This window comes from Vibrio atypicus, assembly GCF_009811315.1.
GTDB classification, from domain to species: domain Bacteria; phylum Pseudomonadota; class Gammaproteobacteria; order Enterobacterales; family Vibrionaceae; genus Vibrio; species Vibrio atypicus.
The window spans coordinates 1-57671 of the sequence record NZ_BLID01000004.1; the positions used below are offsets into that span (position 1 = coordinate 1).

At 43.8% G+C, this 57671-nt stretch carries 51 protein-coding genes, 1 pseudogene and 1 riboswitch (1 of these 53 running past the window's edge); of the genes and pseudogenes, 26 read left to right on the plus strand and 26 right to left on the minus strand.

Annotation, left to right across the window (positions count from 1 at the left end; translation table 11 throughout):
- Positions 1-124: 124 nt before the first annotated feature.
- Positions 125-1009: pseudogene (locus GVO60_RS09535) on the minus strand (alpha-galactosidase); the annotation flags it as partial.
- 255 nt (positions 1010-1264) lie between these two features.
- Between GVO60_RS09535 and GVO60_RS09540 the strand changes: the two are divergent.
- Positions 1265-2143, plus strand: coding sequence for a sulfotransferase (locus tag GVO60_RS09540; protein ID WP_159653326.1), 879 nt, complete (start codon positions 1265-1267; stop codon positions 2141-2143).
- Between the two features lie 166 nt (positions 2144-2309).
- Here GVO60_RS09540 and GVO60_RS09545 read toward each other — a convergent pair whose 3' ends face one another.
- A complete protein-coding gene (locus GVO60_RS09545; RefSeq protein ID WP_159653328.1) occupies positions 2310-3305 on the minus strand; it encodes a porin in 996 nt (331 codons plus the stop codon).
- Positions 3306-3678: 373 nt separating this feature from the next.
- Between GVO60_RS09545 and GVO60_RS09550 the strand changes: the two genes are divergently transcribed.
- Entirely contained in the window at positions 3679-4431 is a 753-nt protein-coding gene (locus GVO60_RS09550) for a substrate-binding periplasmic protein (RefSeq protein ID WP_225874919.1), read from the plus strand.
- A 90-nt stretch (positions 4432-4521) separates the two neighbouring features.
- On the opposite strand, the gene torA is transcribed toward GVO60_RS09550, so the two are convergent.
- The 3 genes from torA to torE are packed head-to-tail and all read right to left on the minus strand — an operon-like array spanning position 4522 to position 8423.
- Entirely contained in the window at positions 4522-6984 is a 2463-nt protein-coding gene (gene torA, locus GVO60_RS09555; RefSeq protein ID WP_159653332.1) for a trimethylamine-N-oxide reductase TorA, read from the minus strand.
- A gap of 25 nt (positions 6985-7009) precedes the next feature.
- Positions 7010-8194, minus strand: coding sequence for a pentaheme c-type cytochrome TorC (gene torC, locus GVO60_RS09560; protein ID WP_159653334.1), 1185 nt, complete (start codon positions 8192-8194; stop codon positions 7010-7012).
- Positions 8195-8243: 49 nt separating this feature from the next.
- Positions 8244-8423: a trimethylamine N-oxide reductase system protein TorE gene (torE, locus tag GVO60_RS09565; protein WP_159653336.1), complete on the minus strand. Its 180-nt coding sequence runs from the start codon at positions 8421-8423 to the stop codon at positions 8244-8246.
- Positions 8424-8895: 472 nt separating this feature from the next.
- On the opposite strand from torE, the gene GVO60_RS09570 reads away from it, so the two are divergent.
- Positions 8896-9690 carry an ABC transporter permease gene (locus GVO60_RS09570; RefSeq protein WP_159653338.1) on the plus strand — a complete coding sequence of 265 codons (795 nt, stop codon included), beginning with the start codon at positions 8896-8898 and terminating at the stop codon, positions 9688-9690.
- 218 nt (positions 9691-9908) lie between these two features.
- A complete protein-coding gene (locus GVO60_RS22645; RefSeq protein ID WP_263971949.1) occupies positions 9909-10034 on the plus strand; it encodes a hypothetical protein in 126 nt (41 codons plus the stop codon).
- Between the two features lie 55 nt (positions 10035-10089).
- Here GVO60_RS22645 and focA read toward each other — a convergent pair whose 3' ends face one another.
- Positions 10090-10932 carry a formate transporter FocA gene (gene focA / locus GVO60_RS09575; protein WP_159653340.1) on the minus strand — a complete coding sequence of 281 codons (843 nt, stop codon included), beginning with the start codon at positions 10930-10932 and terminating at the stop codon, positions 10090-10092.
- 494 nt (positions 10933-11426) lie between these two features.
- On the opposite strand from focA, the gene GVO60_RS09580 reads away from it, so the two are divergent.
- Positions 11427-11660 (plus strand): TIGR02647 family protein, encoded by a 234-nt coding sequence (locus tag GVO60_RS09580; protein WP_159653341.1) that lies wholly within the window; start codon positions 11427-11429, stop codon positions 11658-11660.
- Between the two features lie 2 nt (positions 11661-11662).
- Here GVO60_RS09580 and GVO60_RS09585 read toward each other — a convergent pair whose 3' ends face one another.
- A complete protein-coding gene (locus GVO60_RS09585; RefSeq protein WP_159653343.1) occupies positions 11663-12427 on the minus strand; it encodes a substrate-binding periplasmic protein in 765 nt (254 codons plus the stop codon).
- 50 nt (positions 12428-12477) lie between these two features.
- Entirely contained in the window at positions 12478-12903 is a 426-nt protein-coding gene (locus GVO60_RS09590) for a PACE efflux transporter (RefSeq protein WP_159653345.1), read from the minus strand.
- Between the two features lie 90 nt (positions 12904-12993).
- On the opposite strand from GVO60_RS09590, the gene GVO60_RS09595 reads away from it, so the two are divergent.
- The 3 genes from GVO60_RS09595 to GVO60_RS09605 are packed head-to-tail and all read left to right on the plus strand — an operon-like array spanning position 12994 to position 15352.
- Positions 12994-13878 (plus strand): LysR family transcriptional regulator, encoded by an 885-nt coding sequence (locus tag GVO60_RS09595; protein ID WP_159653347.1) that lies wholly within the window; start codon positions 12994-12996, stop codon positions 13876-13878.
- A 2-nt stretch (positions 13879-13880) separates the two neighbouring features.
- Complete coding sequence (locus GVO60_RS09600; RefSeq protein ID WP_159653349.1) at positions 13881-14708, plus strand: NAD-dependent epimerase/dehydratase family protein; 828 nt, start codon at positions 13881-13883, stop codon at positions 14706-14708.
- Between the two features lie 17 nt (positions 14709-14725).
- Positions 14726-15352: a YdcF family protein gene (locus GVO60_RS09605; RefSeq protein ID WP_159653351.1), complete on the plus strand. Its 627-nt coding sequence runs from the start codon at positions 14726-14728 to the stop codon at positions 15350-15352.
- 70 nt (positions 15353-15422) lie between these two features.
- On the opposite strand, the gene clpA is transcribed toward GVO60_RS09605, so the two are convergent.
- Both clpA and clpS read right to left on the minus strand, forming a co-directional pair.
- Positions 15423-17690, minus strand: a complete 2268-nt coding sequence (gene clpA, locus GVO60_RS09610) for an ATP-dependent Clp protease ATP-binding subunit ClpA (RefSeq protein ID WP_159653353.1) — start codon at positions 17688-17690, stop codon at positions 15423-15425.
- 41 nt (positions 17691-17731) lie between these two features.
- The gene (clpS, locus tag GVO60_RS09615) at positions 17732-18052 is read right to left on the minus strand and encodes an ATP-dependent Clp protease adapter ClpS (RefSeq protein WP_159653355.1); all 321 of its coding nucleotides are present in this window, start codon (positions 18050-18052) and stop codon (positions 17732-17734) included.
- A gap of 462 nt (positions 18053-18514) precedes the next feature.
- On the opposite strand from clpS, the gene cspD reads away from it, so the two are divergent.
- Entirely contained in the window at positions 18515-18736 is a 222-nt protein-coding gene (cspD, locus tag GVO60_RS09620; protein ID WP_159653357.1) for a cold shock-like protein CspD, read from the plus strand.
- Positions 18737-18824: 88 nt separating this feature from the next.
- Here cspD and GVO60_RS09625 read toward each other — a convergent pair whose 3' ends face one another.
- Positions 18825-21050 carry an NADP-dependent isocitrate dehydrogenase gene (locus GVO60_RS09625; protein ID WP_159653359.1) on the minus strand — a complete coding sequence of 742 codons (2226 nt, stop codon included), beginning with the start codon at positions 21048-21050 and terminating at the stop codon, positions 18825-18827.
- 288 nt (positions 21051-21338) lie between these two features.
- Here GVO60_RS09625 and GVO60_RS09630 point away from each other — a divergent pair, with 288 nt between their 5' ends.
- Complete coding sequence (locus GVO60_RS09630) at positions 21339-22031, plus strand: pseudouridine synthase (RefSeq protein ID WP_159653361.1); 693 nt, start codon at positions 21339-21341, stop codon at positions 22029-22031.
- Positions 22032-22188: 157 nt separating this feature from the next.
- On the opposite strand, the gene aspS is transcribed toward GVO60_RS09630, so the two are convergent.
- Complete coding sequence (gene aspS, locus GVO60_RS09635; protein ID WP_159653363.1) at positions 22189-23967, minus strand: aspartate--tRNA ligase; 1779 nt, start codon at positions 23965-23967, stop codon at positions 22189-22191.
- A gap of 276 nt (positions 23968-24243) precedes the next feature.
- On the opposite strand from aspS, the gene GVO60_RS09640 reads away from it, so the two are divergent.
- The 6 genes from GVO60_RS09640 (at position 24244) to GVO60_RS09665 (ending at position 30517) form a co-directional block, all read left to right on the plus strand.
- The gene (locus GVO60_RS09640; protein ID WP_162596542.1) at positions 24244-25110 is read left to right on the plus strand and encodes a DUF72 domain-containing protein; all 867 of its coding nucleotides are present in this window, start codon (positions 24244-24246) and stop codon (positions 25108-25110) included.
- Between the two features lie 124 nt (positions 25111-25234).
- The gene (gene cmoA, locus GVO60_RS09645; RefSeq protein WP_159653365.1) at positions 25235-25972 is read left to right on the plus strand and encodes a carboxy-S-adenosyl-L-methionine synthase CmoA; all 738 of its coding nucleotides are present in this window, start codon (positions 25235-25237) and stop codon (positions 25970-25972) included.
- 89 nt (positions 25973-26061) lie between these two features.
- Positions 26062-27033 (plus strand): tRNA 5-methoxyuridine(34)/uridine 5-oxyacetic acid(34) synthase CmoB, encoded by a 972-nt coding sequence (gene cmoB / locus GVO60_RS09650; protein ID WP_159653367.1) that lies wholly within the window; start codon positions 26062-26064, stop codon positions 27031-27033.
- Positions 27034-27274: 241 nt separating this feature from the next.
- Positions 27275-28018 carry an ATP-dependent zinc protease family protein gene (locus GVO60_RS09655; RefSeq protein WP_159653369.1) on the plus strand — a complete coding sequence of 248 codons (744 nt, stop codon included), beginning with the start codon at positions 27275-27277 and terminating at the stop codon, positions 28016-28018.
- A 10-nt stretch (positions 28019-28028) separates the two neighbouring features.
- Positions 28029-29534: an inactive transglutaminase family protein gene (locus GVO60_RS09660; RefSeq protein WP_159653371.1), complete on the plus strand. Its 1506-nt coding sequence runs from the start codon at positions 28029-28031 to the stop codon at positions 29532-29534.
- 2 nt (positions 29535-29536) lie between these two features.
- Positions 29537-30517 carry an alpha-L-glutamate ligase-like protein gene (locus GVO60_RS09665; RefSeq protein WP_159653373.1) on the plus strand — a complete coding sequence of 327 codons (981 nt, stop codon included), beginning with the start codon at positions 29537-29539 and terminating at the stop codon, positions 30515-30517.
- A gap of 167 nt (positions 30518-30684) precedes the next feature.
- Here the strand turns inward: GVO60_RS09665 and mukB are convergent, their stop codons facing one another.
- Genes mukB through cmoM form a run of 4 tightly spaced genes read right to left on the minus strand, consistent with a single transcriptional unit; the run spans position 30685 to position 37979 of the window.
- Positions 30685-35142 (minus strand): chromosome partition protein MukB, encoded by a 4458-nt coding sequence (gene mukB / locus GVO60_RS09670; RefSeq protein WP_159653375.1) that lies wholly within the window; start codon positions 35140-35142, stop codon positions 30685-30687.
- Positions 35139-35867 carry a chromosome partition protein MukE gene (gene mukE / locus GVO60_RS09675; protein ID WP_162596538.1) on the minus strand — a complete coding sequence of 243 codons (729 nt, stop codon included), beginning with the start codon at positions 35865-35867 and terminating at the stop codon, positions 35139-35141. Before mukE ends, mukB begins: the two co-directional genes overlap by 4 nt.
- The gene (gene mukF, locus GVO60_RS09680) at positions 35848-37185 is read right to left on the minus strand and encodes a chromosome partition protein MukF (RefSeq protein ID WP_159653379.1); all 1338 of its coding nucleotides are present in this window, start codon (positions 37183-37185) and stop codon (positions 35848-35850) included. Before mukF ends, mukE begins: the two co-directional genes overlap by 20 nt.
- Positions 37186-37187: 2 nt before the next feature.
- Positions 37188-37979 carry a tRNA uridine 5-oxyacetic acid(34) methyltransferase CmoM gene (gene cmoM / locus GVO60_RS09685; RefSeq protein WP_159653381.1) on the minus strand — a complete coding sequence of 264 codons (792 nt, stop codon included), beginning with the start codon at positions 37977-37979 and terminating at the stop codon, positions 37188-37190.
- A gap of 113 nt (positions 37980-38092) precedes the next feature.
- Between cmoM and elyC the strand changes: the two genes are divergently transcribed.
- Entirely contained in the window at positions 38093-38896 is an 804-nt protein-coding gene (gene elyC / locus GVO60_RS09690; protein ID WP_159653383.1) for an envelope biogenesis factor ElyC, read from the plus strand.
- A 74-nt stretch (positions 38897-38970) separates the two neighbouring features.
- On the opposite strand, the gene torR is transcribed toward elyC, so the two are convergent.
- Positions 38971-39684 carry a two-component system response regulator TorR gene (torR, locus tag GVO60_RS09695; protein WP_159653385.1) on the minus strand — a complete coding sequence of 238 codons (714 nt, stop codon included), beginning with the start codon at positions 39682-39684 and terminating at the stop codon, positions 38971-38973.
- Between the two features lie 235 nt (positions 39685-39919).
- On the opposite strand from torR, the gene torD reads away from it, so the two are divergent.
- From torD to GVO60_RS09720, 5 genes are all read left to right on the plus strand, one after another.
- Positions 39920-40567 carry a molecular chaperone TorD gene (torD, locus tag GVO60_RS09700; protein WP_159653387.1) on the plus strand — a complete coding sequence of 216 codons (648 nt, stop codon included), beginning with the start codon at positions 39920-39922 and terminating at the stop codon, positions 40565-40567.
- 214 nt (positions 40568-40781) lie between these two features.
- The gene (gene purR / locus GVO60_RS09705) at positions 40782-41789 is read left to right on the plus strand and encodes an HTH-type transcriptional repressor PurR (protein WP_159653389.1); all 1008 of its coding nucleotides are present in this window, start codon (positions 40782-40784) and stop codon (positions 41787-41789) included.
- 142 nt (positions 41790-41931) lie between these two features.
- A riboswitch (cyclic di-GMP riboswitch) is annotated at positions 41932-42023 on the plus strand.
- A gap of 202 nt (positions 42024-42225) precedes the next feature.
- Positions 42226-42819 carry a TfoX/Sxy family DNA transformation protein gene (locus GVO60_RS09710; protein WP_159653391.1) on the plus strand — a complete coding sequence of 198 codons (594 nt, stop codon included), beginning with the start codon at positions 42226-42228 and terminating at the stop codon, positions 42817-42819.
- A 169-nt stretch (positions 42820-42988) separates the two neighbouring features.
- Positions 42989-43684, plus strand: coding sequence for a TVP38/TMEM64 family protein (locus GVO60_RS09715; protein ID WP_159653393.1), 696 nt, complete (start codon positions 42989-42991; stop codon positions 43682-43684).
- Positions 43681-43986 (plus strand): putative signal transducing protein, encoded by a 306-nt coding sequence (locus tag GVO60_RS09720; protein ID WP_159653395.1) that lies wholly within the window; start codon positions 43681-43683, stop codon positions 43984-43986. Before GVO60_RS09715 ends, GVO60_RS09720 begins: the two co-directional genes overlap by 4 nt.
- On the opposite strand, the gene GVO60_RS09725 is transcribed toward GVO60_RS09720, so the two are convergent.
- From GVO60_RS09725 to topA, 5 genes are all read right to left on the minus strand, one after another.
- Complete coding sequence (locus GVO60_RS09725) at positions 43983-44786, minus strand: alpha/beta fold hydrolase (protein ID WP_159653398.1); 804 nt, start codon at positions 44784-44786, stop codon at positions 43983-43985. The two genes, GVO60_RS09720 and GVO60_RS09725, sit on opposite strands and share 4 nt — an antisense overlap.
- Before the next feature lie 168 nt (positions 44787-44954).
- A complete protein-coding gene (gene glgA / locus GVO60_RS09730; protein WP_159653400.1) occupies positions 44955-46415 on the minus strand; it encodes a glycogen synthase GlgA in 1461 nt (486 codons plus the stop codon).
- Positions 46405-47622: a glucose-1-phosphate adenylyltransferase gene (gene glgC / locus GVO60_RS09735; protein ID WP_159653402.1), complete on the minus strand. Its 1218-nt coding sequence runs from the start codon at positions 47620-47622 to the stop codon at positions 46405-46407. Before glgC ends, glgA begins: the two co-directional genes overlap by 11 nt.
- A gap of 392 nt (positions 47623-48014) precedes the next feature.
- The gene (locus tag GVO60_RS09740; RefSeq protein WP_159653404.1) at positions 48015-49715 is read right to left on the minus strand and encodes a diguanylate cyclase domain-containing protein; all 1701 of its coding nucleotides are present in this window, start codon (positions 49713-49715) and stop codon (positions 48015-48017) included.
- 196 nt (positions 49716-49911) lie between these two features.
- On the minus strand, positions 49912-52548 hold the full coding sequence (topA, locus tag GVO60_RS09745; RefSeq protein ID WP_159653406.1) for a type I DNA topoisomerase: 2637 nt from the start codon (positions 52546-52548) through the stop codon (positions 49912-49914).
- A gap of 372 nt (positions 52549-52920) precedes the next feature.
- Here topA and GVO60_RS09750 point away from each other — a divergent pair, with 372 nt between their 5' ends.
- Positions 52921-53169, plus strand: coding sequence for a YciN family protein (locus GVO60_RS09750; protein ID WP_159653408.1), 249 nt, complete (start codon positions 52921-52923; stop codon positions 53167-53169).
- An 88-nt stretch (positions 53170-53257) separates the two neighbouring features.
- Here the strand turns inward: GVO60_RS09750 and aroA are convergent, their stop codons facing one another.
- Complete coding sequence (gene aroA, locus GVO60_RS09755; protein ID WP_159653410.1) at positions 53258-54538, minus strand: 3-phosphoshikimate 1-carboxyvinyltransferase; 1281 nt, start codon at positions 54536-54538, stop codon at positions 53258-53260.
- A gap of 158 nt (positions 54539-54696) precedes the next feature.
- Entirely contained in the window at positions 54697-55152 is a 456-nt protein-coding gene (locus GVO60_RS09760) for a glycine zipper 2TM domain-containing protein (RefSeq protein ID WP_159653412.1), read from the minus strand.
- A 17-nt stretch (positions 55153-55169) separates the two neighbouring features.
- On the opposite strand from GVO60_RS09760, the gene aat reads away from it, so the two are divergent.
- The 3 genes from aat (at position 55170) to infA (ending at position 56886) form a co-directional block, all read left to right on the plus strand.
- On the plus strand, positions 55170-55898 hold the full coding sequence (aat, locus tag GVO60_RS09765) for a leucyl/phenylalanyl-tRNA--protein transferase (RefSeq protein WP_159653414.1): 729 nt from the start codon (positions 55170-55172) through the stop codon (positions 55896-55898).
- Positions 55888-56586 (plus strand): arginyltransferase, encoded by a 699-nt coding sequence (locus GVO60_RS09770; protein WP_159653416.1) that lies wholly within the window; start codon positions 55888-55890, stop codon positions 56584-56586. The genes aat and GVO60_RS09770 overlap by 11 nt, the downstream gene beginning before the upstream one ends.
- Before the next feature lie 81 nt (positions 56587-56667).
- Positions 56668-56886, plus strand: coding sequence for a translation initiation factor IF-1 (gene infA, locus GVO60_RS09775; RefSeq protein ID WP_001040192.1), 219 nt, complete (start codon positions 56668-56670; stop codon positions 56884-56886).
- Positions 56887-56990: 104 nt separating this feature from the next.
- Here infA and GVO60_RS09780 read toward each other — a convergent pair whose 3' ends face one another.
- The gene (locus tag GVO60_RS09780) at positions 56991-57569 is read right to left on the minus strand and encodes a thymidine kinase (RefSeq protein ID WP_159653418.1); all 579 of its coding nucleotides are present in this window, start codon (positions 57567-57569) and stop codon (positions 56991-56993) included.
- A gap of 71 nt (positions 57570-57640) precedes the next feature.
- On the minus strand, positions 57641-57671 hold the 3' portion of the coding sequence (gene cysS / locus GVO60_RS09785) for a cysteine--tRNA ligase (RefSeq protein WP_159653420.1). It continues 1355 nt past the right edge of the window; only the last 31 of its 1386 coding nucleotides appear in the window; the start codon falls outside the window, past its right edge; its stop codon occupies positions 57641-57643.

Genomic DNA, 57671 nt, shown 5'->3' on the forward strand with positions numbered 1-57671 from the left:
ATCTTTCTTTCTCAGTGAGGTGTGTATATTTCATAGCTTTACTTCTTGGCGGGAGCAAAATCATGATTATCGCATCTCACTGTTTTATTTTTCAGTGGTGTCGCACTTCGTACTTGAATCCAAGATGTTTAACAAACCAATCTTGATGATTCTTAAATATCTCAGATTCAGGCTGAGCAATAAAAGGCGCGAGCCAAATTGCTGGCTTCTTCCCTTTTGCTTTGATGTTTTCAATAACACTCTTAATACCTGACGGGAACTTCTCTGACGGTGTTAACCAGTCGCCCATGAAGGCCTGATAACCATCATCCAACAGCACGTAATCCAGTGCTTTCAGCTCTGAATGCATAGTCTCTACGTTGTCAGAAATATTCTGTTCGTTGACTTCGGCATAGTAGGCATACCAAGAACACCAACCAACAGGGGCCGCTTGCGCTACGCCTTTTCGTGGCGGGTGCTGCTCGCCAAGCAAATCGGCAAACTCTCGATATAACTCAGAGAGGGACGTACCTTGAAGGAAGACGACACCTTCCAGTTGGTTTGTTGCCCAGTCCTGAGGGTAAGTATCCTCGCCATCTATATAGGCACTCACTGTCAAGCGGCCTTCTAGTTCCTGAACTTCAAAATATCCAGCGAATCGATGACAAGAGGTAAAACCAAACAAGGTATAGCCCACCGAATCCTCAACTACCAAATAGTTGTAGTAACGCTTTGCATGGTTACTTGGGTAAATTCGGTAGCTGGTATTGTTATCAGGACAACGACCAATATCGATAGGCTGATCGACGGTACCTGAAGTTTGAGCAAGCATTTGAAAGCCATCGCCCAACACAGTCGCACTGCGTTCAAAGCTATATTCTGTATGACAAAGACAGAAGCGATCACTGAATCTGTAATTACTGAGCCCTTGATAAGAAAAGCGCAAGTGATTGTCTTGTTGAATCACCTGAATATCATAATTTGGAACCATAACGACGCGGCCGTTACTGAGCTCTATTTGTTGCGTCATATCCATGCTCTATAAGTAGAATAACTGCGAATATTAGAGCACCGGACTTTTTTATTGTCTATTTAATCAACAGAGCAATTACCTACTTTCATCACGTTTTTGATTTTATCTTATGACGAAAAAAGGCATTTCTAAAACGCGAATCATTTTGAACACCTCCCAACGAGCAAAACTTAACCAATTGAATTTTATGAACTAATAATTTGGCCCGTGGATTGCCTTGTCTACCCTAGCGACAACGATATTGGAGGCAATATGACGCAGATTAAAAAGCCCGTAGTTTTCATTGGACCAGGCCGCTCCGGTTCGACCATCATTTCGGAAATGGTATTGGCCCACAAAGCCCTTGGCGGCCCAACCAATTACACCGAGTGGTTTCCTAATTACCCGTCTCTTGCTTTATTGTCCCGATTAACCAACAACGCGCATTGGTACCTTTCCGGAGTCAAAGGTCAGCTCAATCAAACATTGCCACTGAACAACGTGATACCGAGGCCCGCTGAAGCTTGGAGCTTTTGGCAAAAGATAACTCGACCTGACATCGACTTTAGCCGCGATTTCCTCCTAAACAAGAGAGCGTCAGAAGAAGAAAAGCAGCGAACTCACTCAGCACTTTCAAAACTATTGGCCATGCAAGGTAAGCCTCAGCTTGGGTTGAAGCTCACCGGACCCGGTCGCATAGAGTATCTTCAAAGCCTGTTTCCCGATGCACGGTTTATCAACGTTGTTCGAGATCCTTGCGCAACAGTTAACTCCCTATTGAAAATTCCTTTTTGGCAACAGCAAGGGGCGAAACAATTGTGGTGGAAAGGCGCGTATTCGAAAGAGGAACTAAATATCTATCGCTCGATACAACACGATTGCATTGCTGGTACCGCTTTTCAATTAAATAAGGTGTTAGAAACGACCAGAGAGGAAATTGAACGCACTGGCGTTAACGCACTTACAGTCAAATACGAAGAGTTTATAGCCAACCCCGTTTACTGCACGCGTAAGATTCTTAACTTTTGCCATCTTAATAACGATTCGAGAGTCGATAAAAAGCTAAGTGAGTGCAAGGTCGTTAATCGCAATTCACGAACTAAGGTTAACACTGAGTTGCTCGATAAGGTGCAACAATGGTGTCCAAGCTAGGCGTGAAATTTAAGGGGAAGGTTAGACAACGGATAAAAAGTGGTAGAAAAGAAAACGCCCTTCAACTCCGAAGGGCAAAAAAGGCAGTGGATTATTGCGCTAAAGCATCCCGCTTTATAAGAAACGGCCCGCATGGCAGGCCGTAATTATACAATTTAGGACTTGATTAGAAGTCGTAAGCAACCTTGAAGAATGCTGCTAGGTCTTCACTGCTATCTTTGTCTTCAGATAGGTCAACACGGAAGTCAACTAGAGCAGATAGCTTGTTAGTGAATTGGTAAGTTGCACCGATGTTAGTCCACTTAGTGTCTTCGTCAGCAGAAGTAAAAGCTTCAGCCTGAGCGTAACCAGCAGCTAGGTATAGTTTGTCAATGGTGTAACCTGCAGATACGCTGTAAAGCATTGAATCATCACCAGAGAATTGCTCGTGTTTAGCAACGTTTGCACCAAGAGCGATGTCGCCTAGTGTAACAACACCGTTAACTAGCATGATTTGCTCTAGGCTATCAGCAGAGTTGTCTTCGTCGTTCTTTTCGTAACCAGCGTTCACTTGGAACTGCTCGTTTTCAAAACCAACATAGCCGTTGAAGCCTTTTTGGCCTGAAGCGTCTGCTTCACGGTCGCCGTAGTAAGATACGCCGTACTTGAAGCCTTCTTTCATGCCTTCAAACTTAACTACTTGATTAACGTCTGAAGCGTCAGATGCAGAAGCACCGTACTCCACAGTTAGGTCAGCTGCGCCGTCAACTGCATCTAGAGCAGAGTCGTTTGCGTAACCGATAGAAGCAACACCGAAGCCAGTTTTGTAACCAACCCAAGTATCGATAACTGTGAATGAAGCATCCATTGAAGAGTAGTTGCTATCTAGATCGAATTCACCAGCAAACTGACCTAGTACATTACCTTTTTGGTAGTTTACAAATAGATCGAAACCAGTTACGCCGTAGTTGTGGAATTCGCGGTCTTCACCGTTTTCGTTTACGCGACCTTCTAGGTACTCGCCACCAACAGCCACTTGACCACCTACTGAGAACTCTTCACCAGAAAGGATAAGGTCGATCATAGATTCACGAGCACGCTCAGAAGCATTTTGGTTTACGTCAGCTGCGATTGCTGAACCAGCAACAAGAGAAAGTGCTACTGCTAATACTGTCTTTTTCATTTTTATTTGTTCCTATAAATTTTTATTTATGAGCGCCAATTACCACCTGCTCGCTCTGGGGACAGAAACTATTCGCCTAACCGATAATTCACAAATAAAACAATCAAAAGATTTCTAATCCAAAGGAACGTTTTTCGAGCCAATTCATAAAAAAAGATAAAAGATGAGCATCAAACAGGCGAAAACAAGACAAAAAAGAGAGCTAAATCACAAGGCTCATCAAAAAAAACTAAAACACTGCTTGCCGTAAAGCTTTTGGAAAAATCAATTTAATTTCATTGATTGTCTCAGATTATGAGAAAAAACAGTCAAAACTAACTGACCGAGCTGACATCAACTAAGCTTTTTATAGGTTATGGATGGGAGCATAGGGTTGAAGAGCGTTTCTTTAATAGCAGTGACCATCACTGTGCTATCTCTATTTAGTGGCATTGCAAATGCTCTACCGCTTCGTATTGCGCAAAGTGAATGGGCGCCTTATGTCATGGACTCCCCGATTGGTAGAGGTATAGCTCATGATATTGTTATGCAAGGCCTTTCTAACTCAGGCTATCAATTTATCTATGAGCAAAAACCTTGGCCACGAGTCCTAAAAGAGACCTTCTATGGAAAAAATGATGTCATCATTGCAATCTGGAAAAGCGATGATCGAGAGAGGCACTACTACTTCACCGAACCATACCTGAACAACACATTAACCGTCATTTCACGTATGTCAGACACGCCCTTTGAATATGAAGATTTAACCAGCCTAAACGACAAACGTGTCGCTTTAATAGAAGACTATGCTTATCCTTCTGAGCTTCTCGCTCATAGTAAAATGCTGCCTATTCCTTCAGATAGCCTATCGACTAGCCTACGTATGGTACTTTCTAACAGAGCTGATGTTTTGATTACCGACGAGTTTGTTGCTCGTTGGATGATTAAGGAGATGAACCTACCGATCAATAAGTTTCAATTCAGTGCTGAACCTTTCTCTTTCACTCCGCTTCACGTTGCGGTACGAAAAGACCATCCATATGCACAACAAATCGTCTATAACCTCAACTACTATTTTCGAAACCTTAGTCGACTCCATATCGAGCTACTCAAAATCAAATATGGCTTATCCCTCTCCGGGCAATAGAGAGCTTTGTTTTATATATGCAAATAACTACAGGCACAAAAAAACCAGTCCGAAGACTGGTTTTTAGTTATCGCATTTTCACTTACATCATTAAGCGACTTCGATTGGACCGCCGAATGAAGTAACAGGTGGTACTTTGCCCGTGAACTTCTCGAAATCAACGATACAAGTATTCGCCGATGTCGCCTGAGCAAGTTCAGAAGAACCGATGTCCATTGTTAGCGTGTTTGGATCGCCGTAAGTACAGATTGCGCCTTCTTTTTCATTAAGAGGACCGTACCATGCACCTTCTTCGATACGAATAACACCGCGTGGGTAGCTGTCAGTCAGTACTGCACCCGCAAGAAGTTGACCACGATCGTTGTATACACGAACCAGATCACCGTCTTTAATGCCTTTTGCTTTCGCATCAGCAGGGTTGATGTACACAGGCTCACGACCTTGAACAGCGTATGTTGCACGGAACTCTTCTGATTCACACATTTGTGAGTGCAAACGCTTGTCTGGGTGACAAGATTGCAGCCAGTATGGGTGTTTATCAGAACCAGGTCCACCATGTGAACGTTCTGTCTTTTCAAACCACATTGGGTGCTCTTGACAGTGTTCGTAACCGTAACGACCAATCTTACGAGAAGTAATCTCTAAGAAACCAGAAGGTGTACCCAGTGGGTTGATTTCTGGATCTTTACGGAAGTCAGCGTGGCGAACCCAAGGCTTACCTTCACCGAAGTCTAGTACGCTCTTCTCCCAGAACTCATTGAATTCTGGCATTTCAAACTTACCTTTGTTCGAAGCACGACAATCGTTGTATAGGCTTTCGATCCATTCCATTTCGCTCATGCCACGAGTGTACTCGTCACGACGACCAAAGCGCTGAGTCAGTTCACTCATGATCTGGAAGTCTGGCTTAGATTGGAATAGTGGATCCACTAAGCGGTGCATTGCGATCAGACCTTTGCTTGAGTAAGAACCGTATACGTCGATATCGTTACGTTCCCACTGAGTACATGCTGGAAGCACGATGTCAGAGAAACGACACGTTGCCGTCCACGCAAACTCAACCGTAACAACCGTTTGAAGCTTCTTAAATGCTTTCTTCATGCGGTTGCGGTCTTGGTGGTGGTGCCATGGGTTGTTACCCGAAATCACCATCATCTTGAAGTCAGGTAGTTTAACTTTGCCGCCGTTGTAACGGATCTCTTTACCTGGTTCTAGTAGACAGTCGATCCAACGCGCAACAGGGATCGTGCGGCTGTAACCGTTGAAGTCGTTGTTGTCCCATTTAGGCTTCATACCTTGGTCAAGGTTACGAGGGAAACCACCAGGGCCTGCAAAACCAGTTGAAGGAACACCGATACTTGAGTAGTGGTGACCGTAAGAGATACCGCCGCCAGGTAGACCTATTTGACCGACCATCGCTGCAACCACTGCTGCTGCCCAGTATGGCTGTTCGCCGTGCTCTTGACGTTGAATACACCAACCCATCAGGATTTGTGTACGGCCGTTTACAAGCATGCGTGCAAATTCGCGGATCTTGTCAGCTTTAACGCCACAGATCTCTTCTGCCCACTCTGGAGTCTTAACAATCTTGTCTTTTGTTTCACCCTGTACGTATTGGATGAACTCGTTGAAGCCAAGACAGTAAGTATCAATGAACTTCTTGTCGTATAGATCTTCGTTGTACAGCACGTGCGCTACTGCCAGCATAAATGCCACATCTGTCATCGGGTTGATGTACATGTGATCATTCTCTAGGTAACGCTGAGTCTTGTTCTTAACAGGGTCAACAGACAGTACGTTGATTTCACCCTTCGCCACTTTCTCTTTTAGTTGAGCCAGGTACTTGAATGATTCGTGTGTCTCACAGTTCCAACCTACTTGTAGGTTTTTCACTGGATCGTTAGCCCATAAAACGATGTTGTCTGAGTTTTCTAAGATCTCAGACCAAGAAGTACCTTGTGCATATACTTCTGTAGAACCCAACACGTAAGGAAGAATGGTTTGACCTGCACCAGTAGAGTAGTCACCTACTTTAGTGATGAAGTTACCATGCATACCTACTGCACGTTGCATGTGCGCTGTACAGTTGTTGAACGCGCCTGTTTGGTTCCAACCTGTTTGACCAGCGTGTAGCGCCCATGGACCGTAGTCTTTCTGTACGCGCTCTAGCTCGCGGTAGAACAAGTCTAGTGCTTCATCCCAAGTCACACGGATGAAACGGTTGTTACCACGTGTTTCTGCGCTGTATTTGTGCTTCTTCAACCAATCTAGGCGCACCATTGGGTAACGTACGCGTGATGGGCTGTAAATAATACCTTTGATACCGTTAAGCATCTCAGTTGGGTTTTTATCAAGTTCTAGAGCTTTGATCTCTTGAACTTTACCCGCGTAGATATGGGCGCGGAATGCGCCCCAGTGTGAACCAGAAACCTTCCAAGTACCTGTAGACTCTGCTGCGCTTGCAGATGCAGAAGCCAATAAGCTCGGACCGATTACCGACGCTGCACTTGTCGTTGCTACGCCTTTAAGAAAACTTCTTCGTGTAATAGCCATTTAAAATACTCCAATCCGACGCTTATTAGTGGTGGCCTTCAGCATAATCTGAAGAGTGCTTCTGTAGGTACTTCAAGATCAGTGCTTCACTGTCTGTATCTAGGTTAACGAATGCAAGCATACCGTCAAACATACCTGGCCAAGTGTTCGCATCGAAGTGCGCTTCAGCTGGTTGAGTGTGACAAACAGAACAGTTTGTTTTGTACGCTTCAGACGATTTTTCCCATACAGGTGTGATGTCATTTAGCATAGATTCTTTCTTGATCCATACTTTCGCAGCCACTTTCTCCCATGGAAGACCAGTTAGCTCATCCACTTTTTTCTCGCCCGTTGTAACAACGTTGCTGTCAGTTGATGCTTCTTTCAGAAGAGAGGCAACAGCGATATTTTTACCGAAGTCTTCTTGAATTACACGACCAAAGCCTTTCGCTTTGCGCCAGCCGTCAATTTCAATTTCAGCGAAGTCGCCTTTGTCAGCAATAACAGTCACTGTAGACGCTGGGTTTAGTAGACCAGCTTCTTTCGTGCCTTCTGCATCAAAGTAGATAGGTAGGTGACGAACACTTACAAGAGATTGGCCCACATCATATTTAGTATTTGATGCTAGAGCTTCTAGGTCACCAACAATACCACCGATGCTGTCCATACCAGCTGGTAGTTTGTGTGCGATACCTTTGTGACAGTCAACACAGCTTTGATCTTTCTCTGCTGCTTGCTTCATTTGAATACGAGCAGTTGGAGACATTTGCTCGAAATCCATAGATTCGTAGTTGTGACAGTTTTTACACTCTAGGGATTTGTTCGCAGAGAAACGATCCCATTCGTGTTTAGCAAGCTCGATACGACGCTCTTCAAACGCACCTGGTTCATCGTAGTTACCAAATACTTGAGCGAATACTTCTTTAGATGCCTGCATCTTACGTGCGATTTTGTCAGTCCAATTGTGAGGAACGTGACAGTCAGGACATGTAGCACGTACACCAGAGTGGTTTTTCCAGTGAACGGTCTCTTGTAGTTCAACGTATACGTTGTCGCGCATCGTGTGGCAGCTGATACAGAATTCTTCTGTGTTTGTTGCTTCAAGCGCAGTGTTAAAGCCACCCCAGAAGATAACACCTGCAATGAAACCGCCCATAGTCAGCACACCCAGGCTGATATGAACTGCAGGGCGCGTCATGGTGCGCCACAGTTTAATAATAAATGATTTCATGGTTTGCTCTCTTAAAATCTTTGCAAAAATGTGGAAATGAGCTCACGGCTTACATGCCGTGCGCACCTGGAGGCCCGAAGAAGAACACTTGCATTGCCCATACAAGGAACCCGTAACCACCAACAAATGCCACACTCAACACAGGGAAGAGAACGACTGCGATGAAGAGGAAAGACTTCCACTCCAGAGAGCGTTTTTCAACACTTTCAATTTTATTAACATCACTCATACATTTGCCTATTTTGTATCTAGTGTTATTGAATAGCTTCTTAAAACAAGCTTAATTTTTTTAGTATCTCTAGTATGAAATGTTAGACCATACTTCTAGTGTGGTTCAATGCATTCCTTGTCATCTTTCCTTGATATTCAATACTTTTTTGAGCTCATCCAGAGATGTGTTTGATTAAACATCTATGTTTCAAGTTGCATTTAAATATTACAGAATGTTAACAGTAAACAGAGAGTTAAATCCACTACAATTCCTTAACAAATAATAGAATTATTTAATAAAACACCCCACTAGAAGCACGTATTTTTCGTACTTTCTGTTTATTTTTAATTCTGTTTCTCAGTTTTGATTGTAAAAGATCATACAGAATGAAAAGCCTATAACATGACACTCTCTATTTATTCAATAAAGCCTAAGTAGCTGAGCTGATGAAACAAAGATAGAATGGTTTTGCTGCTTGGGAGTGACGAAAATGAATAGCGTAATTGATATCTCTTGGCCATTACTTGGCCTCTTTTCCATAACATTAGTTATCCCTTTAATGATCAACCATCATTATCAACTTGGTATGGCAAAAGAAAGCATCATTAGCGTGCTAAGAATGGTCGTGCAATTGGCTCTTGTTGGCCTCTACTTAGAGTATCTTTTTCAGCTCGACAGCATGGGGATCAACCTTATTTGGCTACTTGTTATGATTGCTATCGGGACGAGCTCGATCATAGGCAAAGCGAAACTTCCACTAAAAGCACTTTTTGTCCCTGTTTCTTTAGGGTTACTGGTTGGACTTACTCCCCTACTCACTATTATTTGTCTTTTTATTGTTCAGCCTACGCCTTTTTACAACGCTCAATATCTAATCCCGATGGCAGGTATGTTGCTAGGAAATTCACTAGGGGGGAATATCGTCGCCTTACAGATCTTTTTTGGTGCTCTAGAACAAAGAAGATCTGAGTACGAGGCAGCAATCTCTCTTGGCGCTTCTGTAAAATACGCAACTCTTCCCTTTTTACGACATGCCATCCAAAAATCATTAGCGCCGACTCTAGCTTCTATGGCGACAATGGGCCTAGTGACTCTGCCTGGAATGATGACGGGGCAAATATTAGGCGGAGCAAATCCACTTATCGCCATTAAGTATCAGTTAATGATCATGATTGCGATCTTTGTGATGATGTCGATTTCAATTTCGATCAACCTTAATCTCACTATTCGTAATGCGATTCATCCACACGGTCGCATATTGATCAAATCAACACTAGACAAATAGGATCGTCGATATTCTTGGTCTAAATGATCTTATCCACAGATTCTGTGGATAACAATGGTGATACATTTTTAGTGAAATGCGGCTATAAACAGAAATTCTCAAAAAATAAGAAATTCCTTTGCAAACACACACATATAATTAATTTCGATCAATGTAATAACTCCGTCATCTCTTAACTCTAAATTGATGGTACTCAGCAAAGACCAGGGAGTATAAGCATGTACCAAACATTGAAAGATCAAAGACAATGTGCCGCGGTTGAAGATGAAGAGATGCGAAATTGGCTACTAGATGAACCAGAAGTGATCGTTAGTGCAGAAGAGTTGGAGCGAATGGAGTTCTAATGAAATGGTTTAGTCAATGGGAGCCTAACCATAAGCTAGGCTCCATTTATTATGATTAATCGCGTAGGTAGATAAGCCAATACCACATACCGACAAATAATCCACCGCCAATAATATTACCTAGAGTTACAGGTATTAAGTTATTGAGCACGAAGTCAATCATATTCAAATCCGCGTAATCAGCGATATTTGCGCCAGTCATCTGCCAAAATTCCGCAGGAGCAAAAGTTTTAATCCCAATGGCCATTGGCACTTGGAACATGTTTGCAATACAGTGCTCAAAACCAGCAGAGACAAACATAGCAACAGGCAGGATCATCACCGCAATCTTGTCGGTTAGTGTCACACCACTGAACGTCATCCATACCGCAATACACACCAACACGTTACACATAATACCCAGAGCAACGGCTGACAAAAATGTGTGGTGCATTTTATGCTGAGAAATCGCCATTGCATTCAAGCCTACTTGGCCATGGTCGAACATGTATTGTTTAGTCAACAGCATACAAACAACAAGAAGTAGAGCGCCTACTAAGTTACCACCGTAAACCACCGCCCAGTTTTTAAATAAACACTTCCAAGTGATTTTACCACTAGCACGAGCAACCAAGGTCAACACAGAACTGGTAAACAGCTCACCACCAGTCACAACCACTAAGATCAAGCCTAAACTAAAAGCCAATCCACCCAATAAACGCGAGACTCCCCAAGGCATGTCTACAGCGCCGGTCGTTACGATCGTATAAAAAACAAAGGCAATACCAATATGAATGCCAGCAGAAATAGCTAGGAGAAAAGATTTAACAGGGTCTTTAGTCGCCTTGCCTACACCTATTTCAGCGGCGCGTTCAGCCACTTGAGGCGGAAGTAGAGAATCAAATTGGTTAAGGTTCATCAGAGTAACACTTTGAAACATGTGGATTAGAGGGCGCGGATAATTACTCGAAATGTGATCAATTTCAAGCCTTTAATCTAACGGCTTCTCAAATAGTTTCTACTGTCACGAAAACTTGTCGTATTAAATGGCGTTTACAACATATAAACAGATAAAATCCGCCTCAAAAATAAAACTAAAATCCTTAATAAATCAAACAGTTAAACAAGATCAAATTCAATCAATCTTGTTCTCACCTCGCTTTAGTATAATTTCTCATATTAAAGATTTGTTTTATGCAGTTTTGCTATTATAAAACTGGGCAATCAAGTTAGAGTAAATGGATAAATACTAGGAATGAACTCATATTAAGTGTTCGATCGCTCAATAGATATTCAATTCAGAGCAATTAACTTCTGTTTTTATGCCGTAGGTAACACTTCTCTGCAAATTGCATTGCCGCTGATTATCGCTAGATCTATGGTGATTGTATTAGTTTCATTAAGGGCTTAACTATGAAATACACTCAAGAACACCTATCAGAACTTAACCTTCTACTTCAATTTGACCTAAGCAGTTCTGCAACCGGTATTAAAGTTCACAATGATGCTTCAGAAGAGATGCAAGCAGCCGTTCAGCGCTTGTACAGCAAAGGGCTTTGTACACTTCCTGATGGTGGCTATCTGACAGATGAAGGTATTGAGGTTGCAGAACACGCAGATCGAATCTTACGAGTACTTTCAAGCTAATTTCACTCTAAATTCAAAGCTTCAGTGGTATGAGGTTTTCCCTCGCTTTCTTGAGTCGAGTTAATCATAGCCTCATCACGCTGGATCAGCTTTAATCCTTGATTAAATATATCACGCCAGTTTTTTCCTTCTGGCGTGTTTTTAAACGCCAAATAGAGTTGTTTCTCTTCTAACAATCGACTATTCATTTCCAGCCGTTCTTTCAACACTTGGCTACGAGAGTCCGCATCAATCAAATACTTCAGAACATTCACGTCAATGACAGCGGCATCTAATCGACTTTTCGCCACTTTATTAACATTTCGACTGTCACTTACTGACGCTTCCACGGTTAACGTTCCGTTCAAAACCAGAGCATCAAACTGTTCAGTATTCACATATCCCTGTACGACGCCGATTCGGTACTTTTTCAAGTCATCAAGATTTGTCCATTCAATTGGTTTTTTTTGATTTTGCACTAAACCGAGTGGACCGCTACCAATTGAATCTGAGAAGACAAACTGTTCTGAATCGAACCAATACTCCGGGAAATAGCCAATATATTTATCTTGTTTTGATGCACTAGCCACCGTTCTCACCCAAGGTTTGAAATCGACAACCAATTCATACCCCATTGCGGCAAATGCTGCTTTCGCGATAGAAACGGACGTACCATACTCCGGCAAATCCTTCCCCGAGTATGGCGGCCAATCAAGAGAAGTCATATAAATGCGCTGACTCGCATTTGCAGAGCCCAACATCATAAAAAGCAGTAACAACCACTTCATAACACCTCTCTTGTGCATTTTGTCGGTTTAAAACATTCCGCCTAAAACAACTATGCCCCTGCTTTTTTGCTCCATTGCTTAAAAGGCTGGAATCTATCATAGAGCCAATTGAAGCCTGTGGCATAAAAGAAGAAAAACACCAAAAAACCGGCTTCCAACAAAACAGCTTCCATCAAGCTAATACTCAAAAACCAAGCGATGGTAGGCACGGTAATAATAATCAGCCCACCCTCAAAGCCCGCTGTATGACAAATTCGTTGCTTTAATGTTCTCTTTTTACGATCTGCGCCGAACACACGATCAAATCCTATATTGTAATAATAGTTCCAAACCACAGTGAATAAACTTAAACCGACACCCACGATGGCAAGATCGCTGGTTCCTTTGCCTGTAATCAATGCTGACGCCGGAATCAAAATCGCTAATGCCAAAGCTTCAAACAGTACAGCATGAAATACTCGTTCTTTAGATTGCATGATAATTCTCTTACTCATTTTGTTTTGCTTGTGAACATTTTCATCTAAAATTAAGATGGATAATAATTAGGTACCATCATAAAAAGTGATATGTTTAGTCTTGAGCAACTTGAAGCCTTTGTCGCAACCGTTGAAACCGGATCTTTTTCGTCAGCAGCACGTTCACTGAGCAAAGTGCAATCCGCGATCAGTCAGCACATCATGAATTTGGAGATTGATGCCGGATTCACACTATTTGATCGTTCAGGTCGCTACCCAACACTCACCCCTCAGGGCAAGCAGTTACTCCCTTATGCCGAAGCTACACTGCAGCAGCATCGAAGACTCAAGCAGGGCATAACGCAGATCTTTGAAGATGAACACACCGACCTTTCCATCGCGATTGATGAGGGCGTACCACTTCATCATCTCTCCAAAGCGATTGACGCCGTTATCGAGCAATACCCAGGCGTTAATTTTGAATTCCTCGCAGCATCTAGCGTCGACATCATCGAGTTAGTTGAGTCCAAGCGCGCTTCAACAGGGATTATTTTCTCAGAGGTCGACCTACCGAAAGGGATTGATTTTGAATCAATTGGTCAAGTGGAATTTGATGTCTATGTGGCCTCTCAACATGCCTTAGCGCAATCTACTGCGGAAAACCTTGAAACCTTAACCCTGCATCGCCAACTGATCGTGAGATCAAAAAACAGTAAGACCAGTAGCTTTCAGAAAGCCTACAGCCCCAATGTTTGGTATGCTGACAATTACTATATCCTTATGGATCTGATCGCGAATGGATTTGGCTGGGGTGTATTACCCAAGCACCTCGTTCAACCTTTACTCGATTCCGGCGCAATCATTCGCCTCCCTGTAAAGTTTGAACAACTGACTTGGCATGCAAACGTGGACGTGATTCAACATCCTGCTTTCAGTGCCCTACCGATCCATACCCGACTCAGAGCAGAGATTCGAACACTATTAAGAGGGAGTTAGCCGTGAAAACAGTTTCAATTATCGGTGGTGGATGGCTAGGGAAGCCCCTTGCGCATTATCTCGAAACTACAGGCCACAAGGTATTTGTGAGTAAAACGTCAGACGAAGGCGTCGCACTGCTGCAACAAGAGCAGCTCAATGGCTTCAAGTGTAATCTTGAGCTCAAAAGCGGAACAGCTGATTTGATCACAGCTCTGAAAGAACAAGCCCCAAATATTGTCATTGGCTGTTTCCCGCCAGGATTTCGTTCCGGCAATGGCGAGAGATACGCAGCGCAGTGGAAACAAGTGATTGAAGCTTGTGTTGAAGCAAAAGTTACAAAAGTCGTTATGGTCAGCTCTACAACTGTCTACCCAGATGTTAGCCAAGAAATGTCTGAAGAGCATGCTTCGCTCGCATTGAGTGAGACACATGAACAGTTCAGCGACAAAGCACAAATCATGCTATTAGCAGAGCAGTATGTGAAGAACTCGGGCCTTCATTTCGGCATTGTCCGTTGCAGTGGTTTAATCGGACCAGAGCGACATCCTTCTCGCTTTGCTACGCGTCTAAAACAAGTCAGTGACCTCGCTCCAGCCAACATGCTTCATCTTACCGATGCAATTGGCGCGGTCAGTTTTATTGCCCAGCTAGATAAAAGTGTTGTGGTCAACGCAACCACACCAAATACCGTCAGCAAAGCCGAATTTTATCAAGCTGCTCTCGATAGTGTTGGCTCTAGTGATCCATTACCACCAGTTGTTCATGTCGCCGATAAGAAAATCTTACCTGATACCTTGTTGGAGCTTGGTTATCGCTTCCACCACCAGCATACTCTCGAGTTGCTGTAACACTAGATAGGCATACTATGAAGCTGTACCAACACATCGAACACCTTTGGTCATACATGCAGTTAAACCACGACTTACAAAAGTCAGACTGCATTTTTGTCTTAGGTAGCAATGATGTCCGTGTTGCTGAGTACGCAGCAAGCCTCTACCTTCAAGGCTGGGCTGAAAAACTCGTCTTCTCTGGCGGAATGGGACGCCTTACCGAGGGTGTATTTGAACGAAGTGAAGCGGAAACATTTGCTCAAATCGCTAGAGATCTCGGGGTACCTACAGCTAATATCATCACCGAAAATCAAGCTACCAATACTGGAGAGAATGTCCAATTTACAGCGAAATTAGTCCAGCAACTCAAATTCGATTTTGATTCGTTTATTTTGGTACAAAAGCCTTACATGGAACGCCGAACCATCGCGACATTTACTAAACAGTGGCCCTATACTTTTAGCCATGTCTGCGTCACCTCACCGAAAATGGCGTTCTGTGACTACTTCAATGATGAAATCGATCTCGACACCACAATTAGAGCGATGTTGGGTGATTTTGAACGCATCAAATCCTATCCAGCCAAAGGCTTTCAAACCGTGCAAGAGGTGCCGAATTCGGTTGAGAGCGCTTATCAAGCTGTGTCGGCCGTGTTTCGCTAAGCAAATTGGAAATACATTGAAAGCAAAAAAGCCAGAGCAGTGCTCTGGCTTTTATTACAGTGCTTTTCGATTAATGAATAGCGGCTTCTTTCTCACTAAGATACTCGAACTTTAGCTCATCATCTTTCAGCTCAACTTTCACCGTACCACCGTCAACCAATGAACCGAACAGTAGCTCATTAGCCAATGGTTTCTTCAGTTGCTCTTGGATAACGCGGCTCATAGGACGAGCACCCATTGCCTTGTCGTAGCCTTTAACCGCTAACCAGTGGCGAGCATCATCAGATACTTCAAGCGATACGCCTCGAGCATCCAACTGAGCTTGCAATTCAACAATGAATTTATCCACGACTTGATGAATCACATGCTCATCTAGGCTGTTGAACCAAATAATATTATCTAAACGGTTACGGAACTCTGGCGTAAAGACTTTCTTGATAACCGACATCGCATCGTGACTGTGATCTTGTTGGATCAAACCGATCGATTTCTTCACTGTCTCTTGAACGCCAGCATTGGTTGTCATCACCAAGATAACATTACGGAAATCTGCTTTGCGGCCATTATTATCCGTAAGAGTACCGTTATCCATCACTTGCAGTAACAAGTTAAAGATATCTGGATGCGCTTTCTCGATTTCGTCCAGAAGAACCACGGCATGCGGGTTTTTAATCACTGCATCCGTTAGTAGACCACCTTGATCGTAACCAACGTAACCAGGAGGAGCGCCAATCAAACGGCTGACAGAGTGACGTTCGCCGTACTCAGACATATCAAAGCGCAGCAGTTCAATTCCTAACAATTTAGAAAGCTGAACCGTGACTTCCGTTTTACCAACACCTGTTGGGCCCGCGAATAGGAATGAACCTACCGGCTTGTTATCTGCTCCTAATCCAGCGCGAGTCAGCTTAATTGCTTCACTCAGTACATCAATTGCATCATCTTGACCAAATACCAGCATTTTCATCTTCTGATCAAGATTTTGTAGAATTTCTTTGTCTGATGAAGAAACTGATTTCTCTGGAATGCGAGCCATCTTAGCTACCATTGCTTCAATATCTGCGACACCAACGGTTTTCTTACGACGACTTGCAGGAGCCAAACGACTACGAGCACCCGCTTCGTCAATCACGTCAATGGCCTTATCAGGTAAATGACGTTCATTAATGTACTTCGCCGACAACTCAACCGCAGCACGTAGCGCTTTATTGGTATAGCGAACCTCATGGTGCGCTTCGTACTTCGGTTTAAGCCCCATCAGGATCTTAGTTGTGTCATCAACCGAAGGCTCAACGACATCGATTTTTTGGAAGCGACGTGACAGTGCACGCTCTTTCTCAAAAATGTTGCTGTACTCTTGGTAAGTTGTCGAACCAATACAGCGTAACTTACCACTACTTAGCAATGGCTTAATTAGGTTCGCAGCATCAACTTGACCACCCGACGCTGCACCAGCACCAATGATGGTATGGATTTCATCGATGAACAGAATTGCGTCTTCTTCTTTCTCAAGTTGTTTCAAAATCGCTTTGAAGCGTTTTTCGAAATCGCCACGATATTTAGTACCCGCAAGCAGTGAACCGATATCCAAAGAGTAGATCACGCTGTCTTTAATGATTTCAGGGACTTGCCCTTCAACAATGCGCCACGCAAGGCCTTCAGCAATTGCCGTTTTACCCACGCCAGCTTCACCGACTAACAATGGGTTGTTCTTGCGACGACGACACAGAACTTGAATGGTACGCTCAAGCTCTTTGTCACGACCAATCAATGGATCGATTTGACCTTTTTTGGCCACCTGATTTAGGTTGGTTGCAAAGCTTTCTAAACGCTCTTCTGGGTTAGTTTCTTCAACGCTATCGCTACTGAATGAATCTGACGAAGAAGCATCATCAGAGCTTGAAGCTTTAGTAATGCCATGTGAGATGAAGTTAACGATGTCCAGACGGCTGATATCGTTTTTCTTCAAAAGATAAGCGGCGTGAGATTCTTGTTCGCTAAATATCGCTACCAGCACATTGGCACCAGTCACTTCGCTGCGACCTGAAGATTGAACGTGAAAAACAGCACGTTGAAGTACGCGTTGGAAGCTCAATGTAGGTTGAGTCTCACGCGTTTCGTCGTTTTCTGGGATAAGTGGGGTTGTTTGGTCAATAAAAATATCAAGCTCATTGCGTAGAGCTTCAATATCAGCCTGACAGGCCTGCAAAGCCTCTCTAGCCGCATCATTTTCCAGCAATGCTAGCAGGAGGTGCTCGACAGTCATGAATTCATGTCGTTTATCGCGAGCTCGAGAAAACGCACTGTTTAGACTCGACTCTAGTTCTTTATTAAGCATAAGTACCTCCTTCAACAACAACTAAGTTGTACGAACAAACGTTAGGCTTGTTCCATCGTACAAAGCAAAGGATGCTCATTTTCCTTGGAATACATGGTGACCTGGGCCACTTTGGTTTCAGCAACTTCAGCAGTAAATGTGCCACAAATTGCCTTCCCCTCATAATGCACTTTAAGCATTACCTGTGCTGCTTTGTCCGCATCCATTGAAAAAAAACGTTCCAAAATTTCAATTACAAAGTCCATCGGGGTGTAATCATCGTTATTTAACACAACGTTATACATAGATGGCGGTTTAATTTTTGTTTTTTCTAACTCCAGAAGATCTGAATCCGGAGTCACCCATTCAAAATGCTTGCTCATGATTTATCGCGTTGACGTATGACTTAACCTTAATTTTACCACTTCATCGAGCAGAAGTTTTGAATTTAGCTCTTACATTTGAGGACAAATTGGTTAAGAAATCATTTGCCCATACTTAGAGACTAATGCAGCAATTGGGTCGCTGCAAATAAAAGATTCTACTGTTTCAGTTTTATCTATCTAATTGATTAAAAAGAAACCAAAAAGCATTGATAGCCTTAATATGTCAAATTAAGAGATAGTCCCACTAGTTATAAAAATGTAAATCTCAAAAGTGATTTGTTTGCAAATATGTAGACTCTAAGACCTTTTTCTTATTGACTGTGCTCCCTCATTGGCTAAATTGGTCAAATAGTGACTAAAAGTTTGGCAGCGGCTGAATGGAAATTCACTTTTTGTTCACATTGGAAACTGTGAGCGTTTAAACAACATCAGTAACAAAATGCATGAGGGATGTATAGCATGGCTACAGGTACAGTAAAATGGTTTAACAACGCCAAGGGATTTGGTTTTATCTGTCCAGAGGGTGACGATGGCGATGTGTTCGCGCACTACTCCACTATTCAAATGGATGGTTATCGTACTCTGAAAGCAGGCCAACAAGTTAACTTTGAAGTGGAACAAGGTCCAAAAGGTAATCACGCAAGCGTCGTGACACCAGTGGAAGCTCAATTAGCTAAATAAACCGCTGCCATAGTTTAATGAAATAGATAACAAAGATTACAAGATCAAAAAACCCGCCTTTCGGCGGGTTTATTTTTATATCGACTCATTAACCGTTGATGATAGCGTTAAGCGTTGCACTTGGACGCATCAGCGGAGCTGCCTTCTCAAATACTGGCGCATAGTAGCCGCCTAGCTCGCCCACAACACCTTGTGCGTCGTTCAGCTCTGCAACAATCTTATCTTCGTTAGAAGCAAGCGCCTCTGCGATTGGTGCAAACTCAGCAGCCAGATCCGCATCTGCAGTTTGAGCTGCCAATGCCTGTGCCCAGTAAGTTGCTAGGTAGTAATGGCTACCACGGTTGTCTAGCTCACCAACACGACGCGATGGCGACTTGTTGTTGTCTAGGAAATCACCCGTTGCTTTATCTAGTGCATCAGCAAGTACTTGCGCTTTAGCATTACCTGCCACTGTGCTTAGGTGTTCTAATGATGCAGCAAGAGCTAAGAATTCACCAAGAGAATCCCAACGTAGGTGGTTTTCTTTCTCTACTTGCTGAACGTGCTTAGGAGCAGAACCACCAGCACCTGTTTCAAATAGACCACCACCGTTCATTAGAGGAACAATTGATAGCATTTTCGCTGATGTACCAAGCTCTAGAATTGGGAACAAGTCTGTTAGGTAGTCACGCAGTACGTTACCCGTTACTGAAATCGTATCTAGACCGTCTTTGATACGAACAAGTGAGAACTGACACGCTTCAAGCGGTGCAAGGATCTTAATCTCTAGGCCGTCTGTATCGAAGTTTGGTAGGTAAGCGTTTACTTTCTTAATTAACTGAGCATCGTGAGCACGGTTTTCATCTAACCAGAAGACCGCTGGAACACCTGTTGCGCGAGCGCGAGTAACCGCTAACTTCACCCAATCTTGAATCGGCGCGTCTTTCACCTGACACATACGGAAGATGTCACCCTCTTCAACGGCTTGCTCTAGCAGCGTTGCACCAGATGCATCAACAACACGTACTGTACCCGCGGCATCAAGGATAAATGTCTTATCGTGTGAACCGTACTCTTCCGCTTTTTGAGCCATTAGACCTACGTTTGGCACGCTGCCCATTGTGGTTGGATCAAAGGCACCGTTTTCTTTACAGAAGTCGATAACAGCTTGGTAGATACCGGCGTAACTACGATCTGGGATCATTGCTTTGGTATCTTTTTGTTTACCATCTGGACCCCACATTTGGCCAGAAGAACGAAGCATTGCAGGCATAGATGCATCAACAATGATGTCGCTTGGTACGTGTAGGTTTGTGATACCACGGTCAGAATCAACCATAGCTAAAGGTGGTTGAGTTTCGTAAACCGCTTGAAGTGCTGCTTCGATCTCTGCTTTTTGAGCAGCAGGAAGCGCTTCAATCTTAGCGTAAACATCGCCGATGCCGTTGTTTACATCAACGCCAAGCTTGTCAAATAGCTCGCCGTATTTTGCGAATACGTCTTTGTAGTAAACCTTAACCGCGTGACCAAAGATCACAGGATCAGACACTTTCATCATGGTTGCTTTCATGTGAAGTGACAATAGAACGTCTTGCTCTTTCGCTTCAGCAATCTGTGCATCAAAGAATTCAACCAGAGCTTTCTTGTTCATCACTGAACAGTCGATGATCTCTTTATCTTGAATCGCGAAAGGCGCTTTAAGTTGCTTCACCGCACCGTCTGCAGCAACAAATTCGATTTGAACTTTTGTTGCGCCATCAACAGTGTGCGATTTTTCGCTACCGAAGAAGTCACTACCAGACATGCTTGATACGTGAGACTTAGAATCTTTAGACCACGCACCCATTGAATGAGGGTTTTTCTTTGCGTAGTTCTTAACAGACAATGGAGCACGACGGTCAGAGTTACCTTCACGTAGTACCGGGTTTACCGCACTGCCTTTGATTTTATCGTAAGTCGCTTTGATTGCTTCTTCTTCGTAAGTGCTTGGCTCAGCTGGGTAGTTAGGTAGGTTGTAGCCTTTATCTTGCAGCTCTTTGATTGCTGCTTTTAGCTGAGGGATAGACGCAGAAATGTTTGGTAGCTTGATAATGTTCGCTTCTGGCGTTTTTGCCATCTCGCCTAGCTCTGCTAGTGCGTCACCGATGCGTTGCTCTTCTGTTAGATGCTCTGGGAAGTTAGCAATAATACGCCCAGCAAGAGAGATATCACGAGTATCAACGTCGATGCCTGAAGAAGCAGTAAATGATTGAATAATTGGCAGTAATGAATATGTCGCTAGCGCAGGTGCTTCATCAGTAATAGTGTAAATAATTGTAGGTTTTTCTGTAGGCATGAAATTTCCCTATTGTTCTAACCGGACCAGTGAAAAGGTCCTATGTGTGTGTCCGCTAACAAGTTATGAATTATCCCCTCACCTGTTGCGATTTGTCCGTCTCTTTTTAATTTTAGTCACCGTTAAGCGACATCCTTGAGAACGATTAGTTATAATTAAACAAAATTCGGATAATAGTCTATTATCTTGTGCATTAATCCTGTTTTTGGGCGCGCAAATGATAGCTCATTCACGAGTTAGTTAAAACTTTTACCCACACTTCATTTACATTTTTGCAAGGTAGTTAACATGTCACCACGCTCACGCAGTGAGTCTACTCACTCGTCTCCGCGTAATAGCCGGTCGGGTTTTAAACGTCCCTCTTCATCTCAAGGGTTTAAAAAACATTCATCGAAAAACCGTAAAAAAGTCGCTAGCGATAAACCTAAAATTGCGCCTGAAGACCGCAAAGTGATTGTATTTAACAAGCCTTTCGATGCATTGAGCCAGTTCACAGATGGTGAGGGCAGAAAAACGCTGGCTGACTTCATCCCTGTTAAAGATGTTTATGCAGCAGGAAGACTGGATCGTGACAGCGAAGGCTTAATGATTTTGACCAATGATGGCATCTTACAAGCTAAGCTAACTCAACCTAAATCGAAATCACCAAAGACTTATTGGGTTCAGGTTGATGGCACGCCAACGGATTCAGATTTAGACAAGCTACGCAAAGGCGTCGAGCTTAAAGATGGCATGACGCTCCCTGCTAAAGTCGAAGTAATGGAAACGCCAGAAGTTTGGGAACGTAACCCGCCTGTTCGTTTTAGGGCCAACATCCCAACCACATGGCTTGCGATTACGATTATTGAAGGGCGTAACCGTCAAGTACGTCGTATGACAGCCAATATCGGCTTCCCTACGCTGCGCTTAATTCGATACTCGATGGGTGATGTGACGTTAGGTGATTTGCAGCCAGGTGAATGGAAAGAGATTAAGCTGTAGCGGGTCGAAAAGCTATAGAGATTCCCTACTCATTCCTTATTATTCTATCGAATGACGAATCTGAACTCACTCCCATCCCTCCTTTTATCAAAGACTCCAAATACAAAAAAGCCGCTTCACTTGAAGCGGCTTTTGCTATTCAGTCGGAAAGATAAGATTACTCTTCTTCTTTCTTCTCTGCTGCCTTAACTGCAATCGCTAACTCTTCAAGTGATGCTGGGTTAGCAAGGCTTGGAGCGTCTGTTAGTAGACAAGAAGCGTTTGTCGTTTTAGGGAATGCGATTACGTCACGGATGTTCTCTGTACCACAAAGTAACATTACTAGACGGTCAAGACCGAATGCAAGACCTGCGTGCGGCGGTGTACCGAACTTAAGCGCGTCTAGTAGGAAACCAAACTTCGCTTGCTGCTCGTCAGCTTCAATACCTAGGATATCGAATACTGCAGACTGCATTTCCGCATTGTGGATACGCACAGAACCGCCGCCCACTTCGTAACCATTTAGAACCATGTCGTATGCATTTGAATTAGCCGCTGCTGGGTTCGCTTTTAGCTCTTCCGCGTTCACACCTAGTGGTGATGTGAATGGGTGGTGCATTGCGTGTAGGTTACCTTCGTCGTCTTCTTCAAACATTGGGAAGTCAACAACCCATAGTGGCGCCCATGCACTTTCGTTAGTTAGCTCAAGGTCAGTACCTAGCTTCAGACGTAGTGCGCCTAGGGCTTCAGAAACTGTGTTCGCTTTGTCTGCGCCAAATAGGATGATGTCACCAGACTCAGCTTGAGTACGATCTAGAATGCCATTGATTACGTCTTCGTTTAGGAACTTAGCGACTGGAGACTGGATACCTTCCATGCCTGCAGCACGATCGTTAACCTTCATCCAAGCTAGGCCTTTCGCACCGTAGATACCAACGAACTCACCGTAGCTGTCGATTTGCTTACGAGTTAGCTTAGCGCCACCTGGTACACGGATAACTGCAACGCGACCTTTCTCGTCGTTAGCTGGGCCAGAGAATACTTTGAACTCAACGTCTTTTACTAAATCAGCAACGTCTACTAGCTCTAGTGGGTTACGTAGATCAGGCTTGTCACTACCGAAACGACGCATCGCTTCAGAGAATGGCATCACTGGGAATTCACCTAGGTCAACGCTTAGTAGCTCCTGCCACATATCGCGAACCATTTTTTCAGTCGTTGCACGAACTTGATCAGCCGTCATGAATGACGTTTCGATATCGATCTGAGTGAATTCAGGTTGACGGTCAGCACGCAAGTCTTCATCACGGAAACACTTAACGATTTGGTAGTAACGGTCAAAACCAGACATCATTAACAGCTGTTTAAATAGCTGTGGAGATTGAGGAAGTGCGTAGAAGCTACCTTTGTGAACACGGCTTGGTACTAGGTAATCACGAGCGCCTTCTGGCGTTGCTTTTGTTAGTACTGGCGTTTCGATATCTAGGAAGCCATTGTCATCAAGGAAACGACGAACGAAGCTAGACGCTTTAGCACGTAGCTTAATACGATCACTCATTTCAGGGCGACGTAGATCTAGGTAACGGTATTTTAAACGCTGCTCTTCTGAGTTCTTTTGGTTGAAGTCAAGCGGAAGAACGTCTGAGCGGTTGATGATCTCAAGGCCTTTCGCGATGATTTCAACTTCACCCGTTGCCATGTCTTTGTTTACTTGGCTATCTGGACGAACGCGTACTTCACCTGTCAGTTTGATACAAAACTCATTACGAAGCGTGTTAGCGATTTCATACGCGTCTGCCATATCTGGATCGACAACTACCTGAACAACGCCTTCACGATCTCGCATATCGATGAAAATAAGACCGCCTAAATCACGGCGACGGTTAACCCAGCCGCAAAGTTCTACAGTTTGTCCTGCAAGGGACTTGTTCAGGTGACCACAGTAATGGGTACGCATAATGAATTTCCCAATCTCTTAAAATTTGTTGATTACTATCTATCGGTGATAACGTTACCGATAGAGCAAAGTTCCATTTATACGCTGAAAGTCGCTTTAGATCGACTACCCAACGTACAATTTATTGCGATTTACAATCTATTGATGCTTTTTACACCAACTAAGGCGTAAAACAGCAGCAATATGAAAAAATTGGCGCTGATTATAGCCCTATTTGGGGGGATTCGGCAAAACTCTCATCAACGAAAAATTACAGACAAATTGTTATTTGAGATTATGGACGATTTACCACTAAGACTCGGCCTGACCATGTGGTCACATAACAACTGGCAACAGACATTTTATGGAAGCGGAACCAAGCCTGCTGAAAGGTTAGAGAAGTACGCTCAGGTATTTCACACCGTTGAAGGCAATACCACGTTTTACGCCACACCTAACCAGAGCACAGTGAATAACTGGAAAGCAGCGACTGACGACAATTTTCGCTTTACATTTAAACTGCCGAAAGCCATCACCCACCAGCAGATGTTGCGAGCTAGTCAAGCCCAATTAAAAGAGTTCATGCAGATCATGGAGCCTTTACATGAACGAATAGGTCAGTGGACCATTCAACTGCCTGCTGCATTTGGCCCGGAGCATTTAGAGCAACTGAAACAGTTTTGTACCCTTTTCCCACCAAGCTTCCCTATTGGTGTCGAGGTTCGCCATCCGGCCTTTTTTGCTAAAGGTGAAGCAGAAAAACAGCTCAATCAGTGGTTAGTGGAAAAAGGTTATGACCGCATCATTATGGATAGCCGGCCCGTGTTTGCTGCAGCCCCAGATAATGAAGCCATTATTGATGCGCAGCAGAAGAAACCTCGCGTTCCAGTGCACGCAATTGCGACAGCGAAAACGCCTATGATCAGATTCATTGGCCACCCCACCGAATCAGAAAACTACGACTGGTTCACGCCTTGGCTGACAAAATTGCCGCAGTGGATAAACGAAGGCAAGCAACCTTATGTCATGATTCATACGGCCGATAATATCGTTGCCCCTGAGCTTGCAGCGAATCTATATAAGCAGTTGCAAGAAAAGATAAAATTACCAAATCTAAATTCATTCCCAGCAAACAACGGTAATGCGCAAATACAGATGTTTTAAGTGAAGAAAACGAACAGTTAGGTTTAACACATGACACAGACTCGAATTTCTCATAAAATACGCGCCTTTTTAATGTCTGTAGACTTCGCAAAGCCTAACCGCTTGTGCACTGTGAGAACGAGTTATGAACCCTAAGAGCAATCCAGATACTATTTTTTCGGCTCCAATCGATAAAATTGGGGATTTCACCTTTGATGAGCGTGTTGCGGAAGTCTTTCCAGACATGATTCAGCGCTCAGTTCCTGGCTACAGCAACATTATTTCAGCGATTGGCATGCTAGCCGAGCGCTTTGTAAAACCACACTCTAATATCTACGATCTTGGTTGTTCTTTAGGTGCTGCGACTCTCTCGATGCGTCGTCATATAAAGCAAGAAGGCTGTCAGATCATTGCCGTTGATAACTCATCCGCTATGGTTGAGCGCTGCAAATTACATGTAAATGCATACCGCAGTGACACACCAGTAGAAGTGGTCGAAGCCGACATTCGTGAGATCAAAATTGAAAATGCATCCGTCGTTGTTCTTAACTTCACATTGCAATTCCTTTCTCCTGAAGATCGCTATTTACTGCTAGAAAAAATCTACGCTGGCCTTCGCCCAGGCGGCATTCTTATCTTATCGGAAAAATACGTATTCGAAGATCAAATATCCAATGAACTACTTATCGATCTTCACCACGATTTTAAACGTGCAAACGGCTACAGCGAACTTGAAATCAGCCAAAAGCGCAGCGCTATCGAAAATGTGATGCGCCCTGACTCTAAGAAAGAGCATAAAGAGCGCTTCGAGAAAATCGGCTTTACAAGCTATGACGTCTGGTTCCAGTGCTTTAACTTTGGCTCGATGTTTGCGATTAAATAGGGTTCGCGATACTGCTCGCTCTCATTGAGAAGTCATTCTCCTAGGGAAAGACTATTTTAACTTTTACACCATCAAATCAGTGAAAAACTATGTTTAACTTTGCTAATTTTTATCAGTTGATTGCCCAAGACACCAGACTTCAGCCTTGGCTAAATGTATTACCTCAACAGCTAACCGATTGGCAAAACGCTGAACATGGCGATTTCGGCCGTTGGTTAAAAGCACTTAACAAAATCCCTCAAGGTTCACCAGACCAGGTTGATCTAAAAAACTCAGTTACTTTGAGTAATGACACCCCTTTCCACCAAGGCGAGCTGAAAAAGCTAGAGAGTCTACTTCGAACTTTCCACCCTTGGCGTAAAGGTCCATACACAGTACATGGCATTCATATCGACACAGAATGGCGCAGTGACTGGAAATGGGATCGCGTATTACCCCACATTTCACCATTAAAAAACCGCAGTGTATTAGATGTGGGTTGTGGCAACGGTTACCACATGTGGCGCATGCTTGGAGAAGGTGCTCGTTTGTGTGTGGGTATTGATCCTTCCCACTTGTTCCTTATTCAATTTGAAGCAATTCGTAAACTGATGGGCGATGACCAACGCGCCCACTTGCTGCCACTGGGTATTGAGCAACTACCAAAATTAGAAGCTTATGACACCGTATTCAGCATGGGTGTGCTTTACCATCGCCGCTCTCCACTGGATCATTTGATTCAATTAAAAGACCAACTTGTGTCTGGCGGTGAACTGGTACTCGAAACCCTTGTGATTGAAGGCGACGAAACATCGGTATTAGTGCCTGTTGACCGCTATGCGCAAATGCGCAATGTCTACTTCTTCCCTTCAGCTAAAGCGCTCAAGGTATGGCTAGAGCAAGTCGGCTTCACAGACGTGCGAATTGTCGATGAGAACGTGACAAGCATCGGCGAACAGCGCACAACTGAGTGGATGACACATAACTCGTTACCAGATTACCTAGATCCGAACGATCCAACAAAAACCGTTGAAGGACACCCTGCTCCACGCCGTGCTGTGCTGGTTGCAACAAAACCTTAAACGTGACTTGTTATATCGGCAGATGATTTGACAAAGAGCTAACCTTTCGCCAAACGATAGCAGGTAACCTCTTCACGAATCTTTATTGTTAAGTAAGGGTGCTCAGCGCCCTTATTTTTTATGCGCTCTGTCACCAATCCTTACTCTATGAGAACAATGTCTCGCGTGTAAGCTGTGAGTGATCTAAATTATGCGCTAAACTCCTTATTTATAACTATTTTAAACACTCTCAGGTTTATTCATGCTAACCAGATTGACTCCCGTTGTTGCTATAGTCTTGCTTTCAGGCTGCACGCTGACAAAAGGCGAGCAGTACCACAATGAAACTCTCGCAGCGATTCAAGCTTCAGAATCAAACTTCTCAACTCAGATTGAGAATTTAAATCTTCAACTCAGTAACCAAACCGATTATATCGAGAGCCTAGAATCTCAGTTAGAAACGCTCGATAAGGAACTGAACACATTCAAAAAAGAGATAATGGCTGAGGTTAAGATTAAAAACGAACCTGTTGTTATCCCTGCGCCAGCCCCTATCCAACCTACACCAAGCCACCAAATTGTGCTTGGTGAAGTAGAAAAAGTAACGATTGATGCCATCAAACAGACCTTTGATGCTCGTGTCGATACCGGTGCTGCTACTTCTTCACTCAACGCGGTTGATATCGAAGAATTCGAGCGCAACGGTAAAAACTGGGTGAGATTCCACCTATCTGATGGTGATAGACCACTTACCGATCAAAACTGGATTGAATCGCCAATTATTCGTTACGTAAAAATTCGCCAATCGACTAATGAAGAAGTCGAGCGACGTGCAGTCGTCGAGCTTTGGGTGAAATTAGGTAGTATCCACGAGAAAGCGCAATTCACCTTGGCTGACCGTTCTCAGATGAGCCACCCTGTTCTTCTTGGTCGTGAGTTCATTCGTGATATTGCAATGGTCGATGTAAGCAAGAAATACATCCATACGGAAGCCAACAAAAAATAATAGGTAGCTTATGACATCTAAAGTCCCATTTTACATATCAGTCGCGCTACTCATCCTAGCTGGTATCGTATTAAGTATTTTCCGTCACCAAACTTATGGCGTTCCTTGGACTCCAGGAGAAACACGCCAAGTTTGGGATATTGAGGCCCGCGTTGAGTTTAACGCTCAAAACAAACCGGTAAAAGCATCACTCGCTGCACCTCACACTCAAAATGGTTTCACTCTTATTGATGAATCTTCTTCATCTCCAGGTTACGGCGTTTCTTATGTTAATACCGAATCTGGTCGCCGCGCAGAATGGTCTATTCGTAGTGCAACCGGCGCACAAACCATTTACTACAAGGCTCAATTCCTTGTTGATCCTCAAGCCAAAGTGGAAGCTATCCCTCCTACCGGTGAAATCACTAAACCAACTTTTGATGGTCCAACCGAAGCGGCTGCTATCGCCCTAATTGAGCGAGCGAATCAGCGTTCTGCAGATGATGTCACTTTCACTCGCGAGCTTATTAAAACCATCAACGATAGTGAAAGCCAAAATGCCTCTCTGATTCTCAACAAGATGACTAAGGTTGAAGCCGTCAACAAAATGCTGGCTTACGCTCAAGTTCCTGGCAAAGTCGTTGGCGTGATTGAACTTGAAGATGGCCGCCGTCGCCAAACTATTCAACACATGAACCAAGTTTGGGATGGTAAACAGTGGGTACTCTTCAATCCAACTAACCCAGAACAAGTTATTGCAGAAAACATTCTGGTTTGGGATGAATCAAACGTTTCTTTGCTGGATCTGATGGGTGGCCAAAACAGCCAAGTACACTTCTCGATGATTGCGCAAGAGGTTTCGCCTCAGCAAGCGACCAACGATAAAGTGACTGCCGATAATCTTATCAACTTCTCGATTCATAGCTTGCCTCTAGAAGAGCAAGCGATGTTTAAAACCATCATGCTTATCCCAATCGGTGCTCTAATCGTGGTATTCCTGCGTGTGATCATTGGTTTAAAAACATCAGGTACTTTCATGCCAGTACTGATTGCTGTTGCCTTTGTACAAACGCAGCTAGTGACAGGTATTGTCGGTTTCCTACTGATTGTGGGTACGGGCTTGGTGATTCGAAGCTATCTATCGAGGCTTAACTTACTGCTCGTCGCACGAATTTCAGCAGTGATCATTACCGTTATTATGATCATCTCTGTCTTTACTGTAGTGGCATTTAAGATTGGATTAACGGAAGGTTTATCGATCACTTTCTTCCCGATGATCATCTTGTCATGGACTATCGAACGTATGTCGATTCTATGGGAAGAGGAAGGAGCGAAAGAGGTAGTACTGCAAGGTGGTGGCTCACTACTGACGGCGGTTCTGGTTTACCTAGCCATGACAAACCCATTTATTCAGCACCTAACGTTTAACTTTATTGGTCTGCAACTTATCGTATTAGGCGGCATTCTACTACTTGGTACCTACACAGGTTACCGTTTAACAGAGCTGCGCCGCTTTAAGCCACTTGCGGAGGACTAAACATGTTTTCACGTTTTACCTCTCAATTTACATCGCCGGGTAAGCTGCGCCATAAGGGTATTATGGGCATGAACCAACGTAACCACAGTTACATTGGCCGCTATAATGATCGCTCTAAATATCCGTTGGTGGATGATAAGTTAAAAACCAAAATCATTGCCGAAGCTGCAGGGGCAACTGTCCCTGCCCTTATTGGGGTGATCCATAACCAAGCCGAAGTTAAAACCATTCACAACATGGTAAAAGATTGGCCTGGTTTCGTGATCAAGCCAGCACAAGGTAGTGGCGGTAAAGGTATTTTGGTCATTACCTCTCACAAAGATGGGGTCTATACCAAACCTTCAGGCTCGACCATCAACCAAGAAGATGTGGAACGCCATATCAGTAATGCACTGGCAGGTTTGTTTTCACTTGGTGGTAAGAATGACGTGGCCGTGGTTGAAAACTTAATTAAGTTCGACGACTGTTTTGATGGCTTCAGTTATGAAGGCGTGCCAGATGTGCGGATTATCGTATTTAAGGGCTACCCTGTGATGGCGATGATGCGTTGCTCAACCTCAGCCTCTGATGGTAAAGCTAACTTGCACCAAGGTGCGGTCGGTGTTGGCCTTGATATCGCGACGGGCAAAGCAATACGTGCGGTTCAATATGACCAACCGATTACTCATCACCCAGATACCGACAAAGATCTGTCAACTCTTCAAGTTCCACATTGGGAGCGCTTACTGGTGTTGGCCTCTAGCGCTTGGGAAATGACAGGTTTGGGCTATATGGGTACCGATATGGTATTGGATAAAGAAGAAGGCCCAATGGTACTAGAACTAAATGCTCGTCCTGGTTTAGCAATTCAGATCGCTAACGGCGCAGGTTTACTACCAAGACTTCACCATATTGAAGGCTTAGGTATGCCAGCCAACTACCCGACGCCTGAAGAGCGTGTCGCTTACGCAGCTAAGCAGTTTGGTAGCCAAGCTCAGTTTTAAACTTGCATTCAACAGACAAAGCCCCGCATGCTGATGTGGGGCTTTTTTATATTCTCTGTCTTGTTCCGGGTAACGATGCCCGTCACTTCTGACATGTCAGGTTTGAGTCAGTGAGCAGATACAAAAAAGCCTGGTAATTAACCAGGCTTTTCCAATATGAAGCTATGTTAGAACTCTTCTATCAGCTCTTGTGCTTCTGTTTTCGGCTTCTCGGTTTGACCAAAGCCGCGTAGACCAACTACGTGTACGTGCTCATGGTCTTTAAACACCTTACGTACCAGCTTGTAGGTTGTGCCTTTCTCTGGGCTGATGTTCTCTGGCGCAGCGATAAGAAGCTGCATATCCAGACGGTCACACAGTTCGAACAGCGTCGAGATAGACTTCGCATCCAGACGCGCTGCCTCATCAAGGAACAATAGACGACATGGAACAATGTCTTTACTACGTAGACGACGAGATTCTTCTTCCCAGCTCTGAACAACCATCAACAGGATTGACTGACCGGTACCGATCGCTTCACCCGTAGATAGAGCACCAGATTCCGCTTGTAACCAACCATCAGAACCACGGTTAACTTCAACACTTAGCTCTAAGTAGTTACGGTAATCTAGCAACTCTTCACCCAGAACTTGCGGCGAACGCTGGCCCATGTCGATATGTGGATTCACACGTTGGAACAGTTTCGCCATTGCTTCAGAGAAGGTAAAGCGATTCGATTCAAACAGATCTCTATGCTGATCTTGCTGAGTAGCAAGACCATTTAGCAGAACTTCATGACTCTCACGGATCTTCACGTTTAGACGCACACCTTTCACCTGACCAAACGAGATGTTTGATAGGCCTTGGTTAAGCATTCGAATACGGTTTTGCTCACGCTGAATCGTCTTCTTAATGATGCTCGCCACAGACTCAGAGCTGATTGCTAGACGGTTTTCACGTTGAGTCAGCTCTTCAGTTAGACGAGCAAGCTCCACTTCCATCTCTTCGATGGCTTCTACTGGGTCATCAGTACGAATGATATCCTGACGAATACGCTCACGCAGATGTTGGTATACAGCGATGTAGAATAGAACTTTACGCTCTGGGCGTGAGTTATCTTCAGACAGGCGCAGTGAATCGCGCAGATCATCATTGTCTGCTACCGCTAAACGCAGCGCACCTAATGATTTATCTGACATCGAACGCAGCTCATCTGCCGACATGTACGCTAACTCGCGCTTGTGTAGGCGGCGCTCTACGTCATTTTCACGCGCTAAACGCAATACGCTACACCAGCCTGCTTTCGCTGCAACCACAAAGGTACGAATTTCGACGTACTCTTTCTGAACTTTCTTCAAGCGTTTTGCTAACGCCTTCATTTCCAGCTCAGTCGAGGTGATAGTACGCTCATATTCGCTCTTACGGCTACGAGAGGTGTGCAGACGCTCTTGCAGTTCATCACGACGACGAGCTGCTCGTTCTTGCGCACCTTCATCAGCCGTTACACCAAACTCTTGTAGCTCTTGTTTAAACTCTTGAACGGTTTCCAATTTTGCTTGGTGTGAACTCTTCAATGATGCCAATACTTGGTTGTACTGGTTCATTTGGCCTTGTGCCTGTTTCAACTCTTCACGAGTACGCGTGCGGCTGCTTTCAGCTTGGACTAGCTTAGATTTCAGCTGCTCGCTTAACTCGCTGCTCTTATTTAGTAGGTCGACTGAATCTGAGTAAGCGAAATAGTGACGACGCTCAACCAGATCAGACAGTGCAAAAATCTGCTTTTTCAGATCTTGTAGATCTTGGTCTGCCGCTTTGTATTCAGCTTCAAGCGCATCAAATTGCTCTGGGTCTGCTTCAAGCGCAGTAGCAATCTTTTCAAGCTCAGCGATAGATTTCGCGTGGTTATTTAGGAACGCTTTCGCTTCTGAAAGCTGGCCGATTTTCTCTTCCAGTTCGTCAAAACGAGCTTGAAGCGTATCGTCTTCAATCAATGCGATATGCGGTGCCAATTTATCAAGTGAAGACAAAGCTTGTTTGCTGTTAGTAAGCTGAGAGCGTTGTTGTTGCTCTTTCGCATCTAAATCAGCTAATAAACGCACCGCTTGGTTGCGTTGTTCACGCATACCCAACAGCGCTTGCTCCGGATCTGACTCAAACGCCACTTGAATGTGCTGCGCAACAAAGTTATTGAATGCTTGGTATAGACGCTGAAGTTTCTGTGAATCAAACGCCGCTTTTGCGTGTTGTTCAACCACTTCATCACGTTCATTGCGAAGTAGCTCCAAACGCTGTTCACGAGCCGCACGGCCAAACAGTGGAATCTCAGGAAGACGAGAATAACGCATTTGACGATCGTTCATACGAACGCATACCGCTCCTTCTAGCTCTTCTGCATCGAATGAGCTGTCATCAAATGCATCGACATCACCTTCAATGATGTAAAGATCTTCTGGACAATCATCTAGCTCCACCAACTTCTCTTCGATGCCTGAGAGATCAGACACCACGATCGCGTGGCGCGCTGGACCATACATTGCGCTAAAATATGGCGCATCACCAATAGTGATATCGTCATAAATCTCAGACAGCAATACACCACCTAAAGTATCTGCTAACCCTTTTAGACGCGGATCATTTGAGCCACCTGGTGATGCTAGACGCTCGATCTCAGTTTCTAACTGGTTACGGCGCTCCGCCAATTTATCTTTCGCTAGCGATTGTTCTTTCTCTTGCTCTAGAACTATCTGCATTTGAGACATGACTGCTTGGCTATCTTCTAGCTCAGCGTCGCTCTGCTCTTTTAGTTTCTCTAGTGCGTCATTCGCTGCAATCCAGGTTGGCGCAATCGCTTCTAACTTACGAATTTCAGCTTGCGTATCTTGCTCAACTCGGCGCTGTTCACTGCGAAGTTCGCGCACTTCTTCTTGAGCCACTTCTAGCGATTCGATCAACATGCCGTGACGTTCACGCTCTTGCTCAAACGCGATTTCATCCGTAAGCGTAACGTTGTGCTGCTTTTGGTAACTCTCAACAAGCTCACTCGCTTGACGCTGCTGATTTAAGCTGCGCTCTAGGTCGCGATGTTGTGCACGCCATTGCTGCTCATTTTGCGCCGTTTGCTGAGCATCACGCGATTTTTGAATCGCTTGTTTTGCCTGTGCAGATGCGTCTTTACGCTCAACATTACCCACAATAGCTTTAACTAGCTTCAGCGCGCTTTCAAACTGCTGAGCCGCTGCCGAAGACATATCTAGCTTATGTTTAACAGACAGAAGCGCTGTAGTGCTTGCTGCTTCTTTGCCTTTTAGCTCTGAAACCAGTGCTTGAGCCGATTCTGCTGATAGCGTTTCGTCATCAAGAAGCTGCTGTGCTTTCTCAAGTGCTTGAACCGCCTGCTGGTATTGCAGCGCACGAGTTTGCTGCACATCAAGCGCTTGTTGGTAATCTGCAAGTTGAGTCTTCAAGCTGTCGACTTCTTCTTCCGAAACCGTTGCTTGCTCTTCCGCCATCAATACGCGTTCTTGCGCTTCTTCAACCACCATCATTTGCTCTTCAAGGCGCTCATTCAGCTCTTCAAGATCTTCTTGATAACGGGCGATCTTTTCTTGTTGGCGTAAGGCATTTTGTACCAACTGCAAATGATCCGATGCGGCTTGGTAATCTTGCTCTAAGGCAGATTCTGACTCGATCAGTAGTTCAAGCTCTTCTTGCACTCGGTTCAACAAGTTGTTCTGTTCAACCAAGGTTTCACGCGAGCCAAATAGCTCACTACGCAATGACAAGGTTTGATCTAACTTATTGCGACGATCGTTAGCATGGCGCATGTAGTCAGCAGCCACGTAGTTGGTTGATTCGGTGATCAAATGTTTAAAAAGATCACGATCCGCTTGAGTCGTTTTGATCGCTTCTAACGTCATGCGGTTTTCGCGCAGTGCCGATTCCATATCTTGGAAAGCCTTCTTAACACCACCATTTTGTGGCAGAAGGTAATCGCGCAGCGAGCGCGTAATGGCACTCGAAATACCACCGTATAGTGATGCTTCGATTAGGCGGTAGAACTTAGAACGGTCACTTGAGTTACGCAGCTTCTTCGGAATAACGCCAAACTCAAACATTTGTGCGTGGTAATCAACAATAGAAGAAAACGCTTTGAATTGAACGCCTTCAAACTCAGCGATCGCTTCTTTCACTTCGTTAACTTGGCGAACGCGAGCTTGCGTTGCCGAAACGCTTTCGATCAAGATGTCTGTTGGCTTCACATGGCTTGGTAGACCTTGAATAACGAAAGGTTTAATATCCACTTTCTTATCACGGCCCGCGACCTGCTGTAGCTTCACTGCGAACAATAAACGTTGATTACGTGAGTTGATCACATCAAGTGCTGCGTAACAAGCACCTGGTTGCAGCTTACCGTAAAGGCCTTTATCACGAGACGATTGGCTGCTGCCCGCCTCGGTTGTGTTGCGGAAATGCAGTAACGTTTGGTCCGGGATCAAAGCGGTGATGAATGCCGCCATTGTGGTCGACTTACCTGCACCATTACCGCCAGATAAGGTTGTAACTAATCCATCAATATCAAAGGTACGGGCAAAAAAGCCGTTCCAGTTAACCATGGTCAGCGATTGATATTTACCACGTTCAATCATGCTTCACCTACTTCGATTGTTTCTTCTTGAGCTTGCTCGTTATTGTCATTTTCTTCAGAAAGTAGACTGCCTTGACTCGGTTCTTTCACGTGAACCACGGCTTCACCGTCACGGATCAGACGTAGCTGAGCTTCACGCATATCATCACCTACGCGAACGTCCGCACCGAAGCGAAATACCGATTCACTGATACTGAATTTACCGGTTTCACCAATATTGATGATCATTCCTAAACGGCGAAGACGACGCAAAGAAGTGCGCACTTTTTCAAACAGCTTTTCTTTATCTAAATCAGAACCTGTTGCACGATTGGTCACAAGCTTCATCAGCTTAGCTTCATCAGCCAACGCAATCAGCTCTTCATAAAGTTCTTGGTTGGTAAAAATGCCTTCATGAGCCAAACGCTCAGGGCTAAGGTAAAGAAAACACAACACTTTACCCACCAACATATCCAATTCAGAAAGGACACTACGGCTTATAAGAGAAGTTGAACGAGGACGTAGGTAAAAGAAACCTTCAGGCGCTTTTACCAGTTCCGTATTGTAACGTTGATAAAAAGCCGAAAGCTCGACTTCAAAATCACACAGTAATGCGTGATTATCTAAGTCTTCACTCGAAATATGACGCCCTGCGCGCAGCATGCTATCTAATGCTGGGAACAGAGGGTTAGAAATTGCTTTAACCAGATTATCTGGCATGTATTCATTAGTATCTGTCGATGACATTTGCTTGTACCTTTGCCCCAAAATCGTTAATCGCTTGCCAGTCTGGTTGAATCGCCTGATAGTCAGATTCTGAATAACCAAGACGCACGGCCTGATCGATAACGATACGGGCTAAATCAAAGTGATGAGTACGAGGGTGCTGGGCGAGATAGTCGCGCAGGACTATACCAAGATCGATTGGTGCGCCCTGCTGCTTGTGAGCTTTGAGCATGTCACCAATGCGCTCTGATAGCTCATCATTGACTTGTTGAAATTCTTCGTATTCTACTTCCATCGGAACTTGGCCAGTCACCTCGTCATCACGAAGTACCAAAGCTTCGTCACGAAGATCGACTAGCCTCTCAGCATCTGCATAAGTCAGATACCAAGGCATATCAAAATAATCTTTAACCGATTGACGTAGGCGGGAGCTAAACGCGCGGTTTTTATCCATATCAATCGCGGTACGGATAAATTTGTGCACGTGGCGATCGTAGCCGATCCACAAATCGATCGCCTGTTGTCCCCAACTGGTGATGCGATCGAGTTTCATTTGTAAGCTAAACAGCGCTTCTTCAATAAAATCTAATTCTGGATCACCGTATACGATCTCCTGAATGTCGAGGATTTGGGTTTGAAGTTCATCGCTAGCCGCTTGCAAAGTATCTTGCAGCTCTTTAAGCGTGGTCGATGTTTCAGACAGCAAGGCTTCACAGTTATTGATCGCTTCACGCCAATCTTTATTAAGAAGATCAGCGATCTGCTGTTTGACTGATTGCTGCTGCTCATCCATTACTCGTTGGTTAAGGTCGATTTGATCGAAGATCTCTCCAACAGAGTATTTCAACACGCCATAAACGTTTTTCTTCCAATGGCCGGCTGTACCGCCTTTTTGCGCCGCTTCAATCGCTTTTGCCATCTCATCAGCCACCATCGAGAGCTGAATAGAGAGACGTAAACGTGAAAACTCACGGTGGCGTACATAGTAGTCAGTAATACCAATAGCCAACGGTGACAAACGATAAATACTGGCACCATCGGTAATTTCACTGGTGAAGCGGCTGATTAGTCGCTGTTTCACCATCTCATTAATTGCGTTGTTAGCACGAAACGCGGATGCGTCACCCGTTTCTTCAAATAGTCGAGTGACGATAGTAAACGCATCATGCAGTTCACCTTCACCCAATTCTTCATCAAACCTTTCGTTGCTCAATACAGCAATCGCGATCAAAAAAGCTAATCGTTCTGTCGTCAGGTTCAATGAGAAATCGTGCTGCTTTACCCAGCCTACCAATTCATCGATTGGTTGCTCTGCAGCATTGAGAGTCATCTCACTCATTGTTATTCCTGTTTCTCTTTTTTCTTGGCCCAAACATGAATGTAACGGCCTAATGAGAGGTATGGCTCTTGTCGACACAGTTGTTTTTCGAGTGCCAATACATCTTCATACTGGTAATCCCCTGTGTATTCCATATTCCCTATGTAATCACTAAAACAGCGGATGCCAGATTTACCACAGATTTCAAAGCCCGCCTCTTCAATCCATTGATAGACATCTTCTGGCTTTAAGCCTTTCTGTGGCTGTAATTTAAATCTCTTGCGGTGCGGCATTCCATCTAATACGTGAGGAATATTGCCACAAACCACATTCTTATAAACCAGACCATGATGGTTATAAAACATAATCGATGCTGCGCCACCCAGTTTCACCTGCTCCAAAACGGTTTCCAAGGCAGGTTTAGGATCAGCTAACCACTCCATGACAGCATGAAACATAACCACATCCACTTGACCATCAAGGTGCTGTGCAATCTCTTGGACCGGCGAATGAATCAAGCGATACTGCGCAAGCAGACCATTTTTTTCAATATCCAGTTTAGCCAGTTGAAGCATTTCCGAAGATAGATCACATAACTCGACTTGGTGTCCGAGTTTGGCAAGCTTTTGCGACATTTGTGCTAAGCCACCACCTGCATCTAGAACTTTCAGTAGGCGTTTATCACCATCGACAGCGTTTAATAAATGTTCGAGGTCTTCCCAAACAATGACTTGGCGGATCTCGCCCTTGTCAGAGCCGTAAATATTTTTTGCAAATTTGTGGGCGATATCGTCGAAATTACGGTCTTCAGTCACAGCAGCTTAAGGTATCATGTCCAATCGTGCTGCTATTCTGTCACAAGAAAGGCAGGAATAAAGAGGGTTTCTCTTAAATAATAATCAACTGATGTTTTTTCGGACTATTTAGTATGTTTGAGCTGAAAAAAGTGGTCTCTTCTCTCCTGATGCCCTTACCGGCAATGTTAATCATTGGGTTACTAGGCCTAATGTTAATCATGTTCACCAGGAATCAAAAGACTGGCTGTGTTATTGTTCTTTTCTCTTTTATTGGTATTTTCCTCGTTGCTTTTCAGCCTTTATCCTCAAGACTCCTTATGCCACTTGAGCGCCAATACTCTGCATTTTTCCCCGTTGATGAGTCTATAGACTACGTGATGGTATTGGGCAGCGGCCATGTAGTTGATGATGATATTCCCCCGACTTCCGAATTGAGCCGCACCGGTTTAATGCGTTTGGCAGAAGGGATTCGTGTTATGCGTATTTATCCTGGTTCAAAACTGATTTTGTCGGGCTATTCGGGGGGCTCAGAAATCAGTAATGCTCGTATGATGGCAAAAGTCGCCCTAGCTCTTGGCGTGTCTAAATCAGATATTATTCTGCTTGAAACAGCCAAAGATACCTGGGAAGAAGCAAGGCAAGCAGCAGCATTTGTGAAACATAAAAAAATGGTTGTCGTGACTTCGGCGAGCCACATGCAACGAGCTCTAAATGAATTCCACTCTGCGGGATTGAAGCCCTACCCAGCGCCAACTAACTATCTGGCGCATGATAATGTGACCCAACCTTGGGCTAAATACACGCCGAAAGCGGTCTACTTAGAGCAAACTGAGCGTTACTGGCATGAGACACTTGGCCGTTTGTGGCAGAAGTTACGTGACTGGGCCTCAGACTACGAAGAGAAATCGCTAGAGCCCGCGGAAAGTAAGCTCTAATTTCACGTAACCAATATAAAAATACCGAGGCATTCACCTCGGTATTTTTATATCTTTTGGCATATCAGCCAGGCTTAATCACCAGCAAACATGTAGCCTTCACCATGCACGGTAACGAAAATTTGTGGGTTCTTTGGATCGAACTCCATTTTCGCGCGCATACGACGGATCAAGACGTCGATGGTACGATCGTTTGGCGCATCGACACGATGACTGATCATGTTCAAAATGCGTTCGCGGCTTAATACCTGATTAGGATAAGATGACAACGCGACCAACAATTCGTATTCGGCTTTAGTGAGCTTTACAGGCTCTCCTGCACGGCTTAGCGCTCGACGCTGAACATCAAATGTCCATTCGCCAAAACGTACTGTGTTACCGTCTTGCTTGTCGCTTTCAATTGCTCCCGTCGCATTACGCGCGGCTGAAATACGCCAAAGCAAGTTTTTAACACGAACCAAGAGTTCTCTAAGCTCAAATGGTTTGGTTACGTAATCATCTGCACCCATTTCAAGGCCGACAATTTTATCAATGCTATCCGTGCGTCCTGTTACCAGGATAATTCCAATGTCTGATTGACTGCGAAGTTCGCGTGTTAGCATCAAACCATCTTCACCAGGAAGATTAATATCTAACATCACCAAATCTATCGCATTGTTTTGTAGTGATTCACGCATCTGCTCGCCGCTTTCTGCTTCACTAACGTGGTAACCTTCATTTTGAAAGTACCCTACTAGCTTGCTGCGAGTTACTGCGTCATCTTCTACAACTAATACGTGATAGCTCATTTACACCACTTATTTACATTGGTCATCGTTTTAATCTGTATTCTATTCATAATCAGTAACATTTCTAGTATTTGTTACTTTAAAATCAAGAAAGATGATTTTTTATTGATTCAAGACAAACCTAGGCTACCTGTTCACTTTTTTCCACATTTAGCCTTAATTTGCCATAACCAGTGTTACCGCTGTTCATTTTTATTCGGTAAACTGGTGCCAGTTATTTTTGGAGTTGTTCACAATGCAAGAAATCAAAGCATTTAACGAAAAGCGCGCCGAAATCTATTGGTGGCTATCTAGTCTACTGGCAAAAGAGTTAACTCAAGAGAACATTGACCAGTACCACTCTGCAGAGATTCGTTCTTTTTTGACAGGCTTAGGTGAAAACGAATCACTAAAACCTGCGGTTGAGAAACTGACTGACGCGCTTAACCGCCTGATGGATCGCGAAGATGCTCAATTGGAACTTGCGGCCGATTTTTGCGATCTGTTTTTGAAATCAGACAAAGATTCAGCCCTACCTTATGCTTCGATGTATATCGGTAAGAGCGGCTTACTCAACGATACGCCAGCGAAAGAGATGTTGGAGCTGATGACAGAGCACGGTTTTGCTATCGATGAAAACCTCAACGAACCAGCTGACCACATCGCCATTGAGCTCGATTTCTTAGGCAACCTCATTATTCGTTCAAATGAACTTGCTCAAGAAGCTGATCTTGAAAATGCCTTAGAACAGCAAGAAAGCATCATTCGTCAATACTTATTGAGTTGGACACCGAAGTTCTCAGCGAAATGCCAATCATTTGATGAATTTGGCTTTTACGCTGCAGTCGTAATGCTGATGGTCGCATTCCTAGAGCTAGATTGTAGCTACCTAAAAGGCGAATAAAACCGCACTTTTTGTGACCCTTCCCAGGTAACAAAAACGTTTTTATTTGCTCTATATCTGTTTGCGGTCTAAAATCGTGACCGCAAACGATAAAAACGAATGAAATAAATGCAAACCGCTAATTAAAGCGGTTTTTGTGTTTCTGATACTTTCTGCCAACTTATCCTAAACTAGGAATATTGTTCCGTGGCAGACATCGACAGGACAGAACCTTATGGCCACTATTAAAGACGTAGCACGCTTAGCCGGCGTATCAACGACTACTGTATCCCACGTAATTAACAAGACTCGATTTGTTGCTGAAGCGACCCAAGAAAAGGTTATGGAAGCGGTAAATGAGCTGAACTATGCACCTAGCGCGGTAGCTCGTAGCCTAAAATGTAATACCACTCGCACCATCGGTATGCTAGTAACTCAATCTACTAACCTTTTCTTCTCTGAAGTGATCGATGGCGTAGAGAGCTACTGTTACCGTCAAGGTTATACTCTAATTCTGTGTAACACTGGCGGTATCTACGAGAAGCAACGTGACTACATCCGCATGCTGGCTGAAAAGCGCGTTGATGGCATTTTAGTGATGTGTTCTGATCTAACAGAAGAGCTGAGCGAAATGCTAGACCGCCATAAGGACATCCCTAAAGTAGTAATGGACTGGGGCCCAGAGAGCTCTCAAGCCGATAAAATCATTGATAACTCGGAAGAAGGTGGCTACCTAGCGACTAAGTACCTCATCGAACGTGGTCACTCTCAAGTTGCATGTTTAAGCGGCCATTTCGAAAAAGCAGCGTGTCAGGAGCGTATTGCTGGTTATCGCCGTGCAATGTCTGAAGCAAACCTGGAAGTGAACGAAGACTGGATCCTTGAAGGCAACTTCGAATGTGATACGGCAGTCCTTGCTGCTGACAAAATTGTTGCAATGGACACGCGTCCTACAGCTGTATTCTGTTTTAACGATACGATGGCGCTTGGCTTAATGAGCCGCCTACAGCAAAAAGGTATCCGTATTCCAGAAGATATTTCAGTAATTGGTTATGACAACATTGAACTTGCTGAATACTTCTCACCACCACTGACAACGGTTCACCAACCAAAACGTCGTGTCGGTAAAAACGCATTCGAGATCCTGCTAGAACGCATTAAAGACAAAGAACATGACAAACGCGTGTTCGAAATGCACCCAGAAATCGTTGAGCGTTGTACGGTTCGCAACCTAAACAAATAATAAAATTGTGCGTTTGGTTGACGCTTTATTAATTAACCAAACGCATACCTCATATCAATTTACTGAACCAAGATCACATTTAGATCATCTAAGTGTGATACTTACCTCAAAATTTATTTATTCTTAATGTTGTTCGACAATGCCACGAACAGGGCAAACCATTCTGAAAAGATGGGACGCAAAGCCACCGGCCTTAAGTATCCTAATTAGATGCAAGGCAGCGGGGTTGCCGATGGTAAAAATGCAAAACTAGTACACTTGAATTGTTCGTAATTTAGACATGCCTCAGGCTTCTGAACAACTGAGACATAAATTTTCTTTAATTTTTACGACCAGTTTTCCTGTATGACACCTTACTGACATAAATTCTGCATTATTTTGCTACTCTCTCGGACCTGAATTGGTGGCGTATACATATACACCGAGAATATACAGCATGGATAAACCAATACTAAAAGACTCAATGAGACTGTTTGAGCAACTTGGTCAAATCAAGTCTCGTTCAATGTTTGGCGGCTTCGGCATTTTCGCAGATGAAACCATGTTTGCCTTAGTGGTAAACGATAAGCTTCATGTACGAGCTGATAGCAAACTCACGCGACAATTCAAAGCATTAGGTTTAGAGCCTTACGTGTATAAAAAGCGTGGATTTCCTGTCGTCACAAAATATTTTGCTCTCACTGATGATTGGTCAGCGGACTCTAATCGCACATTAACCGTTGCAAAAGAAGCACTTAATGCCGCGAAAGAAGAGAAGAAGATTCAATCAAAAGCGAAACCGAATCGATTAAAAGATCTACCGAACTTACGTTTGGCCACTGAAAGAATGCTAAAAAAAGCCGGCATTGATGATGTGGAATCTTTAGAAGAGGTTGGAGCGGTTAAAGCTTATCAAGCAATTCAATCCTCGCATTCTGCTGAAGTGAGCGTCGAATTACTTTGGGCGCTTGAAGGCGCGATTAAGGGAACACATTGGTCCGTGATTCCTCAAACTCGCCGACAAGAATTGCTCAACAAGCTGAGTAGCTAAAAAGAATACGTAAAAAGTCAGCCCATCGGCTGACTTTTTTGTATGTGAGGAAATTTTTCCTCGATAGCATCGTTCTTATTCATTATACCAATTGATACCTATACTTATTTAGTTAAGATTTGATAGGAAGATAGCTCACATGAGCGATGGCTGTATTAAGGGCGCTGTTATGAATAAAAAATTGATTCTGGGTTTAGTTCTCGTCGGACTGATTGTTTTCCTAGCCATGAACTTTGGCCAGTATCTAACTCTTGAAAATGCGAAAGCTCAACAGCTTGCTCTCGCAGATTACATTAGTGAGAACTTTGCACTCGCCGCAATCACCTACTTCCTCGCGTATGTTGCCATTACCGCCTTTTCCATACCTGGTGCAGCTGTCGTCACATTGTTAGGTGCCGCACTGTTTGGTTTTTGGACAAGCCTAATTTTGGTTTCTTTTGCCAGTACGATAGGTGCAACCCTTGCTTTCCTAAGCAGTCGATTCCTACTAAGAGACTGGGTACAAAACAAATTCGGTGACAAGCTCAGTGCGATTAACCAAGGTGTGGAGCGCGACGGTGCGTTTTATCTGTTTTCACTACGCCTCATTCCCGTTTTCCCATTTTTCCTAATTAACTTGCTCATGGGGTTAACGCCTCTCTCCGTTGCTCGCTTTTACCTTGTTAGCCAATTAGGTATGTTACCTGGGACCGCAGTTTACTTAAATGCAGGTACTCAACTTGCGCAAATTGAAAGCTTATCCGGTATTGTTTCTCCATCTGTTTTAGCATCATTTGCTCTACTTGGATTATTCCCGGTGATTGCTAAGTGGGTAATGGCAAAAATTAAATCTTCTCCCGAAGCACATAATGGCAGCCCTTCATGAAGATCTACAGCGCTAGCAATCCACCAGAAGCTCACATCGTATGTGAGCTTTTGAAGTCTCAAAGTATTGATTGTGAAGTACGCGGGGAGGGGATTTTTGGCCTACAAGGTGAAATTCCTTTCGGCGAGAATAGCGAGCCCTATGTCTGGCTATTGCAGGAACAACAACAAGAAAAAGCGTTGAACATTATCCGCCAATTTCAATCAAATAACATCGGTGAAGAATGGCGTTGCAACCACTGTGGGGAAAGCAATGAACCGCAATTTGGTGCTTGCTGGCAATGTGGAGAATTTGCCTCTTAGGCAGTTTGTATTTGCTGTCGAATAAAAGCAATGGAATGTTGATTGAACTCGTCAGGTCTTTCTACGTTGCAAACGTGACCGCAGTCAGGAATTTCCAACAGCTGGCTTTGGTGATGAACCGCCACCATTTCTTTCACGGGTTTGATAAACATATAGTCTCTCTCTCCCATTAAATAGAGCGTCGGGATCGGTAGCTCTCTATCTTTAAAGTACTTCATCAAAGGGTTCACTTCTGCGGTTAAGATAAACCAGCGTTTGAACTCTTTTTGACAGAGCTTTTTAGCCTCTCTAATAAAAAGGTGACGCGACTCTTTTTGAGTCCGCTGTGGCATGACGATATAGGCAAACAAGCTGTACAGCCACATGTAAGGGACAATGTGCTTACAAAGGTTACCTAGCCTAACAAGAACTTGAGAGCGCGTATTTAAGCGCGTGACGGCCCCGCCTAGCACCATCGACTTTACTCTATCTGCAGCTAATTCCGCCACATTTCGAACAATAATGGTTCCTAGAGACATTCCTACAAAATGAGCTGAAGAGATTTTTAGATGATCGAGGACTTTTAAAATATCCTGAGTTACTGCTTTAAAAGTATATCGATTTGCCATCAATTCTTTAAGTAACTGGTTAGATTTTCCGTGCCCACGAAGATCAATTAGCAACAAGTTGAAATGCTGTTTATACGCTTTGATCTGCTTAAACCAGATCGAAGAACTGCCACCCGCACCATGCACAAATACCACCCACTCATCACTAGTTGGGTGTTCAAAGGTTTTGTGGAATAGCATTGCAGAACTCATATCAAGTCATATACCAAGTTATTAGACAAATCGAAGTTTAGAAGACTAGCACAAAGTCAGCACTTTTTAATTCAGCTTATGTCAATTCATGTCATTAATCATATTCAATCATGAAAAAAAGCAATAAAAAAAGGCGCCAAATGACGCCTTCTATTGCTTCATATTCAATCATGCACTGAGCGCGCTATGGTAAAGCGTTAGATATTCATCCGCAGCTTTACTCCAACAAAAGTTCTGCTCCATGGCATACAGCTGAACTCGCTTCACTTCGTTCGGTTGCTGCGCATAAAGCAGCAATGAGCGTTGTAGCGTCAATAATAAAGCGGTTGGTTCCGGCTCATCAAATACAAAACCAGTCGCAATATCTGGATCTGCATCGTAATCATTAACACTGTCTTTCAAACCACCCACACCCCGCACGATTGGCAAAGTGCCGTAAGCCATACTGTAGATTTGATTCAATCCACAAGGCTCAAATTCTGATGGCATCAAGAAGAAATCAGAACCCGCTTCAACCAAGTGCGCTAAGCCATTGTCGTAAGCCTCAATGAACTTAAATTTGTCACTATGCTGTGCTTCGACTTCTTTCAGTTTTGACGCCAGTACAGGGTCACCCGTACCAACAATTACCAATTGAACATCATGTTTCAAAAACTGAGATAATATCGGCAAAAGGTAATGAACCCCTTTTTGGTTTGTCAGTCGACAGACCATGCCGTACATCGCTACATCTCGAACCTCAAGGCCAGCTCTATCTTGTAAGCTTCGTTTACAGGCTTTTTTACCGCGAACCATACTTTGGCGATTAGCCCGATAATTCGCAGGTAAGTATTCATCAGTCTCAGGGTTCCAAGATGAATAATCACACCCATTGAGAATACCGACTAAATCAGCCGCTCTACGCTGAAATTCTGCCGCCATACCATGGCTGCCTAATTCAGTTTTCAATTCTTGCGCATAGCTTGGACTCACAGCATTGATTTTATCTGCATTAAGTACCCCCGCTTTTAACATCGTGATGTGCGAAGGACTTACTGCTGCATCAGGTGCGAAACGCGCATGAAACTCTGGTAAACACTGCAATTCATCATAGCTAAAAACGCCTTTAAACACTGCGTTATGAATGGACAAAATGCTCTTTGTGCTAGCAAAAAACTCTGATGACTGATAACGGTGCTTAAGCAAAAATGGAACTAATCCTGTATGCCAATCATTTGCATGAATAATGTCAGGCTGGAAATCAAGCTTAGGCAGCATGTCTAAACAAGCCGCACTGAAAAATGCAAATCGCTCGCCATTGTCAGCATAGGCTTGATTATTCTCAGCATACATTTCAGGCCGGTCATAATATTGAGAACAATCAATAGCGTAAACAGTGACTCCAGCCACTGAAAGTTCTCTAACTTTATAAGCCGTATGAGGCCAGTGTTCTAATTGCGTTTCAAGTAATACTGGCGCTGACTCTATACCCGCAACCTTTTGATAAGCAGGTAACGTCAAACGAACATCTTGTTGAAGCTGCTTCATTGCTTCCGGCAGTGCCTTGGCTACATCAGCCAAGCCACCACTTTTAATAAGCCCTTCAGCTTCTGATGCTACAAACAGAATAGATAAATTCTTAGTAGCCAATGCGTGCTCCTTTTGGAATGACTACAATGCCATCGTCAGATACGTGGAAGTGCTTTTTATCTTCCGTAAGGTTCACACCAATTTGTGTTCCTGGTGCGATATCTGCGTCTTTATCGACAATCACACGACGTAAAACACAGCCTTCGCCAACTTTGACATCTCCGAGTAGGATACTTTCGCTGATATCACATGCTGAGGCAATATTACTGCGGAAGCCTAAAACACATTTCTCGATTCGAGAACCACGAACGTAACTACCGTTACATACTAAACTATCGATGATCTGCACGCGCCCATTATCCGAGTCAGTAAATGTCGCTGGCGGTAGTGGCGGATAAAAAGTATGCAATGGCCATTTTCGGTTATAAAGTGAGAATGGTGCGTCTTTCTCTAGTAGATCCATATGAGCTTGCCAGTACGCATCGATCGTACCAACATCGCGCCAGTAAACTTCTTCTTTCTCGCCAGTAATACGGTTTGTGCTGAAGTCATATACGAATACATCACCACGAGGGAACATCTTTGGAATGATGTCTTTACCAAAGTCATGCGAGGAATCTGGGTCATCTGCATCTTCAATCAACTCAGAAAACAGGTTTTGAGCTTCAAAAACGTAGTTACCCATAGAAACAAGTGCGAACTCAGGATCACCTGGAATCGATTTAGGATTGGCTGGTTTCTCTTCAAAACCAATCATACGACCTTCCGCATCGACTTCGATTACACCAAATTCAGAAGCTTCAGACAGAGGCATGCGCAATGCAGAAACTGTCAAAGCCGCTTCTTTTTCCTTATGGAAATCTAGCATCTGCTTGATGTCCATTTTATAGATGTGGTCCGAACCAAAAATACATACTTGATCAGGTTCAGAAAGCTCCATAAAACGTAGATTTTGATAAATAGCATCGGCAGTACCTTCATACCAACGCTTACCTGTGCGCATTTGCGCTGGAATAGGGTCAATAAAACGGTCTGTAATACCATTGATGTTCCAACCTTTCTTTAGGTGGTGGAACAAAGACTGCGACTTAAATTGCGTAAGTACATAAATACGCATTAAATCTGCATTAACAAAATTGTTCAGCGCGAAATCAATAAGACGGTAACTACCGCCAAACGGTACCGAGGGTTTACTGCGGGACTCAGTTAAGGGGCGCAGACGCGAACCTTCTCCACCAGCAAGGATCATTCCTAAAACACCAGCCATTTAATTCTCTCCATATTATAATTTTTTTAGATAAGCTTATTTATATTTGGGGCGCTTACCTCATATCCGTTGAGTAATTCCGCTCCTAATCAGAACTACTCACACAACTTGACGTTGCTAGTTTCCCTTACACACCGTGTGTGCAAAAGGTTTATTATAAGTTATCGTATTTCAAGAAGATTACAATTTAAAATATGCTGTACTAACAAGCTCACATTAATTACTTTTCATCAGCTTGGGGTAGCTCACACTATCCTTGAGCAGCAAAACAACTCTATAACACAAACACTACAAGTTCGTGATACTCCTCGCAGTTAAGCGATAATTGTCTCTGTTTCGAACAATTCACAATAGCAATATAAACAGCTTCAATCGCAACCACACGGCGATAGTTATGCAATTTGATTTATAGCTTTTTGGCTATGATAGATATAGATACTATTCTCAGTTTTATGCTTGGCGGCATACAACGCTCTATCAGCAAGCGCGAGTGCTTCCAATTTGCTGGTTCCAGGTTCAATGATGACACCACCAATGGCCAATGATGTGAAAGGAGAGTTGAATGCTTGTGCGGCGTTCTTTTGTTGCTCACCAATACAAGCAATGATTCTTTTCGCTAGTTGTTCTAGATTGCAAGGATGGCTGGCTCGAACTAACACTAAAAACTCATCATCTTCCCAACGAGCCGCTCGATCATAAACACGAACTGCCTTTTCTATCCCCTTGCCTGCGGTAAACAGCAATTGATCAAAAGTGTCGTTACAACTATCAAAACCTAATTGATCCATCACACCTAAATCAATCCACAAAAGACCAAACCGAATTTGCTCTCTTTCAGCACGAGCAAGTTCCAAGTCTAGCTCTTGGTCAAGCCCTTTCTTGTTCCACAGTTGAGTAACGACATCAACCGTCGTTAACTCATCTAATATCGCGGTTCTAGAAGCTACCATTTTTCGAACTGAGAGGCGGCTTTCCGATAACTCTGTTTCCAATACATCTACGCACTGCCCGATATGATTGCCTTTCTCTTTACTATGGAAATAACTCTCATGTGCCAATTTTTTTATTCTTGATACCCACGATTCAATCGGGTTTACCCATACCTTCAGACAATATATATACCCTACAGCACCGAAAAGAATACTCAGTGCAATAAAGAAATAACTTAAGCTGCTATACGCCCACGGAGGAAGCATGCTGTCGACATCAACAAATGTCAGTTCATACCAACCAAGCTCGTCAATATAGTGAATTGACACAACGGCTCTCCCTTCCGCTTGCTCGATCATCAGAAGTTCAGCTTCTTCACCATTTTTTTGTTGCTCCATCAATTGAGACAGTACATTAAATTCATGTCGATTAGGTATAAGTGTCGATAGGTTCTGCTTTTCAAACTTAGCCGTTCGAAGAGGGTATTTAAACTGCCCTTTATCGAGAATGAGCTGTACGCGCTCTTTAGCATCGACAAAAAACGTTTGCATTGATGAGACATGTTTATGTGAGAGCTGACTGGTGAAAAGGGTTATATCAAGACCAGTACCGACCACACCTAGAAATTCCCCCTTGTCTATGATGGCTTGATTAATCCATACTTTGGTTCTATCAATGTGAACATCTTTAGCGATATTAACCGATAATATTTGGTTCTTAGCCTTTTGATCAAAATACCAAGCATCTGTGACTGATTCAGGTTCTAAATAGTAACGAAGAAAAGTAGACTGACGTATGCTAGGTACGTCATTGTAGTGGTAGGAAAGGTCTTCATCCAAAACGATGAAAAAGTTATTAGAGCGAAATAGCCAGCGATAGTGCTCTAACGTTTCCTCCGCGGCACTACGATACACTGAGTCGTCATATTTATGCGCCCAAGAAAGAATATGTGGATGTTGTGCCAACTGCTCTACTAATGAAACTTCTTCCAAAATTGGAGCCAATGTTCTTTCGACGTCATATTGAGCAGCCACCTGACTGTACTTCCAGGTGAGATCCTCAACTACATTTTCAATAATCTGTTTAGAAACAAAATAAGCCGTAAGTCCAAATGCGCAACTAACCGAAATCAAGAACAGCAGTAGTGTTTGTCTGTATTTCATATCCCTACTTCTCTATTTAACTGTTAATCAATAGAAGCTATCTATGAAGTTGTCAAAAGTGGACATGAGAATATTATGTAATACTGATGTATAGGCTTGAAAGTTGAACTTAATCCCCAAAAATATGCAAAATTATCGAGTTTTCACACAATAAAAAAGCAGCCTGACGGCTGCTTTTCATACTTACGGTTAGAAACTATTTCTTCGCTTTAGCGGGTTTCTTACGTTTATCTGTAATTTCCCATTTACCATCAACATACAGCGCTGTGTAGCCAGATGGTTTTCCATCAACTTCTGAGCGAACGTAGTTCTCTTTAGATTTACGACTAAAACGAACCACCATTGGTAAACCATCTGGATCATTTTGCGGTGCATCAGCTAAGTAATGGAACTTAGGTGAGATACGATCTTTAAATCGAACCAGCTCTTCAACTAAAGGAGCACGAGTTTCACGCGATTTAGGGAAAGTACTTGCTGCAAGGAAAAGGCCTGATGCACCATCACGAAGAACAAAGTACGCATCTGAGTTTTCACATGGAAGCTCAGGAAGATGTACAGGATCTTCTTTCGGTGGCGCAACTTCGCCATTTTTCAGAATCTTACGAGTGTTCTTACAATCTTCACTCGTACAATCCATGTATTTGCCAAAACGACCATTTTTAAGAACCATGTCAGTGCCACATTTGTCACACTCTACAACTGGCCCGTCATAGCCTTTCACTTTGTATTCACCGTGCTCAACAACGTAGCCTTCACAGTTCGGGTTGTTACCACAAACGTGTAGCTTACGCTTATCATCAATAAGATAAGCATCCATCGCAGTTTCACAGATCGGACAACGTTTCTTCGCACGTAGCGCTGCGGTTTCAACGTCTTCTTCAAGGACGTTAATTACGCCATCTTCATCACCTAAGTTAATTGTTGTCTTACAACGTTCTTTCGGTGGTAAAGCGTAGCCTGAACAGCCAAGGAATACACCAGTTGAAGCAGTTCGAATACCCATTTCACGTGAACATGTCGGACATTCAATATCGGTATAGACGATGTGATTTGGCTTCATGCCACCTTCAGTTTCGTCTAAGTCTGCTTTCTCAAGATCACCAGTAAAGTCTGTGAAGAAGTTATCGAGCACTTTCTTCCAATTCGCTTCACCTTCCGCGATTTGGTCAAGCTTCTCTTCCATGCGAGAAGTGAACTCGTAGTTCATCAACTCGTCAAAGCTACCATTGAGACGATCGGTCACAATTTCGCCCATCTTTTCTGCATAGAAGCGACGTTGTTCCACTTTTACATAACCACGATCTTGGATCGTTGAAATGATCGAAGCGTAAGTTGACGGACGACCAATACCACGTTTCTCTAATTCTTTAACCAATGCTGCTTCTGTAAAGCGTGCTGGCGGCTTAGTGAAATGCTGTTTAGGGTCAAGAGCCACAAGATCGATTTTGTCACCCACTTGTACAGCAGGAAGGATCTGGTCTTCGTTTTTACCCATTGGACGTTGAACACGTGTCCAACCATCAAACTTAAGGATGCGACCTTTCGCTTTTAGCGTGTATTCTGCCGCTTTTACGCTCACCGTGGTTGAGTCATATTTCGCTGGCGTCATTTGACACGCAACGAACTGATTCCAGATCAACGAGTACAGCTTGTGCGCGTCTGCTTCCATGCCATTTAAGTCGTCAGCTTTCACGGACACATCCGAAGGGCGAATCGCTTCGTGCGCCTCTTGAGCACCTTCTTTGCTGCCATAAACAATCGGCTTCGCTGGTAAGTAAGCATCACCAAACTCATCGCCAATAAAACCGCGAACTGTCTCTACTGCTTCTGAACTCAAGTTAGTTGAGTCAGTACGCATATAGGTAATGTAACCTGCTTCATACAAACGCTGTGCAAGCATCATCGTCTTCTTAACACCGTAACCAAGACGAGTACTTGCCGCTTGTTGAAGTGTTGACGTGATGTACGGAGCGGATGGCTTGCTAGATGTTGGACGGTCTTCACGCTTACACACTTCGTAAGCAGATTTCTCTAACACAGCAACTGCAGCTTGTGTTTGAGCTTCATTTACTGGTTTGAAAGCAACGCCATCTTTCTGCGCAACTTGCAAGCGGAAGTCTGTTTTGTCTGCCGTCTTGGTGTCCGCGTGAATATCCCAGAACTCTTCAGGAATAAACGCTTTAATTTCGCGTTCACGTTCAACCAACAGCTTAACCGCTACCGACTGTACACGACCAGCAGACAAGCCACGTGCCACTTTTTTCCAGAGCAGTGGAGAGACCATAAAGCCTACCACTCGGTCCATGAAACGTCGTGCTTGCTGTGCATTAACGCCATCCATACTTAACTCGCCCGGTTTTTCAAAGGCTTGTTGGATTGCGTTTTTAGTAATTTCGTTGAATACAACGCGCTTGTATCGCTCTTCATCGCCACCGATGATCTCACGAAGGTGCCAAGCGATGGCTTCTCCTTCGCGGTCCAAATCGGTTGCGAGGTAAACGCTGTCAGCGTCTTTGGCGAGTTTTTGCAGTTCAGCAACCACTTTTTCTTTGCCTGGAAGAACTTGATAGTTCGCTTCCCAGCCGTGGTATGGATCGATGCCCATTTTTTTGATCAACGACTTGCGATCTTTTTCTTTTTTGATGCGCGCTTTTTCTTCAGCACTCAAGCCTTTGGTTGATACCGCTGCTGCTTTTTGACCAGTGCTCTGGCCAGCAGTTGGTAGGTCACGTACGTGACCTACACTGGACTTTACGATGAAGTCCTTACCTAAATACTTATTGATGGTCTTCGCTTTGGCTGGCGACTCCACAATAACCAGTGACTTACCCATAATTGACTCAAGTGTCCTATTACTGACGGCGATGTTTATTATCGCATGACATACTTAATGCTTCGGTTCTTTTTTTACTATTGAGCGAGATTACAAGAAGATCAATATCTTTTTCAAAAATAAACTTTAACTGCTCGACAATTCGACGAAAGTCGACGGCTTCGAAAGTGCCACATACTAAACGTCACTTTATCCGCTACGCCAGTCGCTCACTGGTTTTTATGTCACCTGTCACAAAACCATTCTTCGGCTTTCCTTCTTCGCTCCCTAGAGTTTCGTTGATCTAGACCATTTGAATTTATTGGTTATCTTCTTACAATCGCTACATTACTTCTTCTATATAGAAGATAACTAACGAATGAGTAACAAAACATGAGTGAAAAGAAAGTCATTTCAAAGTTTGAGCTATTGTTAATTGCCAACCAAATCATCCAAGACCACGAAAATTACCTAGAAGGCATGCGCGCAGATAGCGTCGAAGAAAAAGATGACGTATTGGTTTTTAAAGGAAACTACTTTTTAGATGACAACGGCTTACCAACAGCTAACACGACTGCAGTATTCAACATGTTTAAATACCTTGCGCTCCACCTATCTAAAGAGTTTACCTTAGAGAGCTAAGCGCTGAAGATATAGAAAAACGCGCTCAGTTTCAAAAAATAAAAAGCCAGAGTATCGATACTCTGGCTTTTTTGTCCATTTCGAAAATTTAGCAACTCAGTGATTCTAGCTTGTCAAAGTAGTCTGGGAACGTCTTCGATGTACACTTTGGATCGTTGATCGTCACGGGTGTATCACTTAGCGCGACTAGCGAAAAGCACATCGCCATACGATGATCGTCATAAGTATCGATCGCCGCATGATTAAGTTGCTCCGGCGGCGTAATGACAATGTAATCTTGCCCTTCTTCCACTTCAGCTCCCACTTTGCGCAGTTCAGTCGCCATAGCCGCTAAGCGGTCTGTCTCTTTCACACGCCAGTTGTACACGTTGCGAATGGCTGTTGTTCCTTTAGCAAAAAGCGCCGTTGTTGCAATAGTCATCGCTGCATCAGGAATATGGTTGTAATCCATATCGACGGCATTTAATTCGCCTACGCGTGAGATAACGTAGTCGTCACCCCATTCAATTTCCGCACCCATTTTTTCTAGCGCATCAGCAAATTGGATGTCACCTTGAATACTATTTTTACCAATACCGGTAACTTTGATTTCGCCGCCTTTGATCGCTGCTGCTGCCAAAAAGTATGAAGCCGATGAAGCATCACCTTCGACTAGGAAATCACCAGGGGCAACATAAGTTTGGCCGCTGCGAATCACAAATTCTTGGTAGTCTCGGTTTTCAACGTCCACACCAAACTGAGCCATAATGTGCAGTGTAATATCAATGTATGGCTTAGAAACAAGTTCGCCGACTATCTTGATGGTTACGTCATCTTGAGCCAAAGGTGCTGACATCAAAAATGCGGTTAAAAACTGACTAGAGATAGAACCATCAATCTCAACCGTTCCGCCTTTAAGGCCCGTACCTTTGATTTTTAGCGGTGGGTAATCTTGGTTTTCAAGATACTCGACATCGGCACCAGCCTGGCGCAGCGCATCAACCAAGTGACCAATCGGACGCTCTTTCATACGTGGTTCGCCAGTAAGCACATATTCACCACCACCTAGACAAAGTGCAGCAGCTAATGGGCGCATTGCTGTACCTGCGTTGCCTAAGAAGAGCTCAAGCGCCTCTGGTGCATCAAACGCTTTCCCCAAACCTTCTACTTCACAAACTGTTTTGTCTGCCGACAGTTGGTAGCTCACACCCAATTGAGTCAGAGCATTCAACATATGACGAATATCATCACTATCGAGTAGGTTAGTCAGTCGAGTGGTCCCTTTTGCTAGAGCGGCTAGCAATAAGGCACGATTTGAAACACTTTTCGATCCTGGTAGATTCACTTCACCAGAAACTTTATTGATAGGTTGTAACGTAAGGCTTTCCATTAAAACTGTTATTCCTTGCTCGCCCAGCCTTACTCACCGGACGATGAAAAATTCTTCGTATCTGCAGACTATCTAAAAACTTTGCGTAAAACCAGACCAAAACGGCGAATAAACTTGAATAATTATGTCACTCGCCCCGTTAAGCACGCCAAAGCGAATTAATACGCTTTATCCACTCTGACACCATCATCAAAATAGAGAATCCGAACGTCGTCACCGCGTTCAAACAACATACGGCTATCCACATCTTGAATAACATCAATGTACTTGCCTTTATCGGTTTTGATTAAGATCTCAACCAGTCTGTACTCTACTCGATATTCTTGATTAGCGTGGTTTCTCACGACACCCGCACCAGCAATCGCCCCCACCGCCGTTGCAACCTCTTTTCCTCGGCCACCACCAAATTGGTTACCAACAACGCCGCCGACTACCGCTCCAAGTAGCGTTTCCCATCCAGAGCCTTGTGATTTGACGATTTCTTGTTGAGTGATGTACCGAACCGTATCCACCTTACCAAACAGCACTTCGTTTACTGGTCTTGCGGTATTTCTTTGGTAAGCTGCATTGGCAATCAGCGGAAAAACCAATATGATCCACAGTAACTTCTTCATTTATAACTCCTCACTTCATGACGATCTACTTAACCGAACTCGACCTTGATGAAATCTGGTTTCCTTCACCTGAAGATGCATTGTCTGACCCAAACGGGTTACTTGCTATTGGCGGAGATCTTCACCCTGAGCGTATTTTGCTCGCCTACCAAAATGGCATTTTCCCTTGGTATGGTCCAGGAGAGCCGATTTTATGGTGGTCTCCCACTCCGCGAGCTGTATTTAACCCTAAGACCTTTAAACCGGCTAAAAGTCTCAAAAAATTTCAGCGCAAGCACAACTATACCGTCAGTATAAATAAAGCAACAGACTTGGTCATTGACCAGTGTGCGGCGATGCGCAGTGCGGAAGAAACTTGGTTAAATGAAGAAATGCGCTACGCTTACAAACAGTTAGCGAAACTTGGCCATTGCCATTCCGTTGAAGTTTGGCACCAAGATGAGCTGATTGGTGGTCTATATGGTTTGTCTGTCGGCCAACTTTTTTGTGGTGAGTCGATGTTTAGCGTTATGACCAACGCATCCAAAATCGCTCTGTGGTATTTTTGCCACCATTTCAAACGAAACGATGGCCACTTGATTGACTGCCAAGTGATGAATCCGCACCTTAAATCATTGGGTGCAATAGAATTGAACCGCGAAGAGTTCACTCAAACACTGCTATCATTTAAACATAAGCCGATTAAACAAAGTTGCTTCAATGAGCAGTGGTTACCGTCACCAACCGAGGATATGAATGAGCTCTGATCTACAACAGATTCGAATTGGATTGACCGACAGTCACCCGTGTAGCTATCTCACAGAGCGTGAAGAGCGCGTCGCAGTTGCACTTGATCCAGCCATGCATTGCGGCTCAAGCTACGAAGTGTTGTTGGCGAACGGATTTCGTCGTAGTGGTGACACTATATATAAACCTCATTGTGACAACTGCAGTGCATGCCATGCATTAAGGGTTTCTGTCCCTGACTTTTCTGCATCTAAAAGTCAAAAAAGACTATTGAATAAAGCGAAAAGTTTTCGCTGGGAATTGAAATCTGAAATGGATGCAGATTGGTTTGAGTTATACGCTCGCTATATTGAAGCTCGTCACCAATCTGGCTCTATGTACCCTCCTAAAAAAAATGAATTTGCTCAGTTTTCAGTATGTAATTGGCTTAATACTCAATACTTGCATGTCTTTGATGGCGATAAACTAGTAGCAATTGCGGTGACCGATATTCTCTCGAACAGTGCCAGCGCTTTCTATACCTTTTTTGACCCAGATTACGAGATATCCTTGGGAACACTTGGGGTTTTGTATCAACTAGAATACTGTCAAGAACAGGGTAAACAGTGGCTCTATTTGGGTTATCAAATAGATGAATGTCCAGCAATGAATTACAAAGTCCGCTTTCAACGTCATCAAAGGCTAGTAAATCAGCGTTGGCAAGGGTAGAATACGCCCCAACTTCACTTAATTCATTTTTATCGGCATAATCAGTCCGGTTGAAATTGTCCATTTTTAAAAGAGGATTAAATGGCTAAAGAAGACGTAATTGAGATGCAAGGCACTGTCCTTGATACTCTTCCAAACACAATGTTCCGTGTTGAGCTAGAGAACGGCCACGTAGTTACAGCTCACATCTCTGGTAAAATGCGTAAGAACTACATCCGTATTCTTACTGGTGACAAAGTAACTGTAGAGATGACTCCATACGATCTATCTAAAGGTCGCATCGTCTTCCGTGCTCGTTAATCTCAGACTGCCTCGCGCAATCAGAATTAGTCGAATACAACAAAAAAGCGAAGCATAATGCTTCGCTTTTTTGTACCTGCTCATGTCTTCAATCGAAGAAGAAACTACTTACCCAGCGCTTCTTTATAATGCTGACGACAAACAGAAACGTAGCGGTCATTACCACCAATCGCAACTTGATCGCCTTCTGCAATGGCTACGCCGTGCTCATCAGTACGGATCACCATGTTTGCCTTACGGCCACAGTGACAAATCGTTTTAAGCTCAACGAGTTTATCCGCCCATGAGAGAAGGTATTTACTACCCTCAAATAACTCACCTAAGAAGTCAGTACGAAGGCCATAACACAGCACGGGAATGTGTAACTTATCGACAACTTCCGTCAGTTGGTAAACTTGCTCTTTCGATAGGAATTGGCATTCATCAACCAAAATACAGTGGCGCTTCTCAACTTCATTTAAGGCAGCAATTTCTTGGTACAAGTTACTTTCCGCATTAAATAGTTGTGCGTCTGATTGTAAGCCAATACGTGAGCTCACTTTACCTACGCCGTAACGATCATCAAGTGCCGCAGTGAAGATCACTGGCGTCATTCCACGTTCTTGGTAGTTAAATGATGATTGAAGAAGAGTGGTGGATTTACCTGCATTCATCGCAGAGTAATAGAAATACATCTGAGCCACTGATTGTTACCTGTATAAATTTATAAAAATGAAACAAAAAGGGCTGAATCAACAGCCCTTAAAAGATCTTATTACTTACGACGCCACGTTGTTCCTTCAGGG

Bases quoted from the DNA above. Each gene is read 5' to 3' on its own strand.
- GVO60_RS09540 (WP_159653326.1), top strand. From the start codon at position 1,265: ATGACGCAGATTAAAAAGCCCGTAGTTTTCATTGGACCAGGCCGCTCC.
- GVO60_RS09545 (WP_159653328.1), bottom strand. From the start codon at position 3,305: ATGAAAAAGACAGTATTAGCAGTAGCACTTTCTCTTGTTGCTGGTTCA.
- torA (WP_159653332.1), bottom strand. From the start codon at position 6,984: ATGGCTATTACACGAAGAAGTTTTCTTAAAGGCGTAGCAACGACAAGT.
- torC (WP_159653334.1), bottom strand. From the start codon at position 8,194: ATGAAATCATTTATTATTAAACTGTGGCGCACCATGACGCGCCCTGCA.
- torE (WP_159653336.1), bottom strand. From the start codon at position 8,423: ATGAGTGATGTTAATAAAATTGAAAGTGTTGAAAAACGCTCTCTGGAG.
- GVO60_RS09570 (WP_159653338.1), top strand. From the start codon at position 8,896: ATGAATAGCGTAATTGATATCTCTTGGCCATTACTTGGCCTCTTTTCC.
- GVO60_RS22645 (WP_263971949.1), top strand. From the start codon at position 9,909: ATGTACCAAACATTGAAAGATCAAAGACAATGTGCCGCGGTTGAAGAT.
- focA (WP_159653340.1), bottom strand. From the start codon at position 10,932: ATGAACCTTAACCAATTTGATTCTCTACTTCCGCCTCAAGTGGCTGAA.
- GVO60_RS09580 (WP_159653341.1), top strand. From the start codon at position 11,427: ATGAAATACACTCAAGAACACCTATCAGAACTTAACCTTCTACTTCAA.
- GVO60_RS09585 (WP_159653343.1), bottom strand. From the start codon at position 12,427: ATGAAGTGGTTGTTACTGCTTTTTATGATGTTGGGCTCTGCAAATGCG.
- GVO60_RS09590 (WP_159653345.1), bottom strand. From the start codon at position 12,903: ATGCAATCTAAAGAACGAGTATTTCATGCTGTACTGTTTGAAGCTTTG.
- GVO60_RS09595 (WP_159653347.1), top strand. From the start codon at position 12,994: ATGTTTAGTCTTGAGCAACTTGAAGCCTTTGTCGCAACCGTTGAAACC.
- GVO60_RS09605 (WP_159653351.1), top strand. From the start codon at position 14,726: ATGAAGCTGTACCAACACATCGAACACCTTTGGTCATACATGCAGTTA.
- clpA (WP_159653353.1), bottom strand. From the start codon at position 17,690: ATGCTTAATAAAGAACTAGAGTCGAGTCTAAACAGTGCGTTTTCTCGA.
- clpS (WP_159653355.1), bottom strand. From the start codon at position 18,052: ATGAGCAAGCATTTTGAATGGGTGACTCCGGATTCAGATCTTCTGGAG.
- cspD (WP_159653357.1), top strand. From the start codon at position 18,515: ATGGCTACAGGTACAGTAAAATGGTTTAACAACGCCAAGGGATTTGGT.
- GVO60_RS09625 (WP_159653359.1), bottom strand. From the start codon at position 21,050: ATGCCTACAGAAAAACCTACAATTATTTACACTATTACTGATGAAGCA.
- GVO60_RS09630 (WP_159653361.1), top strand. From the start codon at position 21,339: ATGTCACCACGCTCACGCAGTGAGTCTACTCACTCGTCTCCGCGTAAT.
- aspS (WP_159653363.1), bottom strand. From the start codon at position 23,967: ATGCGTACCCATTACTGTGGTCACCTGAACAAGTCCCTTGCAGGACAA.
- GVO60_RS09640 (WP_162596542.1), top strand. From the start codon at position 24,244: ATGGACGATTTACCACTAAGACTCGGCCTGACCATGTGGTCACATAAC.
- cmoA (WP_159653365.1), top strand. From the start codon at position 25,235: ATGAACCCTAAGAGCAATCCAGATACTATTTTTTCGGCTCCAATCGAT.
- cmoB (WP_159653367.1), top strand. From the start codon at position 26,062: ATGTTTAACTTTGCTAATTTTTATCAGTTGATTGCCCAAGACACCAGA.
- GVO60_RS09655 (WP_159653369.1), top strand. From the start codon at position 27,275: ATGCTAACCAGATTGACTCCCGTTGTTGCTATAGTCTTGCTTTCAGGC.
- GVO60_RS09660 (WP_159653371.1), top strand. From the start codon at position 28,029: ATGACATCTAAAGTCCCATTTTACATATCAGTCGCGCTACTCATCCTA.
- GVO60_RS09665 (WP_159653373.1), top strand. From the start codon at position 29,537: ATGTTTTCACGTTTTACCTCTCAATTTACATCGCCGGGTAAGCTGCGC.
- mukB (WP_159653375.1), bottom strand. From the start codon at position 35,142: ATGATTGAACGTGGTAAATATCAATCGCTGACCATGGTTAACTGGAAC.
- mukE (WP_162596538.1), bottom strand. From the start codon at position 35,867: ATGTCATCGACAGATACTAATGAATACATGCCAGATAATCTGGTTAAA.
- mukF (WP_159653379.1), bottom strand. From the start codon at position 37,185: ATGAGTGAGATGACTCTCAATGCTGCAGAGCAACCAATCGATGAATTG.
- elyC (WP_159653383.1), top strand. From the start codon at position 38,093: ATGTTTGAGCTGAAAAAAGTGGTCTCTTCTCTCCTGATGCCCTTACCG.
- torR (WP_159653385.1), bottom strand. From the start codon at position 39,684: ATGAGCTATCACGTATTAGTTGTAGAAGATGACGCAGTAACTCGCAGC.
- torD (WP_159653387.1), top strand. From the start codon at position 39,920: ATGCAAGAAATCAAAGCATTTAACGAAAAGCGCGCCGAAATCTATTGG.
- purR (WP_159653389.1), top strand. From the start codon at position 40,782: ATGGCCACTATTAAAGACGTAGCACGCTTAGCCGGCGTATCAACGACT.
- GVO60_RS09710 (WP_159653391.1), top strand. From the start codon at position 42,226: ATGGATAAACCAATACTAAAAGACTCAATGAGACTGTTTGAGCAACTT.
- GVO60_RS09715 (WP_159653393.1), top strand. From the start codon at position 42,989: ATGAATAAAAAATTGATTCTGGGTTTAGTTCTCGTCGGACTGATTGTT.
- GVO60_RS09720 (WP_159653395.1), top strand. From the start codon at position 43,681: ATGAAGATCTACAGCGCTAGCAATCCACCAGAAGCTCACATCGTATGT.
- GVO60_RS09725 (WP_159653398.1), bottom strand. From the start codon at position 44,786: ATGAGTTCTGCAATGCTATTCCACAAAACCTTTGAACACCCAACTAGT.
- glgC (WP_159653402.1), bottom strand. From the start codon at position 47,622: ATGGCTGGTGTTTTAGGAATGATCCTTGCTGGTGGAGAAGGTTCGCGT.
- GVO60_RS09740 (WP_159653404.1), bottom strand. From the start codon at position 49,715: ATGAAATACAGACAAACACTACTGCTGTTCTTGATTTCGGTTAGTTGC.
- topA (WP_159653406.1), bottom strand. From the start codon at position 52,548: ATGGGTAAGTCACTGGTTATTGTGGAGTCGCCAGCCAAAGCGAAGACC.
- GVO60_RS09750 (WP_159653408.1), top strand. From the start codon at position 52,921: ATGAGTGAAAAGAAAGTCATTTCAAAGTTTGAGCTATTGTTAATTGCC.
- aroA (WP_159653410.1), bottom strand. From the start codon at position 54,538: ATGGAAAGCCTTACGTTACAACCTATCAATAAAGTTTCTGGTGAAGTG.
- GVO60_RS09760 (WP_159653412.1), bottom strand. From the start codon at position 55,152: ATGAAGAAGTTACTGTGGATCATATTGGTTTTTCCGCTGATTGCCAAT.
- aat (WP_159653414.1), top strand. From the start codon at position 55,170: ATGACGATCTACTTAACCGAACTCGACCTTGATGAAATCTGGTTTCCT.
- GVO60_RS09770 (WP_159653416.1), top strand. From the start codon at position 55,888: ATGAGCTCTGATCTACAACAGATTCGAATTGGATTGACCGACAGTCAC.
- infA (WP_001040192.1), top strand. From the start codon at position 56,668: ATGGCTAAAGAAGACGTAATTGAGATGCAAGGCACTGTCCTTGATACT.